Origin of the sequence: Bacteroides sp. L10-4 (assembly GCF_013373675.1) — a bacterium.
Taxonomy (GTDB): domain Bacteria; phylum Bacteroidota; class Bacteroidia; order Bacteroidales; family Bacteroidaceae; genus Bacteroides; species Bacteroides muris.
Map to the genome: position 1 here is coordinate 1 of NZ_JABXJH010000029.1, position 55,581 is coordinate 55,581.

The 55,581-nt window shown below is 47.0% G+C and carries 29 protein-coding genes and 2 pseudogenes; 24 read left to right on the forward strand and 7 right to left on the reverse strand.

The features are described from left to right. Window positions 1–126 precede the first annotated feature (126 nt). The 8 genes and pseudogenes from HU824_RS10715 to HU824_RS19755 all read left to right on the forward strand — a co-directional run. Window positions 127–1,041 (forward strand): annotated as a pseudogene (locus tag HU824_RS10715) (glycoside hydrolase family 125 protein); the annotation flags it as partial. Window positions 1,042–1,072: 31 nt separating this feature from the next. Further along, a complete protein-coding gene (locus HU824_RS10720; protein WP_176468812.1) occupies window positions 1,073–2,266 on the forward strand; it encodes a glycoside hydrolase family 172 protein in 1,194 nt (397 codons plus the stop codon). 211 nt (window positions 2,267–2,477) lie between these two features. After that, complete coding sequence (locus HU824_RS10725; protein WP_176468814.1) at window positions 2,478–5,570, forward strand: TonB-dependent receptor; 3,093 nt, start codon at window positions 2,478–2,480, stop codon at window positions 5,568–5,570. Window positions 5,571–5,583: 13 nt separating this feature from the next. Beyond that, on the forward strand, window positions 5,584–7,506 hold the full coding sequence (locus HU824_RS10730; RefSeq protein ID WP_176468816.1) for a RagB/SusD family nutrient uptake outer membrane protein: 1,923 nt from the start codon (window positions 5,584–5,586) through the stop codon (window positions 7,504–7,506). 111 nt (window positions 7,507–7,617) lie between these two features. Beyond that, the gene (locus HU824_RS10735) at window positions 7,618–8,502 is read left to right on the forward strand and encodes an Ig-like domain-containing protein (protein WP_176468817.1); all 885 of its coding nucleotides are present in this window, start codon (window positions 7,618–7,620) and stop codon (window positions 8,500–8,502) included. 118 nt (window positions 8,503–8,620) lie between these two features. Further along, window positions 8,621–10,564, forward strand: coding sequence for a glycoside hydrolase family 172 protein (locus HU824_RS10740; protein ID WP_176468819.1), 1,944 nt, complete (start codon window positions 8,621–8,623; stop codon window positions 10,562–10,564). 149 nt (window positions 10,565–10,713) lie between these two features. Continuing rightward, on the forward strand, window positions 10,714–10,914 hold the full coding sequence (locus HU824_RS19750) for a DUF4185 domain-containing protein (protein WP_230469200.1): 201 nt from the start codon (window positions 10,714–10,716) through the stop codon (window positions 10,912–10,914). A 7-nt stretch (window positions 10,915–10,921) separates the two neighbouring features. Next, the gene (locus tag HU824_RS19755; protein ID WP_255260496.1) at window positions 10,922–11,173 is read left to right on the forward strand and encodes a DUF4185 domain-containing protein; all 252 of its coding nucleotides are present in this window, start codon (window positions 10,922–10,924) and stop codon (window positions 11,171–11,173) included. A 349-nt stretch (window positions 11,174–11,522) separates the two neighbouring features. Here the strand turns inward: HU824_RS19755 and HU824_RS10750 are convergent, their stop codons facing one another. After that, window positions 11,523–12,788: a S41 family peptidase gene (locus HU824_RS10750; RefSeq protein ID WP_176468820.1), complete on the reverse strand. Its 1,266-nt coding sequence runs from the start codon at window positions 12,786–12,788 to the stop codon at window positions 11,523–11,525. A gap of 199 nt (window positions 12,789–12,987) precedes the next feature. Between HU824_RS10750 and HU824_RS10755 the strand changes: the two genes are divergently transcribed. From HU824_RS10755 to HU824_RS10780, 6 genes and pseudogenes are all read left to right on the forward strand, one after another. Continuing rightward, the gene (locus HU824_RS10755; RefSeq protein WP_176468822.1) at window positions 12,988–13,344 is read left to right on the forward strand and encodes a cupin domain-containing protein; all 357 of its coding nucleotides are present in this window, start codon (window positions 12,988–12,990) and stop codon (window positions 13,342–13,344) included. Between the two features lie 434 nt (window positions 13,345–13,778). After that, window positions 13,779–15,173: a TolC family protein gene (locus tag HU824_RS10760; RefSeq protein ID WP_176468824.1), complete on the forward strand. Its 1,395-nt coding sequence runs from the start codon at window positions 13,779–13,781 to the stop codon at window positions 15,171–15,173. Window positions 15,174–15,175: 2 nt separating this feature from the next. Beyond that, window positions 15,176–16,204 (forward strand): HlyD family secretion protein, encoded by a 1,029-nt coding sequence (locus HU824_RS10765; protein ID WP_176468825.1) that lies wholly within the window; start codon window positions 15,176–15,178, stop codon window positions 16,202–16,204. Next, window positions 16,204–17,829: a hypothetical protein gene (locus tag HU824_RS10770; RefSeq protein WP_176468827.1), complete on the forward strand. Its 1,626-nt coding sequence runs from the start codon at window positions 16,204–16,206 to the stop codon at window positions 17,827–17,829. Before HU824_RS10765 ends, HU824_RS10770 begins: the two co-directional genes overlap by 1 nt. A 27-nt stretch (window positions 17,830–17,856) precedes the next feature. Then, window positions 17,857–18,030, forward strand: a pseudogene (locus HU824_RS10775) (DNA-binding protein); the annotation flags it as partial. A 145-nt stretch (window positions 18,031–18,175) separates the two neighbouring features. Then, a complete protein-coding gene (locus tag HU824_RS10780; protein ID WP_035457507.1) occupies window positions 18,176–18,988 on the forward strand; it encodes an SPFH domain-containing protein in 813 nt (270 codons plus the stop codon). 376 nt (window positions 18,989–19,364) lie between these two features. Here HU824_RS10780 and HU824_RS10785 read toward each other — a convergent pair whose 3' ends face one another. From HU824_RS10785 to HU824_RS10795, 3 genes are read right to left on the reverse strand one after another with little or no spacing between them, the layout of a single operon-like run. Continuing rightward, window positions 19,365–19,781 carry a zinc ribbon domain-containing protein gene (locus HU824_RS10785; protein WP_176468830.1) on the reverse strand — a complete coding sequence of 139 codons (417 nt, stop codon included), beginning with the start codon at window positions 19,779–19,781 and terminating at the stop codon, window positions 19,365–19,367. A 35-nt stretch (window positions 19,782–19,816) separates the two neighbouring features. Further along, a complete protein-coding gene (locus HU824_RS10790; protein WP_176468832.1) occupies window positions 19,817–20,545 on the reverse strand; it encodes a zinc ribbon domain-containing protein in 729 nt (242 codons plus the stop codon). Window positions 20,546–20,556: 11 nt separating this feature from the next. Further along, entirely contained in the window at window positions 20,557–21,837 is a 1,281-nt protein-coding gene (locus HU824_RS10795; RefSeq protein WP_176468833.1) for an SH3 domain-containing protein, read from the reverse strand. A 946-nt stretch (window positions 21,838–22,783) separates the two neighbouring features. Here HU824_RS10795 and mutS point away from each other — a divergent pair. Then, complete coding sequence (mutS, locus tag HU824_RS10800) at window positions 22,784–25,399, forward strand: DNA mismatch repair protein MutS (RefSeq protein WP_005833942.1); 2,616 nt, start codon at window positions 22,784–22,786, stop codon at window positions 25,397–25,399. Window positions 25,400–25,493: 94 nt separating this feature from the next. Here mutS and HU824_RS10805 read toward each other — a convergent pair whose 3' ends face one another. The 3 genes from HU824_RS10805 to HU824_RS10815 all read right to left on the reverse strand — a co-directional run bounded on the left by HU824_RS10805 (window position 25,494) and on the right by HU824_RS10815 (window position 35,956). Next, window positions 25,494–29,756 carry a glycoside hydrolase family 2 TIM barrel-domain containing protein gene (locus HU824_RS10805; RefSeq protein WP_176468835.1) on the reverse strand — a complete coding sequence of 1,421 codons (4,263 nt, stop codon included), beginning with the start codon at window positions 29,754–29,756 and terminating at the stop codon, window positions 25,494–25,496. A 22-nt stretch (window positions 29,757–29,778) separates the two neighbouring features. Beyond that, window positions 29,779–33,846, reverse strand: coding sequence for a hybrid sensor histidine kinase/response regulator transcription factor (locus tag HU824_RS10810; protein ID WP_119957725.1), 4,068 nt, complete (start codon window positions 33,844–33,846; stop codon window positions 29,779–29,781). A gap of 160 nt (window positions 33,847–34,006) precedes the next feature. Beyond that, complete coding sequence (locus tag HU824_RS10815; RefSeq protein ID WP_176468837.1) at window positions 34,007–35,956, reverse strand: glycoside hydrolase family 97 protein; 1,950 nt, start codon at window positions 35,954–35,956, stop codon at window positions 34,007–34,009. Between the two features lie 413 nt (window positions 35,957–36,369). On the opposite strand from HU824_RS10815, the gene HU824_RS10820 reads away from it, so the two are divergent. The 9 genes from HU824_RS10820 to HU824_RS10860 all read left to right on the forward strand — a co-directional run bounded on the left by HU824_RS10820 (window position 36,370) and on the right by HU824_RS10860 (window position 55,266). After that, entirely contained in the window at window positions 36,370–40,002 is a 3,633-nt protein-coding gene (locus HU824_RS10820) for a glycoside hydrolase family 38 C-terminal domain-containing protein (RefSeq protein ID WP_176468839.1), read from the forward strand. Window positions 40,003–40,266: 264 nt separating this feature from the next. Then, window positions 40,267–41,496: a glycoside hydrolase family 76 protein gene (locus tag HU824_RS10825; protein WP_176468840.1), complete on the forward strand. Its 1,230-nt coding sequence runs from the start codon at window positions 40,267–40,269 to the stop codon at window positions 41,494–41,496. A gap of 22 nt (window positions 41,497–41,518) precedes the next feature. Further along, complete coding sequence (locus tag HU824_RS10830; protein ID WP_136008785.1) at window positions 41,519–42,982, forward strand: glycoside hydrolase family 125 protein; 1,464 nt, start codon at window positions 41,519–41,521, stop codon at window positions 42,980–42,982. 134 nt (window positions 42,983–43,116) lie between these two features. Next, window positions 43,117–46,293, forward strand: a complete 3,177-nt coding sequence (locus HU824_RS10835) for a TonB-dependent receptor (RefSeq protein WP_176468841.1) — start codon at window positions 43,117–43,119, stop codon at window positions 46,291–46,293. Between the two features lie 15 nt (window positions 46,294–46,308). Next, window positions 46,309–47,919 (forward strand): RagB/SusD family nutrient uptake outer membrane protein, encoded by a 1,611-nt coding sequence (locus HU824_RS10840; RefSeq protein WP_176468842.1) that lies wholly within the window; start codon window positions 46,309–46,311, stop codon window positions 47,917–47,919. Between the two features lie 33 nt (window positions 47,920–47,952). Then, window positions 47,953–49,101 (forward strand): SusE domain-containing protein, encoded by a 1,149-nt coding sequence (locus HU824_RS10845; RefSeq protein WP_176468843.1) that lies wholly within the window; start codon window positions 47,953–47,955, stop codon window positions 49,099–49,101. 14 nt (window positions 49,102–49,115) lie between these two features. Then, window positions 49,116–50,249: a glycoside hydrolase family 76 protein gene (locus HU824_RS10850; protein ID WP_176468844.1), complete on the forward strand. Its 1,134-nt coding sequence runs from the start codon at window positions 49,116–49,118 to the stop codon at window positions 50,247–50,249. A 223-nt stretch (window positions 50,250–50,472) separates the two neighbouring features. After that, window positions 50,473–52,623 carry a GH92 family glycosyl hydrolase gene (locus HU824_RS10855; protein ID WP_176468845.1) on the forward strand — a complete coding sequence of 717 codons (2,151 nt, stop codon included), beginning with the start codon at window positions 50,473–50,475 and terminating at the stop codon, window positions 52,621–52,623. Between the two features lie 15 nt (window positions 52,624–52,638). Continuing rightward, entirely contained in the window at window positions 52,639–55,266 is a 2,628-nt protein-coding gene (locus HU824_RS10860) for a glycoside hydrolase family 78 protein (RefSeq protein ID WP_176468846.1), read from the forward strand. Window positions 55,267–55,581 lie beyond the last annotated feature (315 nt).

The following is a 55,581-nucleotide window of genomic DNA, read 5'->3' on the forward strand; positions in this document are numbered from 1 at the left end:
CATAAGCGGCCTTCAATTTGACCGCTAAGCTACGAATTCAAATCCGTTTCATTCTAAAGGACTGCTTAAAAGACTGTATTTCAATAATTTCAAAGACCGATTAGCTAACTTTTATTGGACAGTAGTGAACGTAAGTATGAATTGGATTCGCTTTGCTATCCCATTCGCCTGGCATATGGATACTGGAAAAAGACAAATGATGCTTCTCCTTTCGATGCGCAATGGAAGAAGGCGATAGAAACCATTTTAAGAGTCTGCAAGGAACAGCAGAGAAAACATGGTAACGGGCCTTATAGCTTTCGCAGAACTTCGGAATGGGCTATAGATGCTGTTCCTATGGGTGGAGTGGGTTATAAAGTAAATCCGGTTGGATTGATTTGTTCTACTTTCAGGCCTAGTGATGATGCCACTATCTTTCCTTTTCTCGTCCCGTCCAATTTCTTTGCGGTGGCCAGTTTGAGGCAGGCTTCCGAAATGGTTCAAAAGATAACCAAAGACAATGTATTGGCTGATGAACTGTTGACGTTGAGTAAAGAAGTTTATAATGCTTTACAGACGTATGCCGTGGTGAATCATCCGAAGTTCGGTAAAATCTATGCTTTTGAAATAGATGGCTTTGGATCGGCTTATCTTAGTGATGATGCCAACGTCCCTAATCTGCTGGCGTTACCCTATCTGGGTGGTGTTGATAGTGATGATGCAATTTATGCCAATACCAGAAGATTCGTGTGGTCGGAATACAATCCTTATTTCTTTAAAGGCTTTTATTTTGAAGGGATAGGAGGACATCATATTGGTACAGACATGATATGGCCGATGAGTCTGATAATGAAAGCCCTGACCGCTCAAAACGATGAAGAGTTACAGCAATGTATCCGGATGCTCCAGAAAACGCATGCCGGTACCGGATTCATGCACGAGTCATTCCACAAGGATGACCCCAAGAAATTCACAAGGAGCTGGTTTGCATGGGCCAATACATTGTTTGGAGAATTGCTGTGGAAAACATTCAATGAGAAACCCTATTTATTGGAATACTAATCATCTAATTAATCAATGTAAACAAAAAATCATGAGAAGAATTACAAAATTCAGTTTGTTGCTTTCCCTTGTTTTGGGATTGTACTTTCCTGCTGTTTTTGCACAGTCGAACATGACGAATGAAATGTTTGACTTGGCAAAGTTGAAATCGGGTGTAAAGAACAAAAGAATCTCCAGTACAGACCCTACCGGAGGCAACAGAGATCATCTGGAACCTTTCAAGCCGGGTGAGAAACGTATCATTGCAGACATCAAGGGAGCAGGGGCCATCAACCATATTTGGGTAACCATTGCGCCTCCTCCTCCCGCGTTGAGCAGAAATGATATTATTATCCGTATGTATTGGGATGGCAACGATTATCCCTCTGTAGAGTCTCCTATCGGACCTTTCTTTGGGCAAGGATGGGACGAAAGATATAATTATGCATCATTGCCTCTTTCATCAGGTCCTGAAAACGGTACCGGAATGTCTTGCTACTTTACCATGCCTTTTGAAAAGGGAGCACGTATTGAAATCGAGAATCAAAGTGACAGGAATATCGATGCCTTCTATTTCTATGTAGATTATCTGGAAATGGACAAGCTTCCCAAAGATATGGGCAGATTCCATGCGTGGTACAACCATAACCTCACGGAGGCCCTTCCCGAAGGTGAAACGGAATGGGGACTTACCGGAGAGCAGAAACCGAATACTACCGGTAAGGACAATTACGTTTTCGTAGACACACAAGGAAAAGGGCATTTCGTGGGCATCAACTACTATGTGCACTGCCCTACTACTATGTGGTATGGCGAAGGGGATGATATGTGGTTCATTGACGGAGAGGAAACGCCTTCGTTGATAGGAACGGGCACGGAAGACTTCTTCAACACTTCCTGGTGCCCTAAAGAGCCGTTCTCGCATCCTTATTTCGGGTATCCGCGCGTTAATAATGACATAGGCTGGCTGGGACGTACCCATGTCTACCGCTTCTTCATAGCCGATCCCGTCTTCTTTGAGAAGAGTGTGAAAGGCACGATAGAGCATGGTTCCAACAATAACCTGACCTTGGATTTGGCCACCGTCGCCTATTGGTATCAGGATTCGGCAGTATCTCTTCCCGAAGCTCCTACAAAGGCACAAAGGGCACCGAAGCCTTTCATCAATCACATGGACATACATCGTTGGCGTGACGCCTGGCGTAAAGCTAAGGGTAATAAAGCTACGCTTTGGGGGAACGAATAAGAGGGATTCTTTCTTTCGTATAGAGCCGTATTTAAGTATTGCTGTTTTTCTTAAGTCTTGCCAACGTAGTGGCAAGACTGTGCCATCGCTTTGGCACAATGTTGCCAATAGATTGGCACAATAGTGCCAGCATGATGGCACTGCTATGGTGCCGGTAATAGGTTGTATGGCTTTCTATACAATTAGTAAATCATCAATAATAGTTTCTAATATGAAAAACATTTTTCAGCAGCAACCGATGAAATGTCTCCTGGTATTTTTAATCTTTATCGGGAATATGCATTATGCACTTGCACAGTCGCCCAAGAAGGTGACCGGACGTGTGATGGACGCACAAGGTGAATTGCTCATCGGAGTAAACGTGACGGAGGTCAATAATCCCTCCAATGGCGTGATTACCGATATCAACGGCACGTATACGATTGTATTGAGTGGTGAGAAGCCTTCCTTGAAGTTTTCTTATATCGGTTTTAAGGATAAAGTATTGCCGGTCGGTTCGAAGGGTATTGTCGACGTATCCATGGAAGAAGACGTGGCGGCCCTTGACGAAGTGGTGGTAGTGGGCTTCGGTACGCAGAAGAAGGCTTCCGTGGTTGGCTCCATCACCAACATTGAGCCTGCCAAGCTTGCTGCGGCTCCCAGCCGTTCCTTAAGCAATAATTTGGCAGGTATGGTACCTGGTGTTATTGCAGTTCAAAGAAGCGGTGACCCTTGGTTTAATAATTCGGATTTCTGGATTCGTGGTATCAGTAGTTTTACAGGAAATACCAATCCGCTGGTGTTGGTGGACGGTATCGAAAGGTCGCTTCACGATATCGATCCCGAGGAAATAGCTTCTTTCTCTGTCTTGAAGGATGCTGCTGCCAGTGCCGTTTACGGCGTACGCGGTGCTAATGGGGTGGTGATGATTGAAACCAAGCGCGGTAAAATCGGAAAGCCTCAGGTAGATGTACGTTTTGAACACTCCTTTACGCAACCCATCAAGATACCCGATTATATTGGTAGTGTGAAATACCTGCAATTGATTAATGAGATGTATGCCGAGCAAGGAAGAGCTCCGTTCGTGAGCGATGCCACTTTGCTGAACTATCAGAATCAGACCGACCCGGAACTGTACCCGGATGTAAATTGGTGGGATGTCGTGTCGAAAGACCATGCAGACAATACGAAGGCCAACGTCAGTGTCAATGGTGGTACGGATATCCTGCGTTATTCGCTGGTGGTGGGATATTATAATGAGAATGGTATTATTGAGCGCGACAAAAATCAGGAATGGGACTCTTCATTGAAAGTGAACCGATATACGGTACGTTCCAACGTCGACGTGAATCTGACTCCGACCACGCTGTTTCGCGCTAATGTAGGAGTCTTTCTGCAAACCAGGAATGCGCCTCCGGGAAGCAACGAAACAAATGCCGGTATTTTCTATCAGGCGATGCGTGTTCCGCCCTATGTGCATCCGGCTATTTATTCCGATGGTCGCATTCCGCGTGTGAAGTTCAAGGAGAACCCTTGGGCCTGGGCCACGCAACGCGGATATGAAAAGATGAACCACAATAAAATCGAGTCCTTGACTTCTCTTGAGCAGGATTTGAAATTCATCACACCCGGTTTGAAGGCGAAAGTGACTTTTTCGTTTGATAAGTTCTCTGCCAATTCGGTGACGCGTTCCAAGAATCCTTATTACTATAATCCGGCAACATCGCGCGATGAGGATGGCAACATTGTTACCGATGTACAGGAAAACGGTCAGGAGTTCTTGGGCTATGCCAAAGGAGCCGAATGGGGAGACCAAAGTATCTACCTGGAAGGAATGCTTTCTTACAACCGCGTTTTCGGAGGTATGCATGACGTGAATGCCATGTTCTTGTATAATCAGAAGGATTATGACAAGGGCGAAACTCTCCCTTACCGGAGTCAGGGTATAGCTGGAAGGTTCTCGTATACTTACGACAGCCGTTATATAGGTGAATTTAATTTTGGTTACAACGGTTCCGAGAACTTTGCACGTGGCAAACGGTTCGGATTCTTTCCGGCCGTGGCTTTAGGATGGATTGTATCGTCAGAGAAATTCATGAAGCCGTTGTCCGATATTGTATCTAACCTCAAACTGAGAGCCACTTGGGGAAAAGCCGGTAACAGTAATATCGGAGGCGGCAGACGCTTCGCGTATATTTCTACCATTGTAGATACCGGGTCCTATACTTGGGGTACGGATGCCAATGTTTATCGTTTGGGGCGTTCCGAAGGTGAAATCGGGGTCAATAATCTGACTTGGGAGACTGTGACCAAGATGAATGCCGGTCTGGACTTGGGACTTTGGAACAACAGTGTGAACCTTGTGGTAGATGTGTTTAAGGAAAAGAGAGAAGACATCTTCATGCAACGTAAGAATGTACCGGGTTCGGCAGGATTTAACCGTAGTGTCTGGGCCAATTTCGGTAAGGTGGAGAATAAAGGATTTGACATCTCGTTGAATGTCAACCACCAGTTCAATAAAGACTGGGCTGTGTCTGCCATGGCCAACTATACGTATGCCCACAATAAAGTGTTGGAAATAGATGAACCGGCGGCCATCCTCGGTACTTATCGTTCGGGCACCGGCAAACCGGTAGGACAAATGTTCGGTCTGATAGCCGAAAGACTCTTTACGGAAGATGACTTTGACGAGAACGGCAGGCTGAAGGAAGGCATTCCTGCGCAGAACTTCAGCGATGCGAGTAATTTGCGTCCGGGGGATATTAAATATAAGGACTTGAATGGTGACGGTGAAGTGACGGCAGTGGATGAGACAGCCATTGGCGGTACGCGTATTCCTGAGGTGGTTTATGGCTTTGGAGCAACGGTCAGATACAAGGCGGTCGATTTTGGCATATTCTTCCAGGGTACCGGCAAGACTTATCAGTTGCTGGGAGGAGAAACTTGGCTGCCGGGTTCTTCATTGGGAGCTGGCAATATCTTCTCGAATATAGACGACCGCTGGACACCGGAAAATCCGAGGAAAGATGTATTCTGGCCCCGCATGGGTGACAAGGCCGTGGCTAATAACTCCAGAGCTTCCACTTGGTGGTTGCGTGACATGAGTTTCTTGCGGTTGAAGAATCTTGAACTGGGGTATACCCTTCCACGGCGCTGGACAAGCAAGATTGGGGTTCGGGACTGCCGTTTGTTTGCAAGGGGAACCAATCTGTTGACATTCTCCGATTTCAAGCTTTGGGATCCGGAACTGGAAACTACGGATGGATTGAGATATCCTCAGATGAAATCTGTGTCAATAGGATTCAGCATTAATTTCAATAACTAACAAGATACGATATATGAAAAAATATAAATCTATATTGGTAGCCGTTTTGTTGTCGGGTTTCATGGCACTGACAACAAGTTGCAACGATTTTCTGGATAAGGCCCCTGACGATCAGCTGACCATGGAGATGGTTTTTTCCGATAAGATAAGAACGGAAGACTGGTTGGCCGGTGTTTATTCTTCTGTTCCCAGTCCTATGTGGGGATATTTTAAAGACCATGGTTACAATATCATGGGGGATGATATCACGATTCCTCAGGACTGGTCGCCCTTCGGTTGGGGCAATGTGTATGCCTATACCACTGGCAACTGGAGCCCTATTTCGGCTTGGAATCCCTATTATTGGGTAGAACTTAACAAGCGGATACGCGCCGGACTGATTTTCTTGGAACAAGCAAAGGTTATTCCGGAGAAAGGTCTCACCGAAGCCTATGTGCATCAGATGAAATACGAAGTTCGCTTCCTGATAGCCTACTATTATTCTTTAATGATTGAATTATACGGGCCTATTCCGTTTACTCCCGGGGTAATTTTTCCGGTTGATGCTCCCGAATCTGAATTGATGACTCCTCAACGGCCTTATGACGAGATTGTAGCTTGGATTGACAATGAACTTTTGGAAGTATCTAAAAGCTTGCCCGCTGTCTATTCGAATAATACCGATTGGGGCAGGGCGACTTCTATAATGGCTTTGGCTATCCGGGCGAAGACATTGCTTTATGCTGCAAGCCCTTTGTTCAACGGAAATCCCGATTTCAAGGACTGGCAAAATTCGGAAGGAGAATATTTGTTTGATGCGGAAGAAAAAACGGAAAAATGGACGAAAGCGGCAGCCGCCCATCTGGATTTGATAGCGGCTGCCGAGGCCGCCGGATATAAATTATACTGTGAGTATAATGCGGACGGCACAATTGACCCTTTCATGTCTTATTATAACATGTCATTGAAACGCTTTTCCGAAGGTAATAAGGAGATTGTCTTCGGGCGGCCCGAGAATGCAGACCTCTATTATTGGCAAGACCATCATTTGCCGAAGGGCATTGGTGGAAATGCTGCAATGGGGGTTACCCAAGAATTGGTAGATGCGTTCTATATGAAGAATGGGGAGGTTCCCGTCGTAGGATATAATGAAGACGGTTCTCCTATTATCAATCCCGAATCAGGATATGTGGAGAAGGGATTTTCCACCGAAACGGAATTCAGAACTACCAAGTGGCCCGGAGGAGGACCTTCACACTTGGCTGACAAAGAGACCGGCATGAGTCCGGTGACCGAAGAGGGTACTTACAATATGTATTGTAATCGCGAACCTCGTTTCTATGTTTCCGTAATTTATAATGGTGCTTGGTTGGGAGTGGATAACCGTCACGTAGAGTTTTTGCAGGGAGGTAGAGACACCGACATGACTTTCGACTCTCCGCAGAACGGTTATAATGTCCGTAAGCGAATCTCTTTGGATGTATTCCCCCGGGAAAACAAGTATGTATATCAACCGGGTATCTTATACCGGATGGCCGATGCTTACCTGGGTTATGCGGAAGCACTGAACGAATCGTCGTCAGCTCCTACGGCCGATGTGTATAAGTATGTCAATCTGATAAGAGAAAGAGCCGGGATTCCTGCTTTGAAAGAGGGATTGAGCAAGGAAGAAATGCGTGCCGCCATTCAACAGGAACGCCGTGTGGAATTCAATTGCGAAGGTATCCGCTTCCATGATATCCGTCGTTGGAAACTTGGGGAAAAGTATTTGGGTGGTAAGTTGTACGGAATGAACCATGATGGTTCTGAAAAGAGTGATGATGTGAACAATCCGAAAGCTTTTTATAAGAGAACTTATTATAAGAGCCGTACCTTCAATAAGAGAATGTATTTGTGGCCTGTTCCTCAAGCCCAGATGGATATAAATCCTAAACTGAGACAAGCTCCCGGATATTAATAAATCATGCGAATCAGTAGTTGCCCCCGTTTCTATATCACATTTAGTTCATAACCGGTAAAAAAGAAATCAGTTGCAACTGCTGAATCGCATAAATAATTGAGAAGAAGTATGAAATCAATAAAATTCATATTTTGTACAATGGCGTTAGCGTTTGCCACATTGATGTCTTGCTCGGATGACAATGATGTGGACTTGTCCAATCGTAAGTTTGTTCGTATCGATCAGTCGTCGGTTTATATGGAGATTGACGAAACTGCCACTGTCACCGCTTCCGTTGACACCTTGGCGGGTGATTCCTATCAGTTGAAGTGGAGTGTGCTCGATTCCGATGTGGCGACCATTGAAGGCGTAGAAAACAATGCGGCCGTCATTACGCCTGTTGCCGTCGGAAAAACGGTCATCAAGGTAGAGACGGCCGATGGCAAGTTGTGCTACTTTAGCGACTTGACTGTTATCAAGACTCCTAAGACGTGTTACATTGACTTTGGTGTCTTCGACTCTCCAGCTCCGTTCAACAACTATCGGAATCCTAGAGACCCCGGATTGGTGAACATGCTTGATCAAAGAGGCCGTCCTACTACCTTTGGCATCGAAGTGGACAAACCGTTTTCCGGAGAATTGGCTCGTGGCTTGAGTAACAACTTGGGCTTTCCGGATACAGCTTCTGAGGATATGTTCTTCAGCGACGGCATTGCTATTCCGGTCAGTGGATTCAAGCTGACAGGTCTCTCTCGGGAAACAAAATACACGTTCAACTTCTATGGCCACATCAATGACCGTGGAACGGAGACCGAGTATCATGTAATCGGAAAGAACGATGGCACTGCTTGTCTGGTCAATGACGATAATTTCGATAGAATGGTAAAGATCAAGGGCATCGAGCCCAATGACGAAGGTGTCGTTCATATCGAAATGAGACCAGGTCCGAACAATGTGCAATGGGCCAAATTCTTTGGCGTAAGTTTCATTGTATTTTCAGAAGATGAGAATTGATGTGGCTTTATGGACACAGGTAATCCTTTCTATTGAAATAGTACTGTCAGTGAGGAGAGATACCGTTTAAGCAGGCATTCTCTCCTTGCCTTTTTAATAAACATATAACAAATAATCTATGGAGATTACCCTAAAGAAGGTTTCAGTTTTCTTGTCTGCCGTTTTGTGGGCAGGCTCGTATGTAATGGCTCAGAATCCGTACAGATGGACAGACGAGCTGGAGTTGTTGAAAAGAGTGGATAAACTGCCCGAATATCGTACGGGCTCTTATGTGGAGCAGTTTTCGAGCTACGACAGGACATGGGGCAACGACGATGGTTTTGCCGGAACTTATTCTTTCCTCCGCAAGGAAGATGATAGGCTGGTGATTGCCGAGATGGAAGGTCCCGGAGTCATCAACCGCATCTGGACACCCACACCGACGGACAACATGCTCTATTTCTATTTTGACGGACAGAAAGAACCCGGTTTGAAAATAAAGTTCTCGGACTTGTTTTCCGGTAAGGTTTATCCGTTTACGAAGCCGGTCTGCGGCAATGAAATCGGTGGCTTTTATTGTTATCTGCCCATTACGTACAAAAAGTCCTGCAAGATTGTTTTCGACGGACCTAAGTTGGAATTCATTCAGATACAATACCGTAACCTTCCGGGAAAGAAGGTGGAAACCTATACCGGTGAATTCTCACAGCAGGATAAGGAGTTGCTGGCCGAGGTGAACAAGGTATGGGCTGATTTGACTCCCGCCGTCACCAACTATACGTTCGGAAAGTCTGCCGTCACGCAGACTATGGAGAAGACATTCACCATCAATCCGGGCGAAGAAGTTTCTTTCTTTGAGATGGAGGAGCCGGGACGTATTGTCGGTATGACGATTGACGGCGGTAGCTCTTTCGAAGGCTTGTACAAGGATGTGCTTCTTTCTGCCAGGTGGGACAATGAGAAAGTGGAGGCTATCTATGCTCCCGTTGCCGACTTCTTTGGCTACGCTTATGGCAAAGGAGCCATGCGCAGCATTCTGATGGGTAAGCAGGGTACTTCCAACTACTGTTACCTGCCGATGCCTTTCGATGAATCGGCTTCCATGAAGATAATTTATAAGAAGAGAGAAGACGTTCAGCAATCCCCTGTTTCCGTAAATGTGAAGGTGTATTATAACAGTAACAAGCGCAATGCCAAGCAAGAAGGTAAATTCTATTCTACATGGCGCAGGGAGAAGACTCCGCTCGGCACCTTCCATAAGTTTGCAGCACAAAAAGGAAAGGGACACTATATAGGCACCATCCACCAAGCGCAGGGATTGCGTCCGGGTATGACCCTCTTCTTTGAGGGAGACGATACGACCTATGTAGATAAGAAGGCACGCCTGCATGGTACCGGTTCCGAAGACTATTATAACGGCGGTTGGTATGCTTGCCTGGACCGTTGGGACAGAGGAAACAGTCTTCCCCTTCATGGTTGTCTGGACTATTCGCTTCCGATGGCGCGTACCGGCGGTTACCGCTTCTTCTTGGTCGACAAGATGTCTTATGAAAAGGAAATCTATCATGGAATGGAACACGGTGAGGTAAAAAATAACTTCCCGGTGGATTATATTTCCATTGGTCTCTTTTACTCTGACCGTCCTTTGCAAAATAGGGAAGAACCTTCTGCGGAACAACGTGTGGTTTACTTGCCTACCGAACATATTTATTTCCCTCAGTTGATGGAAATGACAGTGGGTGGAGGCGTTCAAGTATCCAATGATCGTGGCATCCGCATGAACACCTGTCACGGAGGTGTGGTTCGTATCAATCTGACCGATGTGCCCGAAGGCAGGTACCGTTTGCTGATTAACTATTTTGAAAAGCCAAATGGTGCTGACTTCCAGGTTTGGCAACGTCAGAAGCAATTGTCCGGATGGATTTCTACTAAGAAGGACAGAGAAGTGTCTAAAGACAGAGTATATGTAGGAGACATCAACTTGACGGAACAAACCAATTCGGTCACTTTCCATGTAAGAAATAATAACGGTGGGGACCAGTTTGAACTGGGACTGATTATCTTGGAAAGAATAGAGGAATAGATGGGGGAAATGTATGTTTGTATATGGAGTTGATAAGAATGTGAGATAAACAAATTTTACTATTCGGGCTTCTTGCCTGCAGTTTGACGGGCAATATGGCTTGTAAGGATGCTGATAGTGAAAAAACACAGTGTATTGATAATGTACGCATGATATCTCGTGTCACAGGCAATCCCTTGCCGGGAGATATATTACTGAATCCCAATAATACCGGACCTGACTTTGATGTATATGGAACGGATTTAGGCTTGATGTGGCATATGGATGGAAACCGTGTGGGCATGTTTTTCGGAGATACCAGTGGAGAAGGCTTTGTCGTGAATAAAAAATTACAATCCGAACTACGATGAGGCTCCTTTGGCCAAAAGGCATGCCATTCTTTACTGTACTTCGAAGGGTTTCGTCCACTGGAGTGAGCCGAAAGTATTGGCGGAAGCAGACAGGTATCCTGCCTTGTATTGCGCTTACATACATCCGTTGAAAGACAATGATGACCAGCTTTGGTTCATCATGTCCATGTGGGGGCCGTACAATGCTTTCCTGATGTGTGCCGATATGAAACTGGAATCTCCAGACCACAAGCAAGGATTCTATATTTTAATAAATTAGCAGTATATGTACTGCTCTTCTGATTTATTCTTCCTATTTTTGTATGACAGTATTGCATGAATATGAAGGGGGAAGATATATGCGCATGAAACGGAAAGTCTATATCTCTTGTTTGGGTGTCCGTAGATGCCACCGTTACGATAAGGCAAGTATAAATCCACTTGTTGCAGAGACAATTTCATTTTTTTGGAACGTCATACCATAAATTTTCCGCTAGTTCTGATATCAGACAATTTACTACTGTTACATAATATTACTGCCAATGTAGAAATGTTTTCAATATAAAAGAGCCAAGTATCGTGAGGTGAGATACCTTTGATACTTGGCTTTTTTTCGTTGAGGAAATGTATTATTGTTTCTCTGTTATCAGTCCGACAGCATAATTCAGCACTGTATCTTCATCCTTCATGAAATCTGCTACGGTTTGGGATACTTGATGATGGGGTGGTATGCCTATACCTTCCATAGGGAAACCTTTGGGAGAGACATCCGGCTGGCGGGTAGGAATACGGAAATAGGTTCGCTGTTTAGTGCAGAAAGGACGGGGCTCATTGCCGGTATCTCCTCCAGTGGCTTCACCGATGAGGGTGACATGGCCGCTTTCCTTCATGTCAAGTGTGAAGCTTTCGGCAGCAGAGAGTGTATAAGTGTCGGTCAGCAGGTAGATTTTACCTTTATAGGCGTCGGTTTCGGGTTGCATGATGTAGTTCTTGCTGACGCAGTGTAGTTGTGCTTCGCGGATGAAGTACTTGCAGATGTCTACTCCATTCATGCTGTTTCCTCCTCCGTTTCTACGTACGTCTATAATGAGGTATGGTAAATCCTTGACTTTGGGATAGACTGCCTTGAAATCTTCCATGACGGGGTTCATCATGGTTTTGATGGTAAGGTAACCGATGCTGTCTTGTAATATCCTGCTTTCCACAGTTTGTTCTTCGTTATCCGGAAAATAGTCCCTTTGTTTCAAGGGAAGGGTGACGGTTAGAGTATCGCCCCCTCTCAGCAGTGTATAGTTTCTTAGGGTGTCTGCATAACTACGGAACGCATCATAGGCTGTACGGAGCCGTCTGTAGGGGATGGTAGATGCTTCGGTATATTTTTCGTTCTGTTCAATCCATTGTTTATAGGGGAATCCGTTGATAGCTATAATCCGGTCTTTGTCCTGGAATCCGTATTCTGTCAGATAGTCATTGGGTTTGTCAACGAACAAGGAATTCTCTATAAAGGCTACGCGTTGATTGGCTGTGTACATCTTGTAGCAGGTAATGGCGTGGGCGCATTGTAAGGCAGAGATGTATTCCTGCACTATCAGTCCGTAGTATGTGGTGGTCTGCGCCTGGCGAACGCGAGCGTTACAAGCTTGATACAATGAATCCATATTCAGATGTTTGGCTTGGTATAATGAATAATTCTCCATGACGGTCTGGTGTATTTCTTTGAAATCTTCTTCAAACTGTGAGGGGGCTAACGGTAGTTCTGCAATGTAGAAGTTTTCTACATCAATCTGCTTATCATTATAGAAATAGTTGGCGTAAACATACAAACCACACCAAATGACTGCCAGTACAGCCACTACAATGACTATTACTTTTGAAATTTTTTTCAGAATCTTCATGTTTTATAGAGTTTAGTCGATATTTGCTTTTTCGGCAAAGATAGAGATAAATTTTGTTAATTTTATTTTTCTAACTCCTTATTTGCCAATAATGGTAACATGGAGGTAACAGACTGATTTGCAAGTGCCTTATTGTGTGGCATGTGGCAGTCGCCTAACTTTGCAATCGTAAATCAAAACATACTAAGGAGAAGTGATTATGAAGAACTATCAGAAAGTAAATGTGCCCGCAGGCGAGGCACGTGTCGAGCTGCACGATTCATTGAATTTGACCGGTGCGGAAGTATCCATCAGCAATCTGCCGGCTGGTGCGGGAGTACCCTTTGTGCATTCGCACAAGCAAAATGAAGAGATTTATGCCGTCCTCTCCGGACATGGCACCATGGTGATTGACGGAGAAACTGTAGAGCTGCAGGCGGGTGACTGGCTTCGCGTGGCTCCGGCAGGAGAACGCCAATTGTCGGCTGCGGCAGATAGTGCTATCAGTGTGATTTGTATTCAGGTGAAAGCCGGCTCACTGGAAGGCTTTACGATGACGGACGGTGTGGTGAAGTAAGAGGAGAAGTCACACAAGTAGAATTAAGGTGATAGGGGATGGGCTGTGGTGCAGGCTATTCCCTATTACTATATGATGTGCAGTGATTTATTGACTACGATTTGTTTTAAGTTAAAATTGTCAATAAGAAAAAGGATGATACCATACTTTTCAAACATTAATTTTTGATACTTACCGACTTTTTTGAACCCTATTTCGACTTTTTATTTGTACTTTTGCACCGGATTTCTTAATCAATAGTGCTCGAAATTCGGTTCTCATCTTTTTTATATTCCCTGATGAGGTCGTTTGTAGCGCATTGTGGCAGATGTTGTGCTGTCCGGACTCTTATGGTTCATTATTAGTATTTCCGAGGGAATGAACAGAGGTTAACGGCTTATAGTTAACGGTTAGAGGAAAAAAATAATGAACAACAATACATTTATTTTTATTTCATGAACAAACTTATGGTTTATTCAGCTCTGGTTGTCGCTCTGATGGCCGGAGAGCTTTGTCTTATGCCTATATATGCACAAGACAAGGCTGTGCAGGCGATGACACTCACGGCACTTTACAATCTTGCTGACCAACAGAGTCAGAAAGTGAGAGTGAGTGAAGTGGCTTTGCAGGCAGCCAGCGAAGGGGTGGCAGTAGCCAGGTCGGCTTTGCTGCCGAGTGTGGATTTGAGCCTTCAGGGTAGTTATACGGGCAATGCCTTCATGCTGTCGCGAGGTTTTTCGACCGATGGAGTGACAGACTACATCGTGCCAGGTATGGGGGCTATTCCTGTGGCAAACGGCAAGCAGGACACCCCCCATTGGGGAAATAGTTTCACGGCTCAAGTGTCGCAGGTTGTGTATGCCGGTGGCGCTATCCGTTCGGGCATCCGCATGGCAGAATTGGGCAAAAAGATGGCAGAACTCGATGTGGAGAAAAACCGCCAGGAGGTGCGCTTCTTGTTGACGGGTTACTATCTTGACCTCTACAAGTTAGGCAATCAGATAGAAGTGGTGCGTCAGAATATCGCACTTACGCAGAAGGAGATTGACCAAATGAAAGCCCGCCGTGAGCAGGGTACTGTTTTGCAGAACGACATCACTCGCTATGAATATCAGTTGCAGAGTCTTGAACTCACACTGACAAGGCTCACCGATGCTTCTACCATCATTAACCATCAACTAGTTACAACGCTTCATTTACCGGAGCAGACGGTTATAGTTCCCGATGAGAATGAGCTAAATACAGAAATAAATGCACTCTCGGCAATCGCCGTTCAAGACACATGGCAGCAGATGGCAACGGACAACAATCTTGGTATCAGCCAAGCAACGGTTGCCACAAATCTTGCAGAGCAGAAGGTGAAGCAGGCAAAGGCGGAATCATTACCTTCGGTGGCTGTTGTGGCAGAGAATCATCTCTTTGGACCTTATACACAAGACCTCATCCCGAAGGATTGCAATGTAAATGTGTGGTTTGTCGGGATAGGCGTAAAGTTCAATCTTGGCAGTCTTTGGAAGAACAAACACCACATCCGCAAGGCACGTACTGAACATCGGCAGTCGAGGGAAGTGCTCGCCTTGGCCCGTGAGGGTGTGGAGAATGCTGTAGAGGCAAACTACATTAACCTCCTTACGTCCTACACCGAGGTAAAGACACAGCAAAAGCAGGTGGAACTTGCCAATCAGAACTACTCCGTGGTGCAGAATCGTTATCAGAACGACCTTGCGCTCCTTACCGACATGGTCGATGCCTCCAACATGAAACTCTCTGCTGAAATGGCGCTGGTTAATGCCCGCATCGGCATGCTTTATAATTTCTATACACTCAAATACGTAACAAATACTTTATAATAATGGAAAAGAACAAGATACATATCTATTTATACAATGCGCTTATCGTGCTTTGCCTCTTGGGTGGAGCTGTTTATGTGGTGAGCCAGTTTATGCACTTCGGCAGTGGAGAATTTACCGACAATGCCCGTGTACGCCAGAACATCGTGCCTCAGAGCAGCCGTGTGCAAGGCTTCATCCGTGAGGTACGGTTCGCGGATTTTCAGCAGGTAAAGAAAGGTGATACGCTTGCCATCATCGAGGATGCCGAATTTCGCTTGCGACTGGCCCAAGCCGAGACAAATCTTCTCCGTGCCGAACAGGGTTCGCAGGGAACGGCAAGCAGTATCGTTACCACCAAAACAAGCATGACCGTTACCGAGGCAGGCATCGAATCCGCACGTGTGCAGATGGAGAATGCCATGCGTGAGGATGCTCGTTTCAAGAAGCTCCTCAGTCAGGATGCTGTTACCCGACAACAGTATGACAAGGTACATACGGTTTATCTTAGTGCCAAGGCAGCCTACGAGCAGGCGGTTCGTTCACGTCAGATGCAGTCGGCTGTCGTGGTCGAACAGGGGCATCACCTTTCCGCTTCGGAGCAGGGCATCGAGCTGGCTTGTCGTGCCGTCGACCTCGCCCGTCTCAACCTCTCTTATTGCTACATCATTGCCACTTGTAACGGTACCGTTGGTACGAAGGATATTCACATAGGTCAGCTTGTCAATCCGGGCCAGACGCTGGTGAGTATCGTTGACGATGGTGAACGTTGGGTTGAGGCGAACTACAAGGAAAGCCAGTTGCCTCATATCAAGGTGGGCAGTAAGGCCGAGATTACAGCCGATGCCGTTCCTGGTGTACAATATACGGGTACGGTGGAACGTATCTCTGATGCTACCGGCAGTGCCTTCTCACTTATTCCCATCGACAATGCCACGGGTAATTTTGTGAAGGTCGAACAGCGCGTCACCGTACGTATCAAGCTCGATGAGAATGCTAATGTTGCCAGACTCAAAGGCGGTTATAATGTGGAATGTATCGTTGAAGAATAATGGGACAATTGACTGAATTCTTTATGAAGAGCGCCGGTGGCCCTCCACCCGGCATGGGCTTTTCCATGCCTATGATGAAGGGGTGGGTGCCTCGCCGGATACAGCCGTGGCTGTACGTGCTGACCGCTCTTTGCTTCCAGTTCGGCGGCAGCATCTACCTTGGTGCGCTGGATGGCATTCGTGGCACCACCGACTTCATGATTGAGGACGTGCTCTTTCTGCTTTATGCCACCCTCGCGGGCATGGCAGTCTATTTTCCTATGCTTTTCCGCATGAAGTTCCGCTTTACCAACAAGCAGTTGCTCTGCGGTTCTGCTATTGTTCTTGCTGTATGCAATGTGCTGACGATGCATTGCCAGTCGATGCCTGTGCTCATGATAGTGTGCTTCATGGCCGGGATGGCTAAGATACAGGGCACGTTCGAGTGCATGAGCAACATCCAGCTTTGGATTACCCCCCGACGCGATTTTGCCGTTTTCTTCCCCGTGCTTCACATCATCCTGCTCACCGCCATCGAGGGTAGCGGATGGCTTGCCGCTTGGTTCGGTCATCATTTCACATGGCAGATGATGCATGTCTTTACCATCGGCACTATGTTGTTCGTATTGCTCACGCAGACCGTCTTCTGTCGTCCGTTTTGTCCCATGCCCCAGCGTCTGTCGCTCAAAGGTATCGACTTTCAGGGAGCATTGCTCATCTGCGGACTGATGCTCGTAGTGTCGTACATTGTGGTGTACGGCGACTATTTCATGTGGTTCGATACCCTCCGCATACGTCTTCTGTTCGGTGCTGCCATTGTGCTTTTCGGCATTGTGCTCTACCGCCTGCGCTACTACCGTTATCCCTACATCGAGCTTAGTCTTTTTAGATATCGCAACGTTGTTCCCATCCTCATCGTCACCTTCTTTACCGAACTCGCTTTCGGTGCTGAATACACGATGGAAGAGATACTTTACAGCGAGGTCCTCCGGCTGGAGGAACTGACCAAAGAGATGCAGTATATGTGGGCGCTTCCCGGCATGTATCTCGGTATCCTGCTCGATCTCTATTGGCTGAAAATCAAGAAGTGGAAGGTGTGGAAACTCTTCGGCATTGCCTTCATCGGTATCGCACTCTATGGCATGCTGATGTACTTCACGCTGGACATAAACGTCCATATCGAGCAGTATCGCTTTGCCATCTTCTTGCGAGGATTTGCATATGCCATCCTTGCCCCAACATTGATGTGGGCTTTAGACGAATCGGTACCGAGTCTTGAGCAGTTCTTCATGAGCTTGTTCGTGTTCAACATCCTCCATATGTATCTGGCAGGAGCAGCAGGTTATGGCATTTATACCACTATCTTCTCGCACTTTATGAACGACAACATGATGAGCTACGGACAGCAACTCACTCTCACGCACTTGGATATGGCGCACTTCAACCTCGGGGAATACGTTGGCCGCAACTTCCTGCACTCCATGATGATGGTGGCAATGAAGCAGGTTTATGGCTATGTTATCTGGTTCGCTTTAGGCCTTGCCGCCCTCTTCCTGCTGTGCGACATTCCTGCTGTCCGTACAAATATCCGCAAAGTTCCCCGCTGGTCAGTTTATGCCATCGAGTATCTTGCGAGAAGGAAATAAAGCTTTGCAAAAAAGGGATATCCTGCGATTGCTTATAAATGCAGCAATCCGGCAAAACAGAAAGAGGTGGCAAAGGAAATCAGTGTCATGTCCGGTGTGAGTGAGGGTAATTCCTACAGTACGCTGAAAGATTTCCGTACTTATCTGAAGAAAGCATTGCTGGCAGGTCGTATCGTGAACATTGCTGGGCTGGGTAAATTCTGAAAATATGGAGACTATGGGTCTCCTTTCTACACTATGTGCGGGAGGGAGGCCTTTCCTCTCCAAAAATGACCGGATTGCCTTTCTTGGACAAACAATTATGAATATCTTTGTAACATTATTCATTAAACTAACAGAAAACGCCATGGGAATTACAAACAAATCAACAGTAAAAGTAGGTGCGGCAGGAGTCTCAGTCATTGGAATTATAGTATTGTTCTTGGTCATGTTTGCCGTGGAGCGTATTGACTCGGGACAGACGGGTATCATCGTTAACCTGGCAGGCAGTGAGCGCGGTGTGGACGATGCCAAGGTGGAAACGGGTTGGGTGGTTTACAACCGCTTTGCCAAGCAGCTTTTTGAGTATCCCGCTTTCGCGCAGATTGTGGACTACGAGCCTTTTGACATTCAAGATAAGAAAGGTACGATTTTCAAGACAGACCCTACTATTGAGTATTATATTGAGCGCGACAATGCCAAGGTGGTCTTTTTGCGCTATCGCAAGACTACCGAAGAATTGGAGCAGAGCGTCATTCTGACGGAAGTGAAGAATGCCTATAAGGACGTGGCAGGACTCTATGAGACGGACTCGCTCATCAACAACCGTCCCGCTTTCGAGAAAGAAGTGGAGGAACTGCTGAAAGAGCGTCTGAGCAAGCGTGGCTTTACGTTCACTAATATCCAGTCGTCCGTGAAACCCAATGAGACTTTGCAGGCGGCCATTGATGCCAAGAACACTGCTGTGCAGAATGCCCTGAAGGTGGAGAATGAAAAGAAAGCTGCCATAGCCGAGGCAGAAAAGGTAGTAGCTGCCGCCAAGGGTAAGGCGGATGCAAACCGTATTCTTCAACAAAGCATTACGCCGGAATTGATTCAACTCAAGGCTGTGGAGAAATGGGACGGGAAGTTGCCGCTGTCAACGAGCGGGAATACGCTGCCGTTCTTGAAGTTGCAATAACAATCTCTATGAGAACTCATTAGCAACTTGATTCTTTTGGAAAGGAACTGATTGTGCGCGCGGATAATCACTTAGTAAGCAAGAATTTGAAATGCAGTATTGCAGGAAACAGGCAATACTGCATACGAATAAAATAATATTATGCAAGCAGAAGTGCAGAAATACTAAGAGCCTGTTTAATTCTTTTTCAAAAAGTTTGTTCAGCGTTTTAATATGAGAATGAAATCATGAAGCCCCTTTAGCTCTACTTTCTTTTGTTTTTCATACAAAAGGAACAAGACAAAATATGCTGGCAAAAAGTGAATTTATTCTTTTTGCCAGCACCACTTAATTGGTATTTAGATTCTTAAACAATAGAACCAATGTATAACGACCATTAACTAAAGAGTGAAAAGGCTCCAATAGACCCGACGACGAACACAACGACAATCACCCATATAAATGAGATAATGAAACCTGCAATGGCGCAGCCGCGCGGACTTTTGAATAATCCGATGAAACTAAAAAGCGCACCGAAGAACCAGATAATCCACCCAAGAATAGGTATCCACCCAAGAAAGATTCCAAGAATGGCGAATACCAGCCCGGTAGTACCGATACCATTGGACTGCTTGCCGAGAACATTTACATAAACCGACTGTTGTGTAGCATTCGTGTTCTGCTGGAACGGTTGTTGGGCTGTTTGAGGTTGAACCTGAGGTTGTCCTGCTTGCAGGACTGCATTACAATGAGGGCAGGTGGTGGCTTTGTCCGAAACCTGCTTTCCACAATGGGAGCAAAAAATGAGTGCCATAATACAAAATATTTTAGCGTTAATAAATAAAAAAACTATTCTAGGTGAGTATGTTGTTTGGAAACGTATAGTACAAGTCCTTTATAATCAATTTTATAAAAGTCTCCTATGTCTCCTAGATAAGGAAACCGTTCGCCTTTCTCCGGGTGGCGGTTAGTTCCGTCAGCCCACTTGTATGTTTCTGCATCCGGCGATGGTGCATACCGTAAACGTAGGTTGACACCATCAGTCACTACTTGCTGCGAAGTACCTACGATAGATTCCAATGTGGTGGTCTTATCCTTAAAATAATCGGTCGTATAATAAAATATACCGAAACTTACTAACAGCACCAATACAATACCACCAATAAACCAATATAAAGCTCTGCTCCTTGGGGGAAGGGAAAGTTCCTGCTCTTCAACCTCTATAGGAGATGTTGTCTGTGTAATGGATACCGGAGGGATGGGTGAAACGGCAATCGGTGCAGCTGGTACAACGGGACATCCGCATTGCGGACAAACGTGTACGCAATCAGCCAACTCAGCGCCACATTCATGGCAATGGCGATTTTTCGTGGCAGATATGGGGCACCCGCATGTGGGGCACGATGTTGCACCGTTAGGAATTTCAGTTCCACATTCACTACAGACAATAAACTGTTCTTCTTCTGCACAACGTTCACTGGTGTTGCCACACTTCGGACAGAAACATTCTTTTTGATAAGCATCATGTTCAAATATGTATTGGCATGAAGTACACTTGAATTTCATTTTCGTACTCATAATAGTTATTTTTAGTTGTTGAAATACTTAAGGGATTGTGTCTCGATACGTTCCGGCTCTGTTTTGATAGAGAATGACTCACCATTCTCCTTATACTCCTTCACCTGATTGGTGCGGATTACTTTCCGCTTTAACCAATTCCCGTGTTCGTCCTCTTCCAGATACTCATACCTGTCTGTGGTAAGATAATCTCCGGTTTCATCGTAATCGTGTACACTTTTACTATCAGGAAGAAGGTTCGCTCCGGTGTAAGTAAATTTTTCTGTGAGGTGAATCATTTTCACCTGACTTTTACGTTCTATGATTCTGTCCTGCTCGTCAAAAAGATATTCTACAGAACCTTCCATATCAGACTCATCTGAACTCATATCGCTCCGCTTATGGTCACTGTATGTAATGATATAAGAACCCCAGTTACTTCTGTTATATTTTGTACGTTCGGTATTATAACTGTAAGTTGTAGAAGATTCATTCCCTTCACTGATTTCCAATATATTTCCTACTTTATCAAACCGAATAAATTTCCCTTCACTATCAGCCACACTTTCTACATTCCCATATATACAGAGACCTTTGCGTGCCGACAAAGGATGAGGAACTCCAGTATCTTCATTAACTGAAACCGTATTCAAGTCTTCATCCAAATCTACAGCCTTGAACAGTGCTCCTTCAAAAATAAATCCTCTTTCTACGGGTGAATAATACGCAGTGTAAGGCTCTATTTCCTCCAGCTCCGATGGAGCAAGGGAGTCCAAAGTCAAATCAAAGCGTGACAAGCTACGTGTGAAGACCAGTCGGTTTCCTTCTATCTTTCCATAATAGATTGTTGCTCCTTGGTAAACCGATTTCCAAAGGTCTCCATCTTCTGGCACGGAATTGTAGGCCCTCGCCATAAATACATTATTTCCATCTACCCTGAAGGACAGGTCGCCATACTGAACTCTAGGCTCTGCCAAAGGGCAATACGATTCAAAAGCCTCCTTCGGAATAGAATCGTGGGATAGCACTTTGGAGAATTCGCTGTTGACATAGCCCTTTTCACCTGTACGTAGCCGCACTTTATACCATCCGTTGACCGAATCTACCAGTTCGCATATTTCTCCACGTTCAATGAACCCTACCAGCTTGCCTTCCACCGGTTCTTTTTTGACACTAATGTCCGACTTTATTGCAATTACATACGAGTGGTTTGGATTCTTTGAGAAAGAGGGAGACTTTTGCTTGGGAGAGTCTTTGCAGGCCATGAATAACAAAAACGTACCGCATAAAATCAATAGGTAACGCACATTCATAATATTTCGAATAAATTTACCTCCCTCAGCCTCTCCGGGGGCCATTCAACATAAAAGCGTGAGACTGCATGCCACGTTCTGGTTGGAGGTCCTAGGAAAACCTTGTACACGGATATGGGTATAGCAGCCCACGCTATATGCGTGAGAACCACTATGCTATCCTTGTGTACAATTGTGAATTTCCTAGGTTCCCAACCACAAGATAAGCATAACGCTTCTTCAAATTCTAAAATGTCTTGGAGGGAGCTTCCTCTCTCCAAATGCAAAAATATGAAAAATGTAGGAAGTGCAATAACATTTCCTGCATTTTTTATGTTGGCACATAAGTATTTATAATCATTACAGTTTGAATTCCTTGTTTTTTCGTTGTGGTTGCTGTATTGTTGTAGTAGCCTCTCGAACTGCTTCCTGAACCAGTCGAGGATGTTCTTCCCGTTGATGCGCAGGACGAAGCATTTCCTTTTCCTGTTTTTTTGATGTAGTCGGTCTGCACCGTGGTCGCGGTAATGCTGGGCGGTGGAAAATGCCGGCTACCGTGCCATCAAGACAGCAATAAATACTACGAATATGTTTGGTATATAGGGCAAAAGAAACAGTAATCCTGAACCGTTTATAGAAGCCATCATCAATGATGCTGAGTATAGGCATAAAAAAAGGAGTACCGCTGTACTCCAACCTTTGTTAACCTTAAATCTAATACTATGAAAAACACATTGCAAAGGTACGGACTTTTTGCTTATCTCCAAATAAAGCAAATAAAAAAGGCTGTTTTATAACATGTTTTAGGAAAATGCGTCTCTTTGTTAAGGCTTGCTAAGGTTTTGAAGCCTCTCCGTGAGTGTTTTCTAAAAAAGAATTATCTTTGTCACATTAAGTTTTGGGCTTTACTTGGCGGTCTTCTGTTCTCTTGGCTCAAAGCTTTGGAAATTAAAAACTAAAGACCCGTATGCACGAAGATATTGTCCTTACCCCGATGATGAAACAGTTCCTTGACTTGAAGGCAAAGCATCCCGATGCTGTCATGCTGTTTCGTTGTGGTGACTTCTATGAAACCTATTCCACCGATGCTGTCGTTGCGTCCGAAATTCTCGGTATTACCTTGACCAAACGTGCCAACGGCAAGGGGAAGACCATCGAGATGGCGGGTTTCCCACATCATGCGCTCGATACTTATCTGCCTAAACTGATACGTGCCGGTAAGCGTGTGGCTATTTGCGACCAACTGGAAGACCCGAAGCTGACGAAGAAGCTGGTGAAGCGCGGCATCACGGAACTGGTGACGCCGGGAGTTTCCATCAACGACAATGTGCTGAACTACCGGGAGAACAACTTCCTGGCTGCCGTGCATTTCGGTAAGGGTGCCTGCGGTGTGGCTTTCCTGGACATATCTACGGGCGAATTTCTGACGGCGGAAGGACCTTTCGACTATGTGGACAAGCTGCTGAACAACTTTGCCCCCAAAGAGGTGCTTTTCGAGCGTGGCAAGCGGCTGATGTTCGAAGGAAACTTCGGCAGCAAGTTCTTCACCTTCGAGTTGGACGACTGGGTGTTTACCGAGACATCTGCCCGCGAAAAGCTGCTGAAGCATTTCGAGGTGAAGAACTTGAAAGGCTTCGGTGTGGAGCATCTCAAGAACGGTATCATCGCTTCGGGAGCCATCCTGCAATACCTCATCATGACGCAGCATACGCAGATAGGGCATGTCACTTCGCTGGCACGCATCGAGGAGGATAAGTATGTCCGCCTGGATAAGTTCACGGTGCGCAGCCTGGAGTTGATGGGGTCGATGAACGACGGTGGCAGCAGTCTGCTGAATGTGATAGACAAGACCATCAGCCCGATGGGTGCCCGCCTGCTGAAACGCTGGCTGGTATTCCCGTTGAAGGACGTGCAGCCGATTAACGAGCGGCTGAATGTGGTGGAATACTTTTTCCGCCAGCCTGATTTCAAAGAGTTGATAGAAGAGCAGTTGCATTTGATTGGCGACTTGGAACGCATCATCTCCAAAGTGGCGGTAGGGCGTGTCTCTCCGCGTGAGGTGGTGGCGCTGAAGGTGGCTTTGCAGGCGATAGAACCCATCAAGGCGGCTTGCATGGATGCCGATAATGCCAGCTTGAACCATATAGGCGAGCAGTTGAATATCTGCCAGTTTATCCGCGACCGCATTGACCGGGAGATAGACAATGACCCGCCGTTATTGATTAATAAGGGAGGTGTCATCAAATCCGGTGTCAGTGCCGAGCTGGACGAGTTGCGCCGGATTGCCTACTCCGGCAAGGATTATCTGTTGCAGATACAGCAGCGCGAGAGCGAACTGACAGAGATTCCCAGCTTGAAGATAGGCTACAACAATGTCTTCGGCTACTACATTGAGGTGCGCAACACGCATAAGGACAAGGTGCCGGCAGAGTGGATACGCAAACAGACCCTTGCCAATGCCGAGCGCTATATTACCCAGGAATTGAAGGAGTACGAGGAGAAGATTCTCGGCGCGGAGGACAAGATACTGGTACTGGAAACACAACTCTATGCAGAGCTGGTACAATCTTTGAGCGAGTTCATTCCTGCCATTCAAATCAATGCGAACCAGATAGCACGGTTGGACTGCCTGCTCTCCTTTGCCACAGCGGCGCGCGAGAACAACTATATACGCCCCGTCATTGCCGACGACGACGTGCTGGAAATCCATCAGGGACGGCATCCGGTCATTGAGAAGCAGCTCCCCATCGGCGAGAAGTATATTGCCAACGATGTGATGCTGGACAGCCAGACGCAGCAGATTATCATCATTACGGGTCCCAACATGGCGGGTAAGTCCGCTTTGCTGAGGCAGACGGCGCTGATTACGCTGCTGGCTCAAATCGGCAGTTTCGTGCCTGCGGAGAGTGCCCATATCGGTTTGGTGGATAAGATATTCACCCGTGTGGGTGCCAGCGATAATATTTCCGTGGGCGAGTCTACCTTTATGGTGGAGATGAACGAGGCGGCGGATATCTTGAACAACCTTTCTCCCCGCAGCCTGGTGCTGTTCGACGAGCTGGGACGCGGTACTTCTACGTACGACGGTATTTCCATCGCCTGGGCGATTGTGGAGCATATCCATGAGCATCCAAAGGCGAAGGCACGCACCTTGTTTGCCACGCACTACCATGAGTTGAACGAGATGGAGAAAAGCTTCAAGCGTATTAAGAACTACAACGTTTCGGTGAAGGAGATAGATAACAAAGTCATCTTCCTGCGCAAATTGGAGCGCGGTGGCAGCGAACACTCCTTCGGTATTCATGTAGCCAAAATGGCGGGTATGCCCAAAAGCATCGTGAAGCGTGCCAATGACATTCTGAAACAACTGGAAACAGACAACCGCCAGCAGGGGATTTCCAGCAAACCGATGGTGGAAGTGGGAGAGACACGCGGTGGTATGCAGCTCAGCTTCTTTCAGCTCGACGACCCGGTGCTGTGCCAGATACGCGATGAGATACTGAATCTGGATGTGAATAACTTGACGCCGCTGGAGGCGCTGAACAAGCTGAATGATATTAAGCGGATAGTGAAGGGAAAGTGATTTTTACTTATAGGAGAAAACGTGGAATTTCAGGACTTGTACAAGTTTTTGCACAAGCCCTGAAACTCCATGGTTAATAGTTTTTCCTCTAAAATTATTCTTCCAAGATTATCTCTAATTCTGCTATGGCAGCTTTCTTTCCTTTGTCATGGGCCGATAATCCCAATAGTTTCACATAACGTGCCCGGCAAGGAGTAAATTCTATAGTTTGCGTTGCTGTACCTATATGGAAGGTGCCATAGATAATGGGCTGCCCCCAATTTTTTCCATCTTTGCTTGCATATACTTCATAGGAAGCTATCCGTCCTTCTTCGCTATCTTGTCGCGGAGTGTAGCGGATACCCTTTATAGTGGCCTCTTTGGATAGGGAAAGATGTATCTCATGAGGGTAGGGAGCTATGTAGAATTGGTTGTGTACCGTGTGCCAATAGGTGTTTATGTTACCGTCTGCCGCCAGCTTCATGCTGTTGTCTGCATCGCTGTCTACGGAGACCACTATTTGTCTCTGGGATGCTCCGCTGATGTTTTTCAGGATGCTCACATTCAGTTCGGCTGCCGAAGCCCATTTCCTGCCGTGCATTTCGGACAAGGGAACGAATTTGAAGTAACGGGCAGTGACGGGTGTTTCCAATGTTATGGTTTGGGCAGACGTCAGATTGGAGAATGTACCTTTGACGGTGCTTTCCCAATTTTTTCCGTCTTTGCTGAAGCTTAGCTCGTAGTCTTTGACGTGTCCGTTATCATTGGAATGTCGTGCTGTGTAGATGAATTTGTCCACTACCAGTAGGGAAGCCATGTCTACCACAATGCTGTGTGGAAACTCTGGAATGGGTTCGTGCCAACGGGTGTGCCAATACGTGGAAGGGTCTCCATCGATGGCGTTTTGCGCCTCTTCTCCTTGGCTGTCGCTGCTGGAGGAGACTACCTTCCATGCCGAGTGGTCTACGAATATGGGTAGTTCCATAGTAGTGACCAGGCTCTTGCCTAATTTTCCAGAAACAGCGTATGTTTGTATCTTTCCACCGTCAATGAACTCGAATGGAGCTGTGTATTCCCGGTATTCGTTACCGTTAAGGCTGTAGAAGATGGTCGCGTCCGGAGTTCCGGTACTCATTTGCAGGTAACCGTTGTTATCGCGTTCTACCATTACGGGCATGCATGCAGGCATCTGTACGCGTGCTTTCTTGGTAAGCTCACTTTGCGTGTAGCTTCTTTCCAAAGGCATCATGATGAAGCTGAATGCTACGGGAGTTGCTTGCAGTTCGTATTTTTTCATCGGGCCTGGACCGCAGCTTGCGTTGCCCAGAGGACGATTGTGGGCATCAAGACAAAGAACTGTCTCCTTGCGCATCGGGATGTCGTATTTGTGAATCAGTTTTTGCAGATGGTCGGGGTCTGCCATGTCTTGTGCTCTGACATGCAGGGCAGAAGCCGCCATTTGGTCGCCTGCCACGAAAACGAAGCCCATACCGTCGGCGTTGGTGATGGAAATCCAGCGTACCTCTTCATGGTTACCCATCTCCTGAGGCTTTACATAGTTCACCCATTGGTCGGATACTATACTTTCGTATACGCCTATTGGGGTGGCATCCTTGCGGTCTACGTAGTTTTCCCATGGGCCACGTCCATACCAACGCATACGCTCGAAGCCTTCGGGCAGTTCCATTCGATAGCCCACACGCGGAATGATTTCGCTGTCGGATACCGGGATGATGACACTGTTCACCATGATGGAACCATCGGCATTTACGGTGTATTCTATTTCTGTGCGATACTCAAAACCGAGTTTACCTTTGTGGCAGTTCCGGATGTGCAGGGTTATTCTGTCCTCTTCTTGGTGGGTTTCCCATTTGCCGGTTTCCGCTTGCAGCTGGTAAAGGCCTTTGCGTTGCCAATCGCCACTTACCTGTTTATCGTTGTCGGTGGGAGCACGGAAGAGGTTCAGTTCGAGTCCTTTACTTATCAGGGGGATATTATTCAATGTATATGCCGATAAAGTTCCTTCTTCCTTGGAGAAGACAGCTTCAAAACGTTCACCTTTCACCACCAATGCGTCGGCAGTTTCGTTTAGATTGATGTTTCCTTTTTCGGGTACGAATATAGGTTTCTCGCTGCTTGATAGCTTGAATTGTTCGGTGGCTACCTCGTAGTCGGCTTTTGCCCATTCGGTATCTCTTTTTTGGCAGAAACTGAAATTGATAAAGTATTCTGCTCCGGGTACCTTCGTTGCGGGTATGTCTGGCAGGGTGATGACTTTGCTTGCCTGTGCTTCCAGCTTCAAATCTTCCAGATTGCCTGAGCAGACGGTCCTTCCATCTTCCGTTATTTCGTATCTCCCGTAGAGGTCTTCCATATTGGCATGGAATCGCTTGTTGCTGATTCTATATTTGCCATTCCCTAATGCTTCTATGCGGATGGGTTGATGTATCTTCTTCATTTCATAGGATTTGGCAGATAATGTACGGTCGGAGAAGATGACGCCGTTGGTACAGAAGTTACCGTCGTTGGGCTTGTCACCAAAGTCACCGCCTACGGCCATGTAGAAGCCTTTGCCGTCGGGAGTGGGCATACGCAGGCTTTGGTCTACCCAATCCCAGATGAAACCTCCGATGAGTGCCGGATAGCGTTCGTAGGTTTCCCAGTATTCCTTGAAGTTTCCTATGGAATTTCCCATGGCATGGGCATACTCGCATACTACGTGCGGTTTCACGATCTCGCCCTTTTGTATTTTCTCCAATCGTTCACGGCCTACGTTTTCCAGCCAGTCCACACTTGGGTACATGCAACTGGTCACGTCGCAGAAAGAACTGTTTCCCTCGTAGTGGGTGGGGCGGGTAGTATCCAAACGTTTGATGGCCTTTTCAGCAGTGGAGAAGTTGTTTCCGTTTCCCGATTCGTTGCCCATGGACCACATTACGATGGAAGCGTGGTTACGGAAACGTTTCACTTGGTTCTCGTTGCGCTCGGTGAATGATTTTTCCCATTGTGGCTCGTGTGAGAGACGCATTTCGCCGTGACACTCTACATTGGCTTCTGCCAATACATAGATGCCATAGCGGTCGCATAGGTCGTAAAAGTAAGGGTTGTTGGGGTAATGGGAGGTACGGACGGCGTTTACGTTCAGCGCTTTCATTAGTTGTACGTCCTTTTCCATCTCTTCTTTGGAGACGGTACGGCCATTCAATGGGCTGTGATCGTGGCGGTTGACACCTTTGAAAAGAGTGGGTTTGCCGTTAATCAGCAGTTGTCCGTTTTTGGCAAACTCTATTTCGCGGAAGCCTACCTTTACACTACGTAGGTCTGTCACTTTTCCCTTCTGTTTTAGGGTCAGGGTCAGGTTGTAGAGGCTGGGTGTTTCGGCTGTCCATTTCAGTGGGTTCTCCACATCGAATTCCAGATGGGTACTACCTGTTTTTGTGGCGTGGATAGTGCGTGATAGCACTTCCTTTCCTTCTGTGTCGGAGAGCTTCACTATGAGTTCGGCAGAACTTTTCTTACCGGTGATTTCCACGTCCAAAAAAACTGTAGCATTACGATAATCTCCGTCCAAGTCGGTTCGGAAGAAGAAGTCCCTAATTTGCGTGCGTGGTGCTGACCATAGGAATACATCGCGGAAGATACCGCTGAACCGCCAGAAATCTTGACATTCAAGAAAACTTCCATCGGTGAAACGGTACACTTCAACTGCCAATGTGTTTTTTCCTTCTTGTAAATAGGGAGTCAGATTGAACTCGGCAGGTAAGTAGCTGTCTTCTGAATAGCCCACTTTTTTACCGTTCAACCAAAGATAGAAACCTGCTTCCACTCCATTGAAGCGAATAAATACATCTCTGCCCTTCCAAGATGTGGGCAAAGTGAATTCACGTCGGTAACTGCCTACGGGATTGGGCATGTTGGCGAAAGTATAGTCTGCCGGGCGAGGTTGGATGACGTTGGGCCATTGTACTCCTTTACTGTAATCACAGAAAGGGTAAATGGTATTGCAATACAAAGGCTTGTCCCAGGGCTTGTTATGGCGTACAGCCTCTATCTGCCATGTGGCAGGCACTTTGATGTTGTCCCAGTCACTTACGTCGTAGTCGGGCTTGAAGAAATCCTTCGGCCGTTTTTCGGGGTCGGCCACCCAATGGAATTTCCATGTACCGTTCAGAGTTTGATAATAGGGGGATTCCTCGATGCTCAGGCGTAGGGCTTGTCCTTCGTCGGCAAAGGGAATGGCGGTTTGGCATGCCGTTTCTTTGTTCACTCCCGAAATGTTCAGGTCATTCCATTCGGGCTGTTCGTGAGTTTGTGCTGTTGCGGCTGCGGTAGCAAGCAGCCCGGTGAATGCGATACTCAAAAAAGAGCTTCTTTTCATAAATGCAGATGGTATAAGATGATTAAGTATTAGTGATTTCCTGTCCTTCCCTCACGTTCTTCTTTTGCCGTTCGCAGTATTGACGGGGCGGCATTCCGTAACGTTGTGAAAAAGCTTTATAGAAAGTGCTTCGGTTGGTGAATCCCGTGCGGTCCATCAGCTCTTCGATGGTGAAGTTGCTGGAGACTAACAAGCGTTCCGCCGTGGAGAGGCGGTATTCTTTGATGATGTCGGCAGGCGATTTGTCAGTAAGTGGTTTCAGTTTGCGGTAGAACTGCCGGCTGCTGTAGCCCATTTCCTTACTCAAAAGTTCTACTTGCAGGTCTGGATTGGCTAAGTTCTTTTCAATGACTTCTGTCATTTTCTCTAAGAATTCTTGTTCTTCTTTGTGCAAGCAGCTTCCTTCTTTCCAGGTAAAGGTGCTGAGTGCCGAACTATAATATTCCTTCAGGTTTTCTTCGCGGCGGATGAGATGATAGACCATCTTTTCCAAATATTTCACATTGAAAGGCTTGGTGACATAGGCATCCGCCCCCGATTCCAGTCCTTTTACTTGGTCGTCTTCGTGATGCAGTGCTGAGAGCAGGATTAGGGGAATATGGCTCCACAGCTTGTGTTGCTTGATGGTGGAGGTGAAGGATAACCCATCTATATCGGGCATCATCACGTCTGAGATGATGAGATCTGGCTGTCGTTGCTCCAGGCTGTCTAATGCCTTTTGGGCATTATTGAAAGAGAGTACGTTGTATTTCTCTGTGAATATTTCGGATACGAACCACAGCATGGAAGGGTCATCATCTATCACCATGACCGTCTGCTTGTTTGCGTCGAATTCTTGGGTGTATTTTTCGGGCAATTCTTGCACTTCTTCGGTGGGAATGCTTGGAGAAGCCGCTTCGTATGCTGTTTGCGGTACTTCTTGTCCGTTGGGGGGGAGCGAGGGAAGGCTTACAGTGAAGGTGGTCAGTTCGCCCGGTGTGCTTTCGATGTTTATGTCTCCTTCCAACAGTGTCACCATGTTTTTGCAGATGGCCAACCCCAGTCCGTTTCTTGAGTTTTTGCCGTTCATCTCCACGGAGTCGAGAATCTTATAGCGGTCGAATATCTTTCCGAGATTTTCCGGTGTGATGCCTTTGCCGGTATTGGCTATCTTCAAAATAAGACGTTCGTTTTTCGTGTACAATGTTACGCTGATGTTCCCCTTGTCGGGTGTGTACTTGAAAGCGTTGGATATGAGGTTTCCGGCTATTTTGTTGAAGCAGCTCAGGTCGGTGTTCCATGTCAGTTCGGGGGCTATGTCAAGGCAGTAGTTCATTTCTCTGTTTTCCGCCATGTCACCGAAGGATTCGGCGATGTCCCTTAACTTTTCGGAAACAGGTTGCGGCTGTATGGAGAGCATTTTGTTTTCCGTTTCCAGTCTTCTGAACTCCAGCAATTCCACAATGAGACCATTCAGCTTTTCCACATTTTGCTGAATCATCTTGGCGTAGCGGTGCGTGTAGATATCTGTCTCCTTGTGGGTGAGTATCTTCTCGCACGGTCCCTGAATCAGGGTGAGGGGGGTGCAAAACTCGTGGGTGATGTTGGTGAAGAAGCGTAGTTTTGATTCATAGACTTCCTCTTTTTTCTGTCGTTCCATTTTCTTCATCATGTGCTGCCGCTTCAGGCGGTAGGTATAGAATGCATAGGCGACTATGCCTGTACATAATAGTAACCCTAACAAAAAGTAGCCCACATAGGCCCAGGTACTGAGATACCAGGGAGGAGCGATGTAAATGGTGAAGGCTTGCGGATGGCTTTCTTTACCGTTGATGTTGTTGCGGTATTTCACAAACAGAGTATATTCTCCGGGGGAAAGGTTGGAGAAGATGGCATTGGGTGAAACTCCGTTTTCTATCCATTGGTCGCTTGCTTCCTTTAGTTTATAGGAGTAGAAATAGTCGTTTCCGTTAATGTAGTCTGTTATCCGGAAGTTGAGCTGGAAGAAGTTGTGTTTGTAGTCCAGTTGTAGCACGGGCTTCCCGTCTTTGTAATGTAAAAAGTCATGCAGGTTGTATTCCTTACCGAAGATGGAAAGTCCTTTCAGGCTGATTTCGGGCATATAGTCCGTGGTGATGTAAGAATCGGGCTTCACGGTGACGAAGCCGTTTACACCTCCAAAGAAAAGGATTCCCGTAGCATTGTCTTTGTAGAAGGCTCCATCACTAAATTCGGTCACGGCCAGTCCGTTTCCGTTGTTGTAGGTCTGCTTGGTCTGTTCTTGGGGATTGAGTCTCATTAATCCTTGATTGGTACTCACCCAGAGATTGCCTCGGTTGTCCTCCAAGATACCATGTACGGTGCTGTTGGTGTAGAGCTTTGCACTGATGCTGTCTGGGTTTCCGTCTTCGTTTGAGTAGAAGCGGAGAAGCCCTGATCCAGTGCCCAGCCAGTAGCCTTGCTCGTTTTTGTGTATGGCGAACACATCGTTGGCGGTTTGGCTGTTTACCAAGTTGTTGAAGCGGAACTGTGCCATTTCTCCAGTACGTACATCAATGCGGTAGGCTCCGAGCCCTCTGTTCCCGAACCACAGCGTAGAGCTGCTTTCACGGTAGGAGGTGAAAAAATAGTTTGATGCCATATGTCCGTTACTCACCAAAGTCCGTGTAGCATGCTTCACAATAGGATCTTTTCTCTGATTTTCTAATGTCACCTTTACGATTCCTTCGCCCACGGTGGAAATCCAAAGTGTACTGTCATTGGTTTGATCAATGGAGTGCACATATTTCACTTTGGTTCCATTGGCTTGTACCGCCAGTTCTTTCAATTGGTGGGTAGAGTAGGAATAATAATTGATTCCGTTTTCCGTACCTATCCAAAGTCGGTCTTTTCCACCGGGTGCAAAACAGTAGACGGAGTTGTCGGTCAATGTGCTGTTACCGGTGATGAGACGATCATGTTTTTCGGGTGTATTGTTGACAAGATAATTCGGTATACGCAATATGCCACTGCCTTTGGTTCCTATCCATAAGGTTTGCTGTGGGTCGAGGTAAAGGCTGCGTACCGGGTTGTTCACCTGATATGCGGGAGTGTTGAGCAGGGTGTTGGTCATGGTGAATGTGTCATTGTAAAGCATGTATAACCCTTCTCCGTCGGTAGCTACCCATACGATATCTTGAAATTTGTCTTTCATCAGACAGAAGATGCCCGACTGTATTTCAGTGTATTCTATACGGTATTTAATCTTTTGGTTTGCTTCATATTTCAGTACTATCAAGCCGCTGCTTTTGAAACCGATACAGAAGTCATTTTCTCGTTTGATGATGGAAGATACTTCACCTCGTTTTTCTATTTCGTCTTTCAGGTCGGCAATGTAGTAACACTGTCGGTTGCTGAAACTATATTCGTAGAGGGCATAGGTTTCATCAATGAAGTAGGCTGAATCTTCTCCGATGAAGGCATGCTTCAAGCCGTGATGTCCAAATGGCTTTTCCGGAATCAGTGTCACGCTTTTTCCCGTGTGGTTCAGACGATAGCAACGAGTGTTGTTTCCAGTTGCGAATATCCAAAGCAGGTTGTTGGAATCAATGGTCATGGACAGTACTTTATTAAAATCCATGGAAGAGATGTTTAACTGGAGAAATTTCTGGTTCTCTTGTTGGTAGTGATACAGATTTCCGTCATCTTTCAGCACTAACATGCACTTGTTGTTGCTTCGTGCCAAGAAGATGTTGTCCTTGAATTCGGTAAAGGTCCGGCAGGTCTGTCGGTATGTATCCAATCTGTCTAACCCGTAGTTGGTTTGTAACCACAGTATGCCTGGCTCTGATTCTACGATCTGGCTGATAATGTTGCCTGACAATAGGTTGCGTGACGCATCAACGGGCGTATATAGGTGGATATTGTTGCCGTCAAACACGTTCAGTCCGTCGCATGTTCCTATCCATAGTACACCTTGGCTATCTTGGTAAAGGGATTGGATGGCACTATTGGAAAGACCGTTTTTATTGGAGAATTGCCGTAGGCTGTAAGCGTACACAAAATCCGGAAAACAGCATAAGAGGCTGATAAGCAATAAAATCGTATGGCCTTTCCAGTATATGTCTTTCATGTGGCTTGTTGTATTGATTTTGAGTTGCAAAGATATATTTTAAGGTGGAAACAGTCAATATTTGCAATATATTTCTTTAGTTGTAGGCTTACAGTTTGCTTTGTATCTGCTCCGTATCCTTAGAAATGTATTTGTACGGAGCAGATAGGTATGGATATGATTAGCGAATGACCGCAGCGAATCCACCGTTGCGTGCCAAACGGACTGTGATATGGTCGCCTTTCTTCAAGGATTGTTCTTGCTTGCGGTAGTCCATGGCTTGGTGGTCAGCGTTGATGCCGTCTTCAAAAGAGGTCATGAGATAATTTTTTCCTTCTTGCAGGAAATCAAGGGAGATGTTGAAGACCCGTTCACGTTCGCGGTTGTTGGTCATGCCTCCTATATACCATTGTTCTCCTTTGCGTTTGGCCACGACGGCATACTCTCCTGCTTCAGCTTCGAGGGCGATGGTTTCGTCCCATGTTTGAGGTACTTGGGTGATGAAGCGGGTGCACTCGTCGTTGCGGTAGTAGAGGGTAGGGTTGTCTGCCATCATCTGCAGGCCGGTTTCAAAGAGAACAAAGAGTGCCATCTGATAGGCACGTGTGCCGATGCTGGCAGAATTGGGACGTTCGGAACGGTAGACCTCGGGCTGCATGCTGAGCATGGCGCCGGGAGTATAGTCCATGGCTCCTACTGCGTTGCGTATGAAGGGGAAATAGACACTGTTGTCGGGACGGCATCCACCCATCTGCTCCATGCCTCTCACGCCTTCGTAGGAGAGTACGTTGGGGTATTTGTATTCTAATCCGGCAGGTTTGAAGGCACCGTGGAAGTCCACGAAGAGATGGTGTTTGGCGGCTTCGCGTGCCACGCGTTCATAGAAGTTCACCATCCATTGGTCGCTACGATCCATGAAATCTATCTTTACGCCTTTCACGCCCCATTTTTCGAAGGTTTCGAATAGGTCGAAGTGATTTTCTACCGTAAGCCAAGTGAGCCATAGCACAATGCCTACGTTTTTCTCTTTGCCGTAGCGGATGAGTTCGTGTATGTCTACCGTGGGATTGGGTGTATAGGGGTCTCGGGTGTTCATGGCCCAACCTTCGTCCATTACTATATATTCTATGCCATAGTGGGATGCGAAGTCGATAAAGTACTTGTAGGTGTCAAGGTTGCAGCCAGCCTTGAAGTCTACGTCGGGGCCGTAGGGTATGGCTCCGTTCCACCATTCCCAGCTGGCCAGTCCGGGTTTAATCCAAGAGGTGTTTTCTATGACATTCTTTTCAGCGAGGCGATAGGATAGGGTGTTTTCTATAAGTTTGCGGTCATCATCGGTAATGACGAAGTAACGCCACGGATAACTGCGCTTTCCTGCAGTACGGGCTATGCAGTTGGCTTCTTTCAGAATCTTGAGACTGCGGTCGCCGTCTTCTCCGAACTCAAGAGGCAGACGGGGGAAGACGGAGGCAATACCGCCTTGTCCGTCGTTTTTCAGGAACATGGCGGGATAGTCTGTCAGATTGGTTTCACTCATGAGGATTTTGTCACCTTCGGGTGTGCTGGCTAAAAGGGGAAGCAGAGCCATACGATTGGAGTTTTTCCACTCACTGCATGTTTGGTGGCGATATTCTTCTTCATAGGAAGTCTTAAAGCCGTCAGGTTGCTGAAGATGTAGCAGGCAGCCATCCACAAGGTTCAGTCGCAGGATTTCATTTATTATTTCTTGCTCGCCTTTCAAGTCAGTGAGGAAACGGTAGGCAAATCCGTCGTCAAAGGCGCGGAACTCCACCGAATAGTCTCCTTTGAATTTCAGCAGCAACCGATTGTAGCGGTTGGTTACGGTAGAGAATTTCAGGGGCACCACGGGGGTCAGTTCCTCGTTTACGCTTTGGCGTACGGCCTTGTCCAGTTTGGGATGGATGCCCAGCTGACGGTTGGCGGTTTCCAAGCCGATGACACAGCTGTCCATCAATGTTTGGTTTCCTTGGGCTACGTCATATCGGATTTGGTCGGTCAGCTCCAGCGAGATGCGGATGTTCCCGCTAGGTGAGGTCAGTTGATGTACTTTCTGTCCGAAAATGGTCAGTGAAAGGCAGAGGGCTGCCGGGAGTAGGAGTTGTTTTTTCATGCTATTGGCTTTTCGATTTTTACTGTATGCAAAAGTAGTCCGTGGTCTGCAAGAAGTGTGTTCTATTTATGACATAAATGTATGAAATCATGCCATGGACGGTTTTTTACATATCTATGTCGCGAATCTGTACAGTACGGGAGTGGAGCCCGGGCTACCTTTGTGCTGAGGCCGGGCATCGGATTCTTGTACTTTGTCTCAAGGTTGCGGATGTCTGTCCCAAGGTTGCGGATGTCCGTTTCAAGCTTTGGGATTTCTATCCCAAGGCTTGGGATAGAACCGAATCTATGTTTTCTCAAACTTTTGTATATGTTCTTCCGAACTTTGCAACAAGTATTCCGGAACTTTTTCACTTGTGTCCGGTATGTCAGGGAATTATCTTTTATTCAATGAAAACCAATAATAGCAGAACCATGAAAAGGAGACCAATGCTGGCGGGGAAGGCCCGCCTGATAGCGGGAGCCGTAATGTTGGCCGTTGCAGGCGGACACTTATCGGCCCAGACCGCTGCACCGCAGAAAGCGAAAGCGTATATGGTGGCGGATGCCCACCTGGACACACAGTGGAACTGGGACATCCAGACCACCATCAAGGAGTATGTCTGGAATACCCTGAACCAGAATCTTTTCCTCTTGAACCAGTATCCCGACTACATCTTCAATTTCGAGGGTGGTGTGAAGTATGCCTGGATGAAGGAGTATTATCCTCGTGAATACGAACTGATGAAGGCCTTTGTAAAGGCAGGCCGCTGGCACGTGAGCGGGGCCAGTTGGGATGCTACCGATACTTTGGTGCCCTCCATCGAGTCGTTCATCCGCAATATCATGCTGGGGCAGGAGTTTTACCGCAAGGAGCTGGGTGTGGAGAGCACCGACATCTTCCTGCCCGACTGTTTCGGGTTCGGATGGACATTGCCCACCGTTGCCGCCCATTGCGGGCTGATAGGATTCTCTTCACAGAAGCTGGACTGGCGTAACAATCCTTTCTACGGTAAGAGCAAGCATCCCTTTACCATCGGACTGTGGAAAGGAGTGGATGGAGCGTCCGTCATGCTGGCTCACGGATATGATTATGGCCGTCGTTGGGACAATGAAGACCTTTCAGAAAGCAAATATCTGATGGAACTCTCCAGATGTACTCCCTTGAATACCGTCTACCGCTACTATGGAACAGGTGATGTGGGTGGTTCACCTACCATCGCTTCCGTGGCTTCCGTGGAGAAAGGCATCAAGGGAGACGGCCCGTTGAAGATTATCAGTGCTACCAGCGACCAGCTGTTTAAGGATTACCAACCATATGACGCTCATTCCGAGCTCCCCGTATTTGACGGCGAACTGCTGATGGACGTTCATGGCACCGGCTGCTACACTTCACAGGCCGCCATGAAGCTTTACAATCGCCAGAATGAACTTTTGGGTGATGCCGCCGAACGTGCTTCTGTAGCTGCCGCCCTTTTAGGCACTGCCGAATATCCCGGGAAGAGTTTGACGGAATCTTGGCAACGCTTCATTTTCCATCAGTTTCACGATGACCTGACGGGTACCAGCATTCCTCGTGCCTACGAATTCTCATGGAACGATGAGTTGCTTTCTCTGAAGCAATTCTCCGGCATCCTGACTCATGCCGTGGGAAGTGTGGCAGGCAAGCTTGATACTCGTGTCAAGGGGATTCCCGTAGTGCTCTATAACGCTTCGGGATTCAAGGCTGCCGATGTGGTGACTATGGAGGTGAAAGCACCCCGTTTTCCCAAAGGCGTGGCAGTGTACAATGAACAAGGCAAGCAGGTGGCTTCGCAGTTGGTTTCATACACCGATGGAAAGGTTCGTTTGTTAGTAGAAGCCACTGTACCCGCCAACGGATATGCGGTTTACGATGTCCGTCTCTCCGGCGAGGGCAGAAAGGTGTCCGCTGTTGAAGCCACAAGTATCGAAAATTCGCTCTACAAGCTGACACTGAACGAGAACGGTGACATCACTTCACTGCTCGACAAGAAAAACAACAAGGAACTGGTGAAAGCCGGCAAGGCCATTCGCCTGGCTCTCTTCACTGAAAACGAATCGTTCGAGTGGCCCGCATGGGAGATATTGAAGAAGACTGTGGACGCTACTCCTATCTCCATCACCGAGGATGTGAAAATGACCCTCTGCGAAAACGGGGCACTGCGTAAGACTCTCTGCGTGGAGAAACGCCACGGTGATTCTTTCTTCCGCCAGTACATCCATCTGTATGAAGGCATATTGGCCCACCGCATCGACTTCACCAACGAAGTGGACTGGCAGTCTGCCAATGCCCTGCTGAAGGCCGAGTTCCCCCTCAATCTGAACAACGAGAAAGCTACTTACGATTTGGGTGTAGGCAGCGTGCAGAGAGGAAACAACAGCTTGACCGCTTACGAAGTATATGCCCAATACTGGGCCGACCTGACAGACGCTAACGGTTCTTACGGTGTTTCCATTATGAACGACAGCAAATATGGCTGGGACAAGCCCGACAACAATACCCTGCGTCTCACTTTGCTACACACTCCGAAGACAAAAAGTAACTATGCTTACCAAGACCGTCAAGACTTCGGCCGTCATACCTTTACTTACAGCTTGGTAGGTCATACAGGCGCTTTGGACGTAGTTCGGACCCGCGAGAATGCCGAACTGCTGAACCAGCGCATCAAGGCATTTGCTGTTGGAAAGCACCGCGGCGAATTGGGCAAGAGTTATTCATTGGCTTTTTCCGACAACCGGAATGTCCTTATTAAAGCCTTAAAGAAAGCCGAAAGTTCAGATGAATATGTGGTACGCGTGTATGAAGCCGGAGGCAAGCAGGCGCAGAAAGCCTCGATTGTCTTTGCCGACAACCTTGTGGCTGCTGTAGAAGCAGATGGTACGGAAAAGACCATCGGTAAGGCTGCATTCAGTGGAAATCGCTTGGAAGTGTCAGTCAATCCAAACGGCATTAAGACCTACAAGGTACGTTTCGCTTCCAATAAGAAGGTGCAGACGGTGGCCCGGCCATTGCCGCTTGCTTATGACAAGAAGTGTTTCAGTTGGAACGAGTTCAAGGCTGCTGCCGACTTTGAGGCCGGCTATTCTTACGCTGCCGAGTTGATACCTACCGAGATGAATGTGAATGGAGTGCCTTTCAAATTGGAGACGCGTGAAGAACTGAATGGCATGGCTTGCAAGGGCAATGTGCTGAAACTGCCCGCCGACTGTGCTTATAACAGACTCTATATCCTTGCTGCCGCCGCTTCTGATAAAGATGTGAAGGGGATATTCCGCACGGGCAAGTCCGTGCAGGAGATTATTGTACCTTCTTATACTGGCTTCATCGGCCAGTGGGGGCACACCGGACATACGGAAGGTTATCTGAAAGATGCTGAAGTTGCCTATGTAGGTACGCACCGTCATTCTGGTGAAGGCGATCAGCCGTATGAATTCACTTACATGTTTAAGTTCGCCATCGACCTGCCTGAGAAGGCTACTGAAGTGGTATTGCCCGATAATAAGGATATTGTTATCTTTGCCGCCACTTTGACTAATGTTGCAGCTGCTTCCGTTTGCCCCGTTTCCGAACTGTTCCGTACGGCAAACAAGTGCAATCGCTATCAGACGGAAAGCTCCACAGAGAGAGTGAACATTCTGAAGCAGGACATGGTAATGGGCTATTCAAGCTATGTGAACGAGAAAGAGAAGCCGGCTTTCATGGTAGATGGCGACGAAAACACAAAGTGGTGTGCTATTGCTGAAATGCCCCACTACGTAGACTTTGATTTGGGCAGTGAAAGGAGCATTAACGGCTGGAAGTTACTGAACGCTGCCGGCGAAAACCATTCCTACGTCACTTCCTCCTGCTTCCTGCAAGGTAAGACCGACAAGAACAGTGAATGGCGCACACTGGACTATGTTTCGGGCAATGGCAAGAATGTACTGAACCGCACGCTAAATAAGCCTGAAAGTGTCCGCTACCTGCGTCTTTTAGTGACACAACCCATGCAATCGGCTTTCGGTAAGGATGTGCGCATTTATGAAATGGAAGTGTATGCAAAATAAATAGGAGTCGCTTCTTTATCTCTAAAGCGGGTACGTTTTAGTACGTATCCGCTGATTTTTTAGATGCGGGTTTACTGTATTCATTTTGTGACAAACTTGTTTCAAAATTCTGCCATGTCCGGAATGTGGACGGTAATGTCATGGATTTATAGTTGGCTTTTAGTCTTACTGCCTATTTTTGCAATCGTTTTTAATAGGGTTTATATAGAAGGCTCCCGTGATGGAGTGAAAAACAAGTCAAACAATTTAATGCCGTTGAAAAAGATGAAAAATTCCAAGAAAGCACTTTTCTGCCTGTTGGCATGCGCCCTGGCAGTAACCGGATGCAAGACACAGAAAGAACCGGCTGTAGCGGACAACGTAATGCTGGTCAGATCAACACAAACACTTGATTCCTTATATGCTCACTATTCCGCACCGGGCACTTGTCTGTTGCGTGAGAATTACCCTTCGGACGTGGAAGGCTATACCGCCACTTATCTGGCTTCCGAGGAACAGAAGAACCGTCCCAATCTCTACTCTTATTTGTGGCCTTATTCCGGTACCTTCTCCGCAGTGAATGCGCTGATGGAGGCTACTAAAGATAACAAGAAAGATTTCGGGAACTATCAGAAGTTACTTGATGAGAAAGTGCTTCCGGGACTTGCTGAATATTTCGATACCTGTCGCATGCCCGAAGCATATGCTTCTTACATCAAGGACGCTCCGTTGTCCGACCGCTTTTATGATGACAACGTGTGGCTCGGCATCGACTTCGCGGACGTCTATCAGATGACCCGCCAAGAGAACTATCTGCAGAGCGCCAAGCTTATCTGGAAGTTTATAGAAAGCGGTATGGATGATTGTTTGGGAGGGGGTATATACTGGTGCGAACAGAAGAAAGAATCAAAGAACACTTGTTCCAACGCCCCAGGTTCCGTCTTTGCCCTGAAACTTTTCAAGGCTACGCAAGACAGCTCCTATTTTGAGAAAGGGAAGAGCCTGTACGAATGGACTAAAGCAACATTGCAGGACACAACAGATTGTCTTTACTTCGACAACATGCGTTTGGACGGTGAGATAGGACGTGCCAAATTTGCCTATAACAGCGGTCAGATGATGCAGTCGGCTGCCTTGCTCTATCAGCTTACCGGCAATGAGCAGTATCTGAAGGATGCGCAAGCGATTGCCGCCGCTTGTCATAATTATTTTTTCATGGAATTCACCCCCGAACAGGGAGCCCCGTTTCATATGCTGAAGAAGGGCGATGTGTGGTTCACCGCTGTTATGTTGCGCGGTTTCATGGAGCTCTATCAGACAGACGGAAACAAGGCTTATCTTGATTCCTTTGTCCGCAGCCTGGACTATGCCTGGATACATGCTCGTGAAGATAACGGCCTTTTCAATACTGATTTCACCGGCAAAAGCCGCGACAATCGTAAATGGTTGCTTACCCAAGCCGCCATGGTAGAGATGTACGCGCGTTTGGCCGTGTCCGCTAATCAGCCTTTATAATTAAAAAAACGAATCATACCTAATGAAAAAGAGAAACATTACCTTGTGCGCTGTTGCCATGCTCTGTATGCAGGGCTATGCCAAGGCAGACACTTTTACCTTGAAAGGTGACAACACTTGTGTGGAGAACTATGCTCAGATGACCGCTGCTTACAAAAGCAATCGTCCAAAAATGAAGAAACGCCTTTTCACCTCAAAAGCCGTGGAAGCTGAGATTCTTCGTGTGAAGAAGCTGCTTACCAATCCTAAGTTGGCGTGGATGTTTGAGAACTGCTTCCCTAATACGCTTGACACTACTGTGCACTTTCGTATGCTGGACGGTAAACCCGATACTTTTGTTTATACCGGTGACATCCATGCTATGTGGCTACGCGACTCCGGTGCGCAGGTGTGGCCATATGTGCAGCTGGCCAACAATGATGCGCAATTGAAAGAGATGCTCGAAGGTGTCATCCGCCGTCAGTTCCTTTGCATCAACATTGATCCGTATGCCAATGCTTTCAACGACGGACCTACGGGGGGCAACTGGATGACTGACTTGACAGACATGAAGCCTGAACTGCACGAGCGCAAATGGGAGATAGATTCTCTTTGTTACCCGCTTCGTCTGGCCTACCAGTATTGGAAAGTAACCGGTGACAGCAGTATCTTCGACGGTGAATGGATGAGGGCAATTACTGCTATCCTGAAGACTTTCAAGGAACAGCAGCGTAAGGACGGTGTCGGTCCTTACCGTTTCCAACGCAAGACGGAACGTGCCCTCGATACGTTGAATAACGACGGCTTGGGTGCTCCGGTCAAGCCGGTGGGACTGATCGTTTCCGCTTTCCGCCCATCGGACGATGCCACTACGCTTCAATACCTGGTTCCTTCCAACTTTTTCGCTGTCTCTTCTTTGAAAAAGGCTGCTGAAATTCTGACGGAAGTAAACAAGGAAACATCTTTGGCCAAGGAATGTACCGATTTGGCTGCTGAAGTGGAGGCAGCCTTGAAGAAATATGCCACTTACAATCATCCCGAGTTTGGAACAATCTATGCATTTGAAGTAGATGGATTCGGCAATCATCTGTTGATGGACGATGCCAATGTCCCCAGCCTTCTTGCCATGCCTTATTTGGGTGATGTGGACGTAAACGACCCTATCTATCAGAATACACGTCGTTTTGTGTGGAGCGACAGTAACCCTTACTTCTTCAAAGGCAAAGCCGGCGAAGGTATCGGGGGGCCGCACATCGGTTATGATATGGTATGGCCCATGAGTATCATGATGAAGGCATTCACCAGCCAGAATGATGAGGAGATAAAGACTTGCATCAAGATGCTGATGGATACGGATGCCGGTACGGGATTCATGCACGAGTCTTTCCACAAGGATGACTCCGCTAACTTTACCCGAGCATGGTTTGCTTGGCAGAACACGCTGTTTGGAGAGCTGATTCTGAAATTGGTGAACGAGGGTAAAGTGAATTTGCTCAACAGTCTGTAAAACAGAAATCATTTAAAATCAATAAAGTGCGTTAGAATAAAGATTGGAACACAGATTACATGAACCGGTTACTCATTGATGTTGTTTGTGTTCTTCTCTTATCGCAATTTATTATAATGTTTAATCTTAAAAATATGAAAAAGAATCGAGTGTACACAGTAAGTTCATTGCTGGCTCGGATAAGCGGGAACTGTAAGTTCTGGCTTATTGCCTTGCCCGCTGTGACTATGCTGACGCAGGCTCCCGCTGCTTATGCCCATGTGGAGAGTGTTGCCGTGGCGCAGCAAAGTAATGCCACGGTGAAAGGCTCCGTTAAGGATGCCACCGGCGAAAGCCTGATTGGAGTAAGTGTTACTGTCAAGGGTAAAGAAGGTGTGGGTACCATTACAGATGTGGATGGAAACTATTCCATTGTTTGTAGTGTCCAAGATGTTCTCGTCTTTTCCTATGTGGGGTATGCCACTCAGGAAATTGCTGTGAAAAACCAAAAGCAACTGAATGTTGTCTTAAAAGAAGATACCAAGGTGCTGGATGAAGTTATTGTCATCGGTTATGGTACTACTACTCGCAAGAGTGCCGTGGGTGCCGTAGACCAGGTGAAAGCTTCCATGATTGAGGATCGTCCCGTGGCAAATATGACCGAAGCCCTGCAAGGAGCTGCACCCAATGTGGTTATCCAGCAGCGCAGCAGCAATCCGAACGACCGCAAAACCAATTTCAATATCCGTGGTATCAGTACGGTGAACGACAACAGCCCGCTTTTCGTTATCGACGGATTGATAGCTGATGGCGGTAGCTTCGATAAATTGAATCCCAATGATATTGAGAATATTTCTATCTTGAAGGATGCCGGTACAGCCGCTATTTATGGTTCGCGTTCTTCCAATGGTGTAGTGTTGGTTACTACTAAGAAAGGTAAGAAGAACCAGCGTGCGACAGTCCGGTTAAGTGGCATGATGGGATGGCAGAATCCGGATATCTTGTTTTCGCCGGTGAAAGGTTATCAGAATGCTACTTTGCGCAATTTAGCTGCCACTAATGCCGGAGAGGCTCCTTTGTATACACCCGATCAAATCCGTGACTTGGCTGCCCATCAAAATGAAGAAAGCTGGTTTTTTGATCAGATAGTCCGCACAGCCTTACAGCAGAATTATAATCTAAGTGTATCCGGAGGTAGTGATAAAACCACTTATATGGTATCCATGGGCTATTATGACCAGGAAAGTAATTATGTGGGCAACAGTGACTTTGGCGTGCAGCGTTATAATTTTCGTACCAATGTTAGCACAGAAGTGGGACGTTTGAAACTGAATGCTATTTTGGCTTATACACGTAATAATAGTGTAAGTACCACCGGTGGAAGTTTGGAAGTGGATGCTGCCCGTGTACCTACTTATTATTATTACAAAATGAAATCGGACGATGGAAGATATTTGTTAAATGATGTATTGAGTGAATTCAACCCATTGGGAGCATTGGAAGCCGGTGGCCGTAACAAGTTCCGTAACAATTATCTGAACGCTAATGTCAATGCTGAATTCCGGCTTATTGACGGATTGAAATTGCGTGGAGTGTTGGGTGCGGATGTGATAAACGACATGCGCTCTACCCGCAATTTGGGTGTAGCCTATTACTTGAATGAAGAGGCCACCGAACCGCGTCCGGTGAAGGATACCGACTACAAAACTAGCAACTGGAACCACACTGCCTACCTCATCAATACCCAATTATTGCTGGATTACAACAAGACATTCGGCAAGCACAATGTCACCGGACTTTTCGGGGTGACCAACGAATCCTTCACTTCATCCAGCAATGATATTGAAAAGAAAGGTGTAGACCCTGACTTGGGTATTGGTACAGACATTACCAACAGTACTGTAGGAAATATTACCGGAAGTACTTTCGTAGACGGATCCAATCGTACCAGTCTGACTTCTTTGTTGGGACGTGTGGGCTACTCTTACGCAGACAGATATTATGCTGAATTCAGCTTCCGTTATGATGCCTCTTCCAAGTTCCATAAAGACTACCGTTGGGGTTTCTTCCCTTCTGTTTCGTTGGGCTGGCGCCTGAGCGAGGAGAACTTCATGCAGACCTACAAAGAACGTGTGGGCGATTTGAAGTTGCGTACCTCTTTCGGTATACTGGGCAATCAGTCTATCGGTACTTATGATCGCTTTACCGTCTACGAACTATACAACAACTCTTACGCATACAACAACCAGACAGTGTCGGGTGCAGGTTTTAAGTTAGGTAAAGATAATTTGACTTGGGAAAAGACCAAGACCTTCAATATCGGTGTGGATGCTTCGTTCTTCAATAACGCTTTGAATGTGACGTTCGACTATTTCTACAAGCGTACGAGCGACATCTTGATGAAGCCTCTCGTACCTTCGGTATTCGGTACGGATATGGCGATGGACAACATTGGTGAGATGCAGAACCAAGGTTGGGACCTCTCTATCAACTATCGTTTGAAGACGGGAGCCGCAAACCATAACTTCAGTTTCAACCTTGGTGACTCTTGGAATGAGGTACTGAAATTCCCCGGTCACGAAAGAATTTCGCAGATAGAAGAGTTGAGCCGCATCACCCGTGAAGGTTGTCCGCTGGAGTCTTACTACGGCTACAAGATGGACGGTTTCTTCCAGAGCTATGAAGAGATTGAATCATCGGCTATCCCTGTAGGTGGAAAGGTACAGCCGGGTGACGTGAAGTTTGTAGACCGTAACGAAGACGGTATCATCGATTCGAAGGATAAGTTCATCTTGGGTAACGCCTTCCCTCGCCTGACTTTCGGTTTCAACTACAATGTGGAATGGAAAGGATTCGATTTCGGTATGTTCTGGCAGGGTGTGGGCAAGCGAGACATGATGCTTCGTGGTGAATTGATTGAACCGTTCCACGCCAACTACTCTTATAACATCTATAAGCATCAACTGGATTTCTGGACTCCTACCAACATCGATGCACGCTGGCCGAGACTTACTGCTCCGGGTTCTACTTCCAACAGAAACAACTACGGAAACGGACAAGGTTCCGACCTGTTCTTGATGGATGGAAAATACCTGCGTCTGAAGAACTTGCAGATTGGTTACACATTCCCTAGAACATGGAGCCGCAAGGTAGGCATGGAAAAGGCACGTATCTATGTAAACGGGCAAAACTTGCTGACCTTCAGTAACAATTCGTTTATTGACCCCGAGTCTTCTGAGTTTGACTCTAAGATGGGTAACAGTGGCGCCAATTCCGGTAGAAACTACCCGACGCTCCGTTACTACGGTTTCGGTATAGACATTGAATTCTAAAAACAACAGATAACTATGAAACTAAGAAAATACATAGCTTTTGCCGGAATGGCTGTTCTGATGCTTTGCAGTTGCAACGAGATGGAGAACGCACCGACAAACAAATTTACGGATAACTCCTATTGGACTTCCACCACCAAGGCTCAGTATGTGGTGAACATGGCTTATAGCCAGATGTACAATGCAGGCCGTATGTGGAGCGATGAAAGTTTGAGTGACAACGCTTACGACGGTCGCAGTGTGGACGATCAACGTGCCATTCGCAAGGGTATGGCCACTCCCTCGCTCGACATCTTCAAGAACGAATGGAAAGACCTTTACGGAGGTATAAAGACCTGCCACGTGTTTCTTGAAAAGGTGGATCTGGTACCCAACATGGACGCATCTGTTAAAGCGCGTATGATTGCTGAGATACGTTATATCCGCGCAAGCCTTTACTTCCGCCTGACTAACCTTTATGGTGCAGTACCTTTCTTTACGGAAGACATCACGCTGGAAGAATCGCGGAGTGTAAGTCGTACGGACCGTGAAACTATTATCAGCTTCATTCATCAGGAATTGGAAGACATCAAGGATGCGCTTCCCACTCGTGACCAATTACCCGAAGAAGACAAGGGCAAGATTACCAAAGGTGCCGTTTGTGCTTTGCAGGCCCGGGTCTACCTGATGGATAGCGACTGGAGCAATGTGATGCTTTATTGCAACAACTTGATGAATAAGCAAGGCGAATATGGTACTTACGCTCTGTTTTCTGATTATGCCGGGCTTTTCGATGAAGCCAATGAGTACAATGAAGAGATTATCATGGACCGTTCTTATGTACCCAATTTGATTACTTGGGGTGAGATGGTAGACATGATTCCTTTGTCAAGAGGCGGACGTGCCGTGAGCCGTGTACCGCAGCAATCGTTGGTAGACACCTACCTGATGCTTAGCGGAAAGACCATCAGCGAAGCCGGGACAGATTATAACGCTGCTTATCCTTACGACAATCGTGACCCACGTCTCACAGCCACTATCATTTATGATGGCTATGACTGGAGCGGCAATGTGGACGATGGTAGCAAGGACGTAGTCATCAACATCCGTCCGGGTTCGGGAACCGATGCCTATGATGGTGGTGGAAACGGCACTTCTACCGGTTATTTCACCCGTAAGTACTATAATCCGCAGGCTCCCGGTGACCAGAATTCCGGTATGAATATCATTGTCATGCGCTATGCTGACATCTTGCTGATGTATGCTGAGGCTGTTCACGAAACAAGCGGTATGACTGAAGAGGTATGGAACAAGACCATCCGTCCCATCCGTGAGCGTGCCGGATTCACTGCCGATGCAGCCTTGAACTTTCCTGCCGGAAAGAGCAAGGAAGAGATGAGGCAGATTATTCGCGACGAACGTCGTGTAGAAATGGCGATGGAAGGTTTGCGCTGGTATGATATTAAGCGTTGGAAGGCTGGTAACGAATACTTGTCGGGCAAGGTGCGTGGTGCAAGCTTCGTGGACGAGAACAAGCTTGATACCCGCAAGTTTGAGGAGGCAAGAGATTACCTTTGGGCAGTTCCTATCAGTGAAATAAATTTGAATCCTAATCTGGCACCTAACAATCCGGGATATGGAAATTAACGTGTGTCTAAACTCATTAAAAACAAAAGAACAATGAAAACTATATTCTCAACAATAGCTCTTTTTTCGGCAGTCCTCTTTGCTACGTCTTGTACGGAAGACATGGAATACAAGGACTCCAAAGTTTCTTCAGTAAATCAGTTGTATGAACCCACTGACGGCAAGGAGGTGGTCTTGCAATCGTCGGCCAGCGCCAGCCTGTTCTTTGAATGGGAATCGGCCAAGGCCGAAGATAGCGGCACCCCTCTTTATGAAGTGGTATTTGATAAGGAAGGAGGAGATTTTTCTAAGCCTATTTACAAGGTGCTTTCCGACAATGGCGGTTCTTTGAGCTATGCTACCGTCAGCCACAAGATATTGAACAAGGTTGGTGCGGCTGCCGGATTGAACAGTGGCGAGACGGGTACTCTTGTTTGGACGGTAATGGCGTCCAGAGGTTTGAATTCTGTAATGGCGAAAGAAAGCAAGAAGCTCACCATCACTCGCTTGGTGGGATTTGAAGAGATTCCGGCACAGCTTTACCTGACCGGAAGTGCTACTGAAGGTGGTATGGATGCTTCCAAGGCTGTGGCGTGTGCTTCACCCGAAAAGGATAAGTTCGAAGTCTTTACGAAGTTAGAAGGTGGAAAGACTTACAAATTGGTAGATAGAGCAGCCGAAGGTGCCAAGACATTCTACATCAACGGCAACCGGATTATGGAAGGCGAAGGCGAAACAACAGTGGAAAAGACGGGTGTTTACCGCATCGAAATGGATTTCTCCATTGCATCTGTAACCGTCAAGGAGGTGAGCAAGCTGGAATTCTACTTCTGCCCGAGCGGTTCTGCTACCTTTGAGTTGCCTTATGTAGGAAACGGTGTGTTCTGCGGTCAGGATAAAATAGAGTTCAAGCAAGAAGGATGGGGGCGCGACCAACGTTACAAGTTTCTGATGACCTATGCCGACGGCAGCATACAGTTCTGGGGAACCAAGAATACCACAGACTCCAATCCGGGCGCAGCCACTCCCGAAGATCCTTATTTCTATATCATGGAGACTCCCGACAACCAGTGGGATCAGAAGTGGAAGTTGAATAACGAGTTCGACGGTGCGGCCGATGGTCACAATCCGGGTGCCATCACCAAAATCAGCGTGATATTCAATGTGGAGAACTATACTCATAAAGTGGAATTGGCCAACTAATTTAAGAAGAGATTATGAAAAGAATATTATTTTGTCTGCCCCTGCTTCTTTTGGCACTTCAGTCGTGCGAGATAGAAGATGAGTACATGTATGACAAGGGGGGGTACACCATAGACTGGGAAGCGGCTGCCGACAGTAGTTCCGTGACCCTGATAGACCGTTTCTGGAATGCGAGCGAGCACTACTTCAACTACGGAAATGATGGTTCTATCAAGGATTTCCATTACTGGCCTCAGGCGCATGCCATGGATGTGATGATAGATGCCTATAATCGTACTGCCGACAGCAAGTACAGTGATTTGTTCGATAAATGGTACACCGGCATCAAGGCAAAGAACGGTGGCAGTTATTGGAACAATTTCTACGACGACATGGAGTGGATTGCCCTCACCATGATTCGTCTGTACGAAGCTACCGACGACAGCAAGTATCTGCAAACCGCTCAAGAAATGTGGAATGAGATAAAGACCGGCTGGAACGACTACGCAGGGGGTGGCATCGCCTGGACCCACGACCAGCCTTGGAGCAAGAATGCCTGCTCCAACGGTCCTGCCAGCCTGATTGCCGCACGGCTCTACAATATCAACAAGAACGAGGAAGACCTGCAGTGGGCCCTTGAGATTTATAATTGGGAGCGTGAGCACCTGTTCAACCCTGCCACCGGTGCTATCTACGACAACATCAACGGTGAGAGTGGTGAGGTCGGCTCCTTCTCTCTCTCTTACAATCAGGGAACATTCCTGGGTACCGCCTACGAGCTGTATAAGATTACCAAGGAGGCCTCTTACTTGAAAGATGCCCGCAAGGCCGCTAATTTCGGAATCAGTAACAGTAACATGATAGATACCGGAAACAACCTGTTGCGCGATGAAGGCGACGGTGACGGCGGACTGTTTAAGGGTATTTTCATGCGCTACTATGTGCAACTGATTATGGAGCCGGGCTTGGAACCTGCATACAAGAAAAAATTCATCACCTTCTTCAACAACAATGCCGAGACGTTGTGGCGCAAGGGCATCAACAAGCTCGACCTGTTGTATAGCACCAGCTGGGCGATGAACAACAGCGGCAACAACCACCTGACCACACAGACCAGCGGTTGTACATTGATTGAAGCCAAAGCCCTTTTTGAGAAGAGTCTGAAATAATTTGTGTAATTTGGAAACTGTTCAGGTTTTCTTTCGGCTTCCTTCTGAAAGCAAGTTCGGAAGGTGCCGGTAAGATTGAGAAAAGAAAATAGAAACGGTCTCTTAAAGAAGAGGATGCGTCAAGACTCTCTTATTCAGGAGTATTTTGATGCATCCTCTTCTTTCTTTATGAGCGTTTGATAAAGTGGAAACAGTAAAACAATACTTATAAAAAATGCAATCGATGAGACAGAACCGATACCTATTCCTGCTGTTTGTCCTGATGACTTTGACGGGTTGTGGCGGCACGCAGAAGAAACTGACAAGCTATGTCAATCCTTTTTTGGGAACGGCTACCTTGTGGGAACCCGAAGACCTGGGATATGTACGCAAGATGAAAGCGCGTACCTGGGGCGCTGAAACCTATCCGGGCGCTACGTTGCCCAACGCAATGGTGCAACTCACTCCTGTGACCCAATTCCGCAGCGGTGCGGGATACCAGTACGAAGATACCGTGATTTATGGTTTCTCGCACACCGCCAAGGGACACTGGAACCTGCTGCATGTTCCCATGTTGCCCGTGGTGGGGAATATCGCTCCGGGCGATTACTGCTCCGGGTTTAGTCACGAGAACGAGTCCGCACATCCGGGGTATTACCAGGTTTATCTGGAACGCTATAAAGTGAACGCCGAGTTGACCAGTACCTTGCGTTGTGCCTACCACAAATATACCTTTGCCAAGGAAGATGACAAGTCACTGTTAGTAGATATCCGCCGTTCCAACAATCACGTTCGCGATTGGAAGATTGAGAAGGTTGACGACAATACCTTCACGGGTTATCAGGATGGCGATGGTAAAATCTACTTTTACGCTAAGACCAACTATAAAATAGGCCAGGTGGAAATGGTAAAAGACGACAAACATGAAGTGGCTGTGCTGCGTTTTGTCGGCAGTAAAGGTGTTGAACCTTTGGAAGTGAAGGCTGGTTTCTCGTTTGTGAGTGCAGAGAACGCCCAAATGAATCTGAAGGCCGAGATGTTGAACAAAAGTTTTGCACAAGTGGCAGAAGAAGCCGATGCCGCGTGGGACGCACTCCTTTCCAAGATTCAAGTCGCAGGTGGCACGGAACGTGAAAAGAGATTATTTTATTCTACTTTCTTTCATGCTTTTAAGTGGCCGGCTTTGCGTAGCGATGTGAATCATGAATATACTGATGTCCGTGGCGAGGTAGTGAATAACGGCTTCCACTATTACACTGACCCTTCTTTTTGGGATGATTACCGCAACAAACTGGTGCTTCTTGGCATGATTTCTCCCGAAGTGACTTGTGACGTCATCAAGTCCATCACCGACAAGGGCGAGAAACGCGACGGCTACATGCCCACCTTCTTCCACGGCGACCACGCTTCCACTTTCATCTCTGGTTCCTGGTTGCGAGGCTTGCGCAACTTCGATCTGGAGCGTGCTTATAAGCTGATACTGAAAAATGCTACGGTGCCCGGTAAAGGAGGACGTCGCTATTTGGATGAGTATATGGAGCGAGGTTGGATTGCTGAAAAAGACACAGTGAATGTACCCACATGGGACGAATACAAAGGGGCTGTGACCAAGACCCAGGAATATGCTTACGATGACTATGCCGTAGCCTTGGTAGCCAAGGAGCTGGGAGATGAAGCCAACTACAAACTGATGATGGAACGCTCCAACAACTACAAGACGCTATTCGACCCCTCTACCGGCTTTTGGAGAGGTAAGATTGACGATGGTAGCTGGATTCAGGATTTCGATCCGTATTATCCCTATTACCAGTACATGTACCGTGAGGCCAATGCATGGAACGCCCTCTTCTTCGCCCCCCACGACCCCGAAGGCATGATTAAGCTCTATCCCAGTAAAGAGGCGGTGGAGGCTAAACTGGATTCCTTATTCAGCGAACCGTGGAGAGGTTACGAGGCCCACAACCTGACCGGATTCATCGGAAACTATTGCCACGGAAACCAGCCGGGACACAGCATTCCTTACACCTATTATTTCATAGACAAACAAGAGAAAGCCCAATGCATTCTCGACAGCCTGATGAACCACTACTATGACATGGGTGCCGACAAGCTGGCTTATGCAGGGATGGATGATGCCGGCGAGATGTCTTCGTGGTATGTGCTCAATGCTATTGGACTTTACACTTATTCGCCTGCCGATCCTGAATATATTGTTACTGTTCCCTTGTTCGATAAAGTGACGTTCAATCTGAATGGTCGTCCCTTTACGATTGTGAAGAAAGGAAGCGGCAAGAAGATTATTGACATTACTTATAACGGTAAAAAGATTGACGGTTACTTTATCACCCATGACCAACTGAGGGAGGGCAAGGAACTGGTGATTACTACGGAATAGATAAACAATGGAGTTATGAAAAGAAATATACTGCTTCTATTTACATTCTTTGCTTGCATTACTGTACAAGGGCAGAATCCGGTTCGTCTGGTTGATCTGAGGAGCGAACATCTTGACAGACCTATAGGTGTGGACAATCCCGCCCCACGCTTTTCTTGGCGGATGGAAGATGGTAGGCAAGGAGCTGTGCAGACTTCCTGGCGGGTTGTGGTAGACGAAGACTCGTTGAATGTAGCCAACGGCTGCGGCAGGATGTGGGATAGTGGGAAGAACAATTCCCGTAATCAGCTTGTGGCCTATGGGGGCAAGAAACTGCAGCCTTTCACTAAATATTATTGGAAAGTAATCTGCAGTGACATGAAACATAAGGAGACTGCCTCTCCTGTCTCTTACTTTGAAACGGGCATGATGGGGATGCAACATTGGCAAGGTGCTTGGATTGGCGATGGAAAGGATATTCATTATGGGCCTGCCCCTTACTTCCGAAAAGAGTTCAAGACTGGCAAAAAGGTAAAGTCGGCGCGTGCCTATATTGCCGCTGCCGGGCTATATGAGCTTTACATCAATGGAAAGAAGATAGGAGACCACTGCCTTGCCCCTCTCTATACCCGCTTTGACCGCCGCAACCTGTATGTGGCTTATGATGTGACCTCGCAATTACAGAACGGTGACAACGCCATTGGCGTACTTTTGGGCAACGGTTGGTATAACCATCAGTCCAAAGCTGTGTGGGACTTCGACCGTGCTCCTTGGCGCAACCGTCCCGCTTTCTGTCTGGACTTGCGCATTGCCTACACCGACGGAAGCGTGGAAACTATTCCCACCGATCTCAGTTGGCGGACAGCCTCGGGTGCAATCACCTTCAACAGTATCTATACTGGCGAGCACTACGATGCACGTCTGGAGCAGAAAGGCTGGAGTACTCCGGAATTTGATGACTCCAAGTGGCGCGGAGTAGGTTATCGGAGTGCACCCTCTTCCAATGTCACTGCCCAGCAAGTACGCCCCATCCGTAATGTAAAGACTTTCCCCGCCGTCTCTTTCCGCAAAGTGGACGAGAAAACATACATCTATGATTTCGGGCAGAATATGTCCGGTGTGACTTGTATTCGTCTTTCGGGCGAAAGGGGAACGGAAGTCAGAATCAAACACGGCGAACGCTTGCATCCGAATGGTCGCCTCGATCTCTCGAATATTGATGTCTACTTCCGGGGCGATAAAGAGAAAGAGCCTTTCCAGACGGATATTCTCGTTCTGAGTGGAGAAGAGGATGAGTTCATGCCCCGATTTAACTACAAGGGATTTCGTTATGTGGAGGTAGTGGCAGACAAGCCTGTTGAGCTTCACCAAAACAGCTTGACTGCCTGCTTCGTGCACAGTGATGTGCCGGCAGTGGGTAGCTTGGAATCTTCAACCCCACTGATAGGCAAGCTGCTCCATGCCGCCAATCACTCTTACCTTTCCAACCTCATGGGCTATCCCACCGATTGCCCTCAGCGCGAGAAGAACGGTTGGACCGGTGACGGTCATTTCGCCATTGAGGCAGCATTTTATAACTTTGATGGAATTACCGTTTACGAAAAATGGCTGGCCGACCATCGTGACGAGCAGCAGCCCAACGGAGTGTTGCCCGATATCATTCCCACCGGCGGATGGGGGTATGGCACGGACAACGGGCTGGACTGGACTAGTACTATTGCCATCATCCCTTGGAATATCTACCTCTTCTACGGTGATAGCAAGCCCTTGAGCGATTGTTACGAGAACATCAAACGCTATGTAGATTATGTGGAACGTATCTCTGACAATCATCTCACTACCTGGGGGCGCGGAGACTGGGTGCCGGTAAAGTCAAAATCCAATAAGGAGTTGACTTCTTCGGTCTACTTTTATGTAGACACCAGGATTTTGGCCGCTGCTGCCAGACTCTTCGGCAAACAAGCCGATTACGAATATTATAATGCCTTGTCGGAGGAAATAAAGCAAGCTGTCAATGATAAGTTCCTGAATCGGGAAACAGGCATCTATGCCGAAGGTTCACAAACCGAATTGAGCGTTCCCTTGCAATGGAAGATTGTGCCCGAAGAGTTGATAGGAAAAGTGGCAGCTAACCTGGCACATAAGGTGGAGGAGAACGATTTTCACTTGGATGTGGGTGTGTTGGGAGCTAAAGCCATTTTGAATGCACTCAGCGAAAACGGCTATGCTGAAACAGCTTATAAGGTGGCTGTACAAGACACTTATCCTTCATGGGGTTGGTGGATGGTGAACGGTGCTACCACGCTGCTCGAAAACTGGGACCTGCAGGCTACTCATGACATCTCGGACAACCATATGATGTTCGGTGAAATAGGTGCCTGGTTCTACAAGGGGCTGGGAGGTATTTTCCCTGATTCCGCGCAACCCGGTTTTCAGAACATTCTGCTTCGTCCCCACTTCATAAAGGAATTGAAGCGGTTTGAGGCCCGTCATCGCTCACCTTACGGTGAAATCGTTTCTCGCTGGGAATGGAAAGGGAAATGTGTGCATTACGAAGTTACAGTACCCGCTAACAGTACGGCTACACTCACTCTACCTGACAAGGCCAAGAATGTACGGGTGGTGAAACTGATGGCAGGAAGATATGAGTTTATTGTAAAGTGACCTTGTACTTCATTAATGTTTGCAGATACGTAATGAAGGTGTGTCAAAACCCTCTTTTTAACAAAATCACCCACCTTTCCGGTCTGGTAGTCTATTAAAGCTATTGGAGAATCCTCGCCGGAAGGGAATTATTGCAACGCTGCTTTCACTGTTGACTGGGGAGATGATACTACGGATGTTATTGGTTTTGACACATTTACATTTGCAGTATTAAATATCACAACAAAATATAAGTGTATATTTGAAAAGTAGAGTTGCAGTGAACTAACTTTGACACTAGTCTTAAATGACTATAGGCTGAATCAGACTGCAACT

Coding starts and splice junctions, on each gene's coding strand:
- HU824_RS10720 (WP_176468812.1), top strand. CDS start 1,073: ATGAGAAGAATTACAAAATTCAGTTTGTTGCTTTCCCTTGTTTTGGGA.
- HU824_RS10725 (WP_176468814.1), top strand. CDS start 2,478: ATGAAAAACATTTTTCAGCAGCAACCGATGAAATGTCTCCTGGTATTT.
- HU824_RS10730 (WP_176468816.1), top strand. CDS start 5,584: ATGAAAAAATATAAATCTATATTGGTAGCCGTTTTGTTGTCGGGTTTC.
- HU824_RS10735 (WP_176468817.1), top strand. CDS start 7,618: ATGAAATCAATAAAATTCATATTTTGTACAATGGCGTTAGCGTTTGCC.
- HU824_RS10740 (WP_176468819.1), top strand. CDS start 8,621: ATGGAGATTACCCTAAAGAAGGTTTCAGTTTTCTTGTCTGCCGTTTTG.
- HU824_RS19750 (WP_230469200.1), top strand. CDS start 10,714: ATGATATCTCGTGTCACAGGCAATCCCTTGCCGGGAGATATATTACTG.
- HU824_RS10750 (WP_176468820.1), bottom strand. CDS start 12,788: ATGAAGATTCTGAAAAAAATTTCAAAAGTAATAGTCATTGTAGTGGCT.
- HU824_RS10755 (WP_176468822.1), top strand. CDS start 12,988: ATGAAGAACTATCAGAAAGTAAATGTGCCCGCAGGCGAGGCACGTGTC.
- HU824_RS10760 (WP_176468824.1), top strand. CDS start 13,779: ATGAACAAACTTATGGTTTATTCAGCTCTGGTTGTCGCTCTGATGGCC.
- HU824_RS10765 (WP_176468825.1), top strand. CDS start 15,176: ATGGAAAAGAACAAGATACATATCTATTTATACAATGCGCTTATCGTG.
- HU824_RS10770 (WP_176468827.1), top strand. CDS start 16,204: ATGGGACAATTGACTGAATTCTTTATGAAGAGCGCCGGTGGCCCTCCA.
- HU824_RS10780 (WP_035457507.1), top strand. CDS start 18,176: ATGGGAATTACAAACAAATCAACAGTAAAAGTAGGTGCGGCAGGAGTC.
- HU824_RS10785 (WP_176468830.1), bottom strand. CDS start 19,781: ATGGCACTCATTTTTTGCTCCCATTGTGGAAAGCAGGTTTCGGACAAA.
- HU824_RS10790 (WP_176468832.1), bottom strand. CDS start 20,545: ATGAGTACGAAAATGAAATTCAAGTGTACTTCATGCCAATACATATTT.
- HU824_RS10795 (WP_176468833.1), bottom strand. CDS start 21,837: ATGAATGTGCGTTACCTATTGATTTTATGCGGTACGTTTTTGTTATTC.
- mutS (WP_005833942.1), top strand. CDS start 22,784: ATGCACGAAGATATTGTCCTTACCCCGATGATGAAACAGTTCCTTGAC.
- HU824_RS10805 (WP_176468835.1), bottom strand. CDS start 29,756: ATGAAAAGAAGCTCTTTTTTGAGTATCGCATTCACCGGGCTGCTTGCT.
- HU824_RS10810 (WP_119957725.1), bottom strand. CDS start 33,846: ATGAAAGACATATACTGGAAAGGCCATACGATTTTATTGCTTATCAGC.
- HU824_RS10815 (WP_176468837.1), bottom strand. CDS start 35,956: ATGAAAAAACAACTCCTACTCCCGGCAGCCCTCTGCCTTTCACTGACC.
- HU824_RS10820 (WP_176468839.1), top strand. CDS start 36,370: ATGAAAAGGAGACCAATGCTGGCGGGGAAGGCCCGCCTGATAGCGGGA.
- HU824_RS10825 (WP_176468840.1), top strand. CDS start 40,267: ATGAAAAATTCCAAGAAAGCACTTTTCTGCCTGTTGGCATGCGCCCTG.
- HU824_RS10830 (WP_136008785.1), top strand. CDS start 41,519: ATGAAAAAGAGAAACATTACCTTGTGCGCTGTTGCCATGCTCTGTATG.
- HU824_RS10835 (WP_176468841.1), top strand. CDS start 43,117: ATGAAAAAGAATCGAGTGTACACAGTAAGTTCATTGCTGGCTCGGATA.
- HU824_RS10840 (WP_176468842.1), top strand. CDS start 46,309: ATGAAACTAAGAAAATACATAGCTTTTGCCGGAATGGCTGTTCTGATG.
- HU824_RS10845 (WP_176468843.1), top strand. CDS start 47,953: ATGAAAACTATATTCTCAACAATAGCTCTTTTTTCGGCAGTCCTCTTT.
- HU824_RS10850 (WP_176468844.1), top strand. CDS start 49,116: ATGAAAAGAATATTATTTTGTCTGCCCCTGCTTCTTTTGGCACTTCAG.
- HU824_RS10855 (WP_176468845.1), top strand. CDS start 50,473: ATGAGACAGAACCGATACCTATTCCTGCTGTTTGTCCTGATGACTTTG.
- HU824_RS10860 (WP_176468846.1), top strand. CDS start 52,639: ATGAAAAGAAATATACTGCTTCTATTTACATTCTTTGCTTGCATTACT.